The sequence below is a fragment of the Catellatospora bangladeshensis genome (assembly GCF_016862575.1).
Taxonomy (GTDB): domain Bacteria; phylum Actinomycetota; class Actinomycetes; order Mycobacteriales; family Micromonosporaceae; genus Catellatospora; species Catellatospora bangladeshensis.
The window spans coordinates 1-56009 of sequence record NZ_BONF01000056.1 but is presented as its reverse complement, the minus strand read 5'-3'; the positions used below and the strand labels follow the sequence as shown (position 1 = coordinate 56009).

Genomic DNA, 56009 nt, shown 5'->3' with positions numbered 1-56009 from the left:
GCCCTGCTGAACCGGATGATGGCTCCGGCCTTCTTCAGCAACCAAGCCGTGCTGGCCTGGCTCACCCTGCAGGCGCTGCGGATGTGGATCACTCATGGTCCGATCCCGACCCTGGTCGGGCCGGTCGCCCACATCACCTTCGTCACCGTCGGACGGCGGCAGGACTTCCGCACCGGCTACCGGGCCATGCTGCGCTTCCTGACGGTCGGCGAGGCGCGCGGCTACGAGCCCGACACCTCCCAGGCCCGCTTCCTGTACGCGCTCAGCACCGCCCACTGGTGGGAGCCGCTGGAGGACGACGTGCGCCAGGCGCAGCTCGCTCGCGAGGGCCTGCTGCACGGCGGCGACCTGCAGAAGGCCTGCCATACCTACTACGTCACCGTGTACGAGATGCTCGACTACGCCCCCACCCTGGACAGCTACCTGACCGAGGTCGACGCGGGGCTGGCCTTCGCCCTGCGCACCGGCAACGAGCAGTCGACCCACGTCTACCAGCCCTACCGGCGGCTGGCCGCGATGCTGCGCGGCGAGCCCGTGGACGACGCCGACGCGCTGCCCGACGGGCTGTCGGCCAACCCGGTCGCGGTGTTCAACGTGCACATCACCCGGGCCCTGACCGCCGCGCTGCTCGACGACATGCCCACCCTGCACCGCCATGTCACCACGGCGGCCGAGATGCTGCCGGTCAACCCGGCGACCTACCCGGTGGCGCTGACCCACCTGCTGCGCGGGCTCGACCTGGCCGAGCAGGCCCGCGCCCTGCCCGCGGCCGAGCGCGGCCCGCACCTGTCCGAGCTGGACGCCGAGGTCGGCTGGCTGGCGGCACGGGCCGCGGACGCGCCGTACAACTTCGCGCACCTGCTGCTGCTGGTGCAGGCCGAACGGGCCTGGGCCGGCGGTGACTTCCAGGCCGCCGCGCAGGCCTACGACGCCGCGCAGCGCGAGGCGGCCGTCCGGCACCGGCCTTGGCACCGCGCGCTGCTGCTGGAACGGGCCGCCCGGTTCTACCTCGCGCACGACATGCAGGCCGCCGGGCACAACGTGCTGGCCGCCGCGCGGCACGCCTACCACGCCTGGGGCGCCACCGCGAAGGTCGACCAGCTCGACCGCGTGCACCCGGCCCGCGCGGCGCTGACCGCCCTGCGCGCCGCCGGGCCGGAGGCGCCCGCCGACAGCGCCCCGGCCCCGATCCTCACCAGCACCATCGACCTGCTGGCCATCCTCGCCGCGTCGCAGGCGCTCAGCTCGCAGACCACGTTCGACGGCGTACGCGGCCGGGTCGTCGAGGTGCTCAGCGACATGACCGGCGCCACCGCCGTGCACCTGCTGCTCTGGGACGACGACCAGCAGCGCTGGTCGGTGCCGCACGAGCCGCAGCCGGACGGGCGGCCCGCGGTGCCCGCCGCGGCCATCCGCTACGTCGAGCGCACCCGCGAGCCGCTGGTGGTCGGCGACGCCACCCGCGACGACCGGTTCGCCCGCGACCCGTACTTCGCCGAGCTGGACTGCTGCTCGCTGCTGGTGGTGCCGATCCTGCACCGGGGCGAGTGGCAGGCGCTGCTGGTGCTGGAGAACCACCTGATCCGCGAGGCGTTCTCGACCGAGCGCCTCGACGCGGTGATGCTCATCGCCGGGCAGCTCGCGGTGTCGCTGGACAACGCCACCGTGTACGCCTCCCTGGAGCGCAAGGTGGCCCAGCGCACCGAGGAGCTGACCGCCGCCAACCGGCGGCTGGAGCTGCTCAGCACCACCGACGCGCTGACCGGCCTGGCCAACCGGCGCCGGCTGGAGGAGATGCTGCGGGAGGAGTGGACGCGGGCCCGGCGCACCGGCCGCCCGATCGCGCTGGCGATGGTCGACATCGACCACTTCAAGCTCTACAACGACCACTACGGCCACCCCACCGGCGACGACTGCCTGCAGCGGGTGGCCGCCGAGCTGACCCGCAACCTGCGCACGGGCGACCTGGTCGCCCGCTACGGCGGCGAGGAGTTCGCCGTGGTCATGCCGGGCCTGGACGTCGCCTCCGCCACCCGGACGGCCGAGCGGCTGCGCGAGGCCGTCGCCGCGCTCGCCGAGCCGCACGTGCTGGCCTGCGCGGGCATCGTGACGGTGAGCATCGGCGTCGCGTCGACCACGCCCAGCGGGCGGCGCGACCCGGAGGAGCTGCTGGAACGCGCCGACATGGAGCTGTACCGCGCCAAACGAGACGGCCGCAACCAGGTCCGGTCCGCCGCCGGCTGAGGCGCGCTCAGCCCGAGGCGTTCGTACACGGGCGACGAGTTCCGCGCCTCCCGCTCGGCGAAGTCGGCGTACCAGGCGGCGAGGTCCATGAAAGACACCATCCCATCCCGTACGGCGGCGCGCTGTCCCCGCCGTAGGGGCTCCGGACGGGTGGGAGAAAAGGGCCACCCGATGTGTTTTGGCGCTGTGCGGGCCGGAGGCGCGAAGGGCAGGATCGAGGGGTGGACGTCTCCCTGACCGCATACCAGGACCTGCACGACGGCGACCGGCCCGGGCGGTTCCCGCCCGCGTCGATGTCGGACCTGGTGGACCGGCCGGTCCGCTACGACCTGGCGGAGAGCACCTGCCCGCCGCTGCGCCTCGGTGAGCTGCTGGGCCCGGACGTGCTGACCCGCCTGCACACCCTGGAGGTCGGCTACGGCACCAGCCAGGGCGACCCGGAGCTGCGCGCGCTCATCGCCGCCGAGACCGGCGTCGCGCCCGGCGAGGTCCTGGTCACCGCGGGCGGCATCACCGCCATGTTCCTGCTCGCGCTGACCGTATGCCGGGCGGGGGACGAGGCGGTCGTCACGACGCCCTGCTTCCCGCCCGCGCGCTCCGTGCTCGACGCCTTGGACTGCCGGGTCACCGCCGTCCCGCTGCGCTTCGGCGCGGGATACCGGCTCGACGTCGACGCGGTGGCCGCCGCGCTCACCCCGGCCACCCGGCTGGTGTCGCTGGCCTCGCCGCAGAACCCGTCCGGGGTGGCCTTCGCCGAGCCGGACCTGCGCCGCCTGCTGGACCGGATGGCCGCGACGGCGCCCCGCGCGGTGCTGCTGCTTGACGAGACGTACCGGCAGACCGCCTACGGCGACATCGCGCCGCCGCCGTCCCTGGGCCGCCTGTCCCCGCGGGTGGTGACCTGCTCCTCGCTGTCGAAGTCGCACGGTGCGCCCGGCATCCGCGTGGGCTGGCTCACCGCCACCGATCCGCAGCTGTACGAGGCGCTGCGGCGGGCCAGGTTCAACACGCAGATCGCCGGGTCCGGGGTGGACGAGCTGCTCGCGATCGAGGTGCTGCGGCGGCAGGAGGAGATCCTGGAGCCCCGCCGGACCATGCTCGCGGCCGCGCTGGAGACGCTGACCGCGTGGGCGGATGCGCACCGCGACAGCGTCGGGTTCGTCCGCCCCGACGGCGGCGCGCTCTGCTGCCTGCGGCTGCGCGACGACCGCTACGACGACCGGGCGGTACGCCGCTTCTACGCCGCGCTCGCCGAGCGGGACACCCGGGTCGCGCCCGGTTCCTGGTTCGGCGAGGACGACCGGGTGTTCCGGCTCGGGTTCGGCCATCTGCCGCTGCCCGCGTTCGGGAACGCGCTGGACCGGCTCGCCGAAGCCCTGTCGGCGGTGTGACGTGCCCCGGATCGGCGTCACCGGCCATACCAACCTGACCGGCCCGACCACGGCGGCGGTGGCCCGCGCCCTGCGCGAGCTGCTCGCCGCGCACCCGGCGGGCTCCCTGGTGGGAGTGTCCTGCCTGGCCGCGGGTGCCGACACCCTCTTCGCCGAGGCCGTGCTCGACCACGGCGGGCGGCTGGAGGTGGTGCTGCCCGCGGCCGACTACCGCGCCCGCAAGGTGCGGCCCGAGCACGCCCCCGCCTTCGACCGGCTGCTCGGGCAGGCCGCCGACGTACGGGTGCTGCCGTTCGCATCGTCGGGGGCGGCGGCGTACGAGGCCGCGAACGAGACCATGCTCGGGTCGTGCGAGCTGCTCGTCGCCGTCTGGGACGGGCGGCCCGCCGCCGACCGGGGCGGCACCGGCGCGGTCGTCACGGCGGCCCGCGCCCGGGGCCTGCCCGTCACCGTCGTCTGGCCCGCCGGGTCCGCACGCGGCTGAAACGAGCCGCGATCGCCTGCGGCGTCCCGATTCCGGGCATCGTGCGCCGCCAGCGCCGCTGTCTATAGTGGACTGGCTCCCGTGCCCCTGCCGACGAAGGGCGAGACATGACCACGACGGATCCGGCGCCGCCCTACGCCGCCCCGCCCCGGCGGCGCACCGCGGGCCTGCTCGCCCATCTCGGCTGGGAGGCGCTGCTGCTCCTGCTCGCCGTCGTCGCGCTGGTCAGCATCCTCGTCCAGGCCGACACCGGCGCGCTGGGCCCCGGCCTGTGGACGAGCATGGCCGCTACGGGCCTGCTCGCCGCCGGGTTCGCGCTGTCCCTGCGCACCGGCACGCCGAACCTCGCCGTCGGCGCACAGGCGGCCCTGGCCGGCGTCGTCTACGCCAAGCTGGCCCAGTCGGACTGGCCCCCGGTGCTCGCCGGGACGACGGCGGTCCTGCTCATGCTCGTGCTCGGGCTGCTCCTCGGCACGCTGACCGGGCTCACCTCGGCGCCCGCGTGGGCCGTCTCGCTCGGCGGCCTCGCCCTGGCCCAGTCGATCGCCATCGGCCTGGCCGAATCCCGCGGCGTGATCCTGCCCGACGGCCCCGACGGCGCCGCGGCCGGCTGGCTGTGGCTGGCGGTGTTCGTGCTCGGCTCGCTCGCCGGCGGTGCCCTGTTCCTCGTGCCCGGCGTGCGGCGCGCGCTCGGCGTCGGCGACGCCGCGCCGGGGTTCCGGCCGTCCCGGCTGCTCGGCGCGCTGGCCGGGTTCGGCGGCTCCAGCGTGCTCGCCGCGCTCAGCGGCATCGTCCTGGTGGGACGCCTCGGCGGGGCCTTCCCCAACAGCGATCGGCTCGTCATCGCCGTGGCGGCCGCGGTGCTCGGCGGGATCAGCGTGTTCACCTTCCGCGGCGGTGTCGCCGGGACGCTGTTCGCGACCGCTTTCCTGGTCCTGGCCGAGAACGCGCTGCGCCTCGCGGAGCTGCCGCTCTGGCTGGTGTTCTCGCTGGTGCCGGCCTTGGCGATCCTCTTCGGGATCCTGATCGGCCTGGCCCTGGACAAGATCGCCGGTCCCGAGCCGCAGCGCTGACCGAGCGGCGGCGACACCCGCCACCGGTCGCCTGCTTACCGCGGGCGAGCAGACGCAGCAGCGTCGACTCGCCCGCGCAGGCCATCACCAGATCTTGTGCACTTCATGTCGCCGGAGCAGCACGAAGTGCACTAGATCTACGGCGGTCAGCCGACCGCTGCCGCCAGCGGCAGGGACAGCTGCAGCTCCGCCCGGACGGCGGGGGTGAGCACCTCGCCCGCCTGCTTGCACAGCTTGGCCATCTCGTAGCCCGCCACACCGACGTCCGAGCCGCTGGCCACCAGCGTCGCCATGCTGGAGCCGTCGCGGATCGGCATCACCAGCAGGAAGCCCCGGCCCAGCTCCACGACGGTCTGGCGCACCTCGTCGCCGTCGAACATGTGCGCCGCCGTCTTCGTCACGCTGACCAGGCTCGCCGTCAGCGCAGCGAACTGGTCGGCGCTGTCGCGGGGCAGCCGGTCCGACACGGCCACGAGCAGGCCGTCGGAGGAGACGACGACGGAGTGCACCACGCCCGCCACCCGCTCGGTGAAACCGCTGATGAGCCAGTTGAAGTCGCGCGCCGCGGCACTGATCGCCATGTCCTAACTCCCTACCTTGCTTACCTTGTCGTTCCCGCCGCCGGACCCGGGAAGGGCCTCGTCGCCCTCCCCAGCCGGATCCGGTGCCGCCCCTTCCGGGGCCTCCTCGGCCTCGGCCCGCCGCAGCCCCTGGTAAAGCTTGGTCAGGGTGCTGCTCACCGACTCCGGGTCGGCCTCGGCCGCCGGCCGGGTCGCGGCCGGGCCCGGCAGGTTCGCCGACCGCCTGCGGATCGGCAGCCCCGCCGCGGTGACCGTCGGCTCCGGCCGCTCCGTTGCGACCGTCCCCGCCTCGGACACATTCCGCCCCGCCCCGCCGGGCGCGTCCGTGTCCAGATCCGTGTCTATCTCATCCGCGACCAGCCGGGCCGCGGTCGTCTTGTTGTCCGCGGCCGTCTGGTCCACGGCCGTCTCGTCCGCGGCTGCCTTGCCCGCGGCCGCATTCTCCGTGGCGGCCTTGTCCGTGGCGGCCTTGTCCTTGGCAGCCATGTCCTTGGCAGCCATGTCCGTGGCGGCCTCGCCCGTCGCGGCCTCGCCCGTCGCGGCCTTTTCTGAGGTCGATCTGGCCGTTGTCGCCTTTTCCGCGGCCGAGCGGTCGGCAGTCTTGTCCGCGGCGGAGCCGACCGCAGCCGGCACCCCCGTGTCCGATGCCGCCTCCGTCTCCTCGGACTCCTCTGCCGCGGCGAGCCGGGCGGCGATCAGCCCGGCCACGGACAGCCCGGTCCGGGACGGCTCAGCCGGGGCCGGCGTTGCGGCAGCCGACGGCGCGGCAGCCGGAGTCACGGCGTCGGGCGACCACCAGATGCTCGGCGCGGGCCGGTCGGCGGTGAGGACGTCCTCAGCACGCGTCGGCACCATGCGGCGCATCGTCGGCGGGACCGTGCCGGCCTCGCCGCCGTCGCGCTGCGGGGTGGGCGCCTCGGCCGGCGCGGGCACGATCAGGTCGGCGGGGATGTTCACGCTGACGGTGACGCCCCGGGTGCCGGAGTCGAGGTGGACGCTGATCCGGTGCCGGTGCGCCAGGTGCCCGACCACGACCAGGCCCATCCGCTCGGCGGCCGAGATGTCGATGCTGACCGGCACGGACACCTGGTCGTTGGCCTCGGCCAGCGTCTGGGCGGACATGCCGATGCCCTCGTCGGTGATCGTCAGCTCGGCCGAGCCGTCGGCCATGGCGTGCCCGCGCAGGCGGACCAGCGTCTTCGGCGACGAGAAGGACAGGCCGTTCTCCAGCAGCTCGGCGAGCAGGTTCACCACGTCGGCGACCGCGTGGCCCACCACGTACACGTTGCCGTCGAGCTGGTGGCGGACCCGCTCGTAGTGCTCGACCTCGGCGGCGGCCGCGAGCACGATCGTGTTCAGGTCCTTGGGCTCGTTCCAGCGCCGGCTGGTGTCGCCGCCGGCGAGCACGAGCAGGTTCTCGTCGTTGCGGCGCAGGCGGGCGGCGAGGTGGTCGAGCCGGAACAGGCTGGCCAGCTTGTCCGGGTCCACCTCGGACGACTCCATCGAGTCGAGCAGGCTGAGCTGCCGCTCCACCAGGCTCTGGCTGCGCAGGGCGAGCTTGATGAAGATCTCGTTGACATTGCGCCGCATCACGGCCTGCTCGGCGGCCAGCCGTACGGCGCTGCGGTGCACGGCGGTGAACGCGTCGGCGACCTCGGCGACCTCGTCGCGGGAGTCGACCCGGATCGGCTCGACCCGCAGCGGCGGCGCGGTGGTGGGCGAGCGGCGCAGCTGCGCGATCACCCGGGGCAGCCGGATGTCGGCCACGATGAGCGCCTGCTCGCGCAGCGAGCGCAGCGTGCCGGCCATGTTGCGGCCGATGGCCACGGAGGTGAGCAGCGCGGCGAGCAGCAGCCCGGCGGTGGTGAGCGAGCGCAGCGCGGTGGTGCGCCACTGGGCGCCGCTGGCGTCGTCGACCGCCTCGACGGCGGTGCGCAGCAGCTGCTGCTCCAGGTGGCGCATCAGCTGCAGCTCGGTGGTGCTGGCCGCCCACCACTGCTGGGGCTCGACGCCGTGCTCCTCGGTGCTCTCGCCGACGATGGCGCGTTCGAGCCGGTCGGCGTTGCGTACGGCCTGGCCGGCGACGGTGTCGTCCAGCTCGGCGACCTGCTCCGGAGCGGCCTCGGTGCGGAAGCGCTGCACGGCGGTCTGCCGCTGCGCGCGCAGGTCGGCGACCTGCCCGAAGGTCCCGGGCTCGAACGGCGCCCCGTACGTCATCAGGTAGAGCTGGCCGCGCACCTGGGAGGCCAGCTCTTTGGCACGGGCCAGGTCGCTGACGCCGCGCAGGAACCGGCCGAGCTCGGTGTCGCCCTCGACGTCGACCGGGCGCGGCAGCAGTTCGTGCAGGTCGGCGACGGTGCCGGTGTACATGTCGAAGACGGCCTGGGTGCGCAGCCAGCCCTGCGCGACACCGGCCCGCACCTGCGCCAGCTGGGCCAGTCGCGTCTCCACCCGCTGGAACGCCGTGGCGAGCGCGGGATCGCCGAGCAGCGGCCGGGCCGCGGCGCGCAGCCGCTCGGCGGCCCGGTCGACGGCGGTGCGGTCGGGTGCCAGCGCGCCGACGTCGCGGCGGCCCGGGGACGCGCCGGGCGCGGCGAGCGAGGCCAGCATGCCGACCGTGTGGTCGCGTTCCCGCTGCAGCTCGTGGACCAGGTCGGTGACCTCGACGCCCATCGCCACCTGGTCGGAGAAGTCGCCCAGGGCCGACGCGGTGCGCACCGACTCGTTGATCTGGAGGCCGGTGACGGCCAGGAAGCCCAGCAGCGGGACGGCGAGCACCGCGACGAGCTTGGTCGGCACCCGCCAGTGCCGGGTGTGCAGCACCGACGGCCGCCGATGGGAACCGGGGGCACGCCGGGAACGAGGGTCTACGGCCGTCACCGGGTCACCCATGTCTTCCGTCCGGGAGCGACAGTCCATAATGGATCGTCGTCGTCGCTAACGAGGACATCTAACCGGTAGTACGAATGTTGCAGCAAGTGCCCTGGCGGTATCAAGTCGTCGAATCGAATACATACGACGCTAGGGCTTGAAAGTCTCAGTCCGGCACGAAAAGATACCCCGGGTCCGCGATCACGGACCACGAGACTTGCAACAGCATCGATTCGGAGCGCGTACTCATGACCCCGCTGCGCCTGGCGTGCTCCGTGGCCGCGGTGGCCCTGCTGGCCACCGGTTGCACGGCCCCCGAACCGCCACCCGGCCCGGTGGTGGTCGGCATGCTCGCGCCGCTCAGCGGGCCGTCGTCGGACACCGGCGCGGACGCGGTGCGCGGCGCCGAGCTGGCCGCGGCGGTGGTCAACGACACGTATCCGGAGCTGCCGGTGCCGCTGGGCCCGGGGACCGGCCTGCCCGGGCTGCGCGGCGCCACGCTGACGCTGGTCACCGCGGACACGGGCGGCCGGCCGGAGCCCGCGATCGGGGCGATCACCAGCATCGCCGACAGCCGCCACCCGGTGGGCCTGGTCTCGGCCGAGTCCGCGGCGGTCACCGGGGCGCTGAGCAGCCAGGCCCAGCGCCTGCGGGTGCCGCTCATCGACGCGGGCAGCACCGCCGACTACCTCACCGAACTCGGCGCCGACTGGTACTTCCGCACCGGCCCCAGCGACAGCCAGCTCGCCGAGAGCGCGTTCGCGCTGCTGGGCCGCGCGCCGGACACCCGCGAGGACGCCGTGACGCTGGTCACCGAGTCCGGCGAGGACGGCGCGGTGGCCACCAGGCAGCTGCGCGAGCTTGCCGAGCGCTCCGGGGCGACCGTGTCCGGTCAGCTGGAGGTGCCCTCCGACAAACCCGACGCGGAGGCGCTGGCCGCGAGCCTGGGCGGCGGCCCGGCACGGGTGGTGTTCGCCTGGGCGCGCACCGTCCCGGCCGCGACCGCCGTCGCCGCCGCGGTCGCGCGCGGCGAGGCCGGCGTGACGCTGTTCGGCCTGGGTGAGGGCTTCCGCGCGCTGAAGCAGCCGGGGGCGCAGGACCCGGGCCTGCTGCGGGCGGTGCCGTGGTCGGCGGAGTTCGCCGGGCGCAGCCCGGTCGCCCAGCAGATCGCCGAGCTGTACCGGCAGCGCTTCGGCCGGCCGATGACCGGGGCCGCGGTGGACGCGTTCACCGCCGTGCTCACGCTGGCCGCCGCGATCGACGTCGCGGCCAGCGACGACACCGCCGCGATCCGGACCGCGCTGCGGCAGACCACGCAGCCCGCGGCGGGGCTGATCGTGCCGTGGAACGGCGTCCGGTTCGGCCCGGACGGCCAGAACGTGCTGGCCGCCGCCGTGGTCGAGCAGTGGCAGGACCGGTCCTACCGCCTGGTCTACCCGGTGGAACTGGCCACCGGCCCGGCCCGGTGGCACCGCCGGGACCGCGCGCCATGACGGCGCAGCCCTCCGGCACGACGACCCTGCTGCGTGACGCCCTGCTGGCCGACGGCCGCCGGGTGGACGTGCTGCTGCGCGACGGCCTGGTCGACGCGGTGACCCCGGCCGCCGCGCGGCCGACGGGCACCGCCCGGACGGCGGACCGCTCGTTCGGCGGCGCAGGGTCTCCCGCCGCCGGGCACGTCGTGGACCTGGACGGGCGGTTGCTGCTGCCCGCCCCGGCCGAGGTGCACGCGCACCTGGACAAGGCGCTGACCGCCGCCGACGTGCCCAATCCGGACGGCGACCTGATGGGCGCGGTAACCGCCTGGCTGCGCCACCGGCCCACCCGGAGCCGGGACGACATCACCGCCGCGGCGCGAGCCGCGCTGCTAGCCTGTCTCGCGCACGGCGCCACCGCGCTGCGCACCCACGCCGACCTCGGCGACGACATCGGCCTGCGCGGCCTGGAAGCCCTGCTGGCGGTACGCGACGCCGAAGCCGCCCGGTGCGACGTGCAGCTCGTCGCGTTCGCCGCGACCCCGCTGACCGGCCCGGCCGGCGCCCGCAACCGGGACCTGCTGGAACAGGCGCTGGCCGCGGGCGCGGACGCGGTCGGCGCCTGCCCCGGGCTCGACCCCGACCCGGCCGCCTGCGTGCGGCTGTGCCTGGAGCTGGCCGAGGCCCACGGCGTCGGCGTGGACCTGCACGTCGACGAGTGGCTGCACCCCGCGCCCTGCTCGCTGGAGCTGCTGGCCGACGCGGTCCTGGCGACCGGCTTCGAGCACCCGGTGCTCGCCGGGCACTGCGTCAGCCTCGGCATGATGGCCCCGGACCGGGCGGCGCAGCTCGCCGAGCGGGTGGCGCGGGCCGGCATCACCGTGGCCTGCCTCCCTCAGACCAACCTCTACCTGCAGGGACGCGACCACGAGCACGCGGTGCCGCGGGGGCTGACCGCGCTGCGCATCCTGCGCGCCGCCGGGGTCACCGTGGCCGCGGGCGGCGACAACCTGCAGGATCCCTTCAACATCCTCGGCCGCGGCGACCCGCTCGAGACCGCCGCGCTGCTCGTGCTCGCCGGGCACGACGACCCCGCCACGGCGTACGGCGCGGTCAGCTCTCAGGCCCGGCAGGCGATGGGCCTGCCGGCGGTCGCGGTGGCCCCCGGCGCCCCGGCCGAGCTGCTGGCGATTCGCGCCGGATCGGTGCGCGAGGCCCTGGCGACCGCGACCGCCGACCGGGTGGTCGTCCATGCGGGCCGCGTCGTCGCCCGCACCGCCGTGCACCGGCACTTCCCCGACGAACCACAGATGGGACGGACCGCGTGAGCACTGACGAACCGGCGGTGACCCTGCACGAGGCCGGCGTGCGCTACGGCAACGGCACCCTGGCCCTGGACGGGGTGTCGCTCCAGGTCGCGGCGGGCGAGTTCGTCGCCGTGGTGGGCCCCTCCGGGGGCGGCAAGAGCACGCTGCTGCGCCTGGCCGCGGGGCTGCTCGCGCCGAGCGGCGGCACGGTCGAGCGCAGCTGCGACCGGCTGGGCTTCGTGTTCCAGGACCCGACGCTGCTGCCCTGGCGCAGCGTGCGGGGCAACGTCGAGCTGGCCGGGGAGCTGCGCGGGGTGCGCCGGGCGGAGCGGCGGCGGCTGGCCGCCGAGTCGCTGGCCCGGGTCGGGCTGGCCGAGGTGGCCGGGCAGCTGCCGCGCACCCTGTCCGGCGGTATGCGGATGCGCGTGTCGCTGGCCCGCACCCTCACCGGCCGCCCGGAGCTGATGCTGTTCGACGAGCCGTTCGGGTCGGTCGACGAGATCACCCGGGAGCGGCTGGGCGAGCAGCTCCAGGAGCTGTTCGTCGCCGACGGCTTCGCCGGGCTGCTGGTCACCCACTCCGTGGCCGAGGCGGTGTTCCTGTCGCAGCGGGTGGTGGTGCTGTCCGACCGGCCCGGCCGGGTGGTGGGCGAGGTGGCGGTGCCGCTGCCCTATCCACGCGAGCCACGGGTGCGCTTCTCCCCCGCGTTCACCGAGCTGACCGCGCGCGTGTCGGCGCTGCTGCGGGGCGAGCAGCCACCCGCCCCGGCCGCCCGGCCCGTCGCCGAACCAGCTGCGAAGCCTGCGGCCAAGGTGAAGCCCCCAGCCAAGGCGGAGCCCGCGACCAAAGCCGAGCCTGCGGCCAAGGCAGAGCCAGTGGCCAAGGCCGAGCCTGCGGCCAAACCGGAGCCCGGGGCTGAAGCGACCCCCAGACCTAAGGGCAAGCCCGCGGCCGAACCGGCGGCCGAGACCGCTGCCGGGACCGTCGCCGCCGGCAAGGAGGTGGCCTGATGGCCCGCAAGGTGTCCCTGCCGCACTGGCTGCGGGTCGCGCTGCCGCCCGCCGCCGTCGCGCTCGCCGTGCTGGCCGCCTGGTATCTGGGCAGCTACGTGCTCATCGATGCGGACCGGCGCTTCCTGCTCCCGCCGCCGCACGAGGTGGTCCGGATCGGCTTCCTCGATCCGGTGAACCTGGCCGAGCTGCTGGCCGGGCTGCGGCTGACGGCCGAGGTCGCGGTGACCGGGCTGGGCATCGCCGCGGTGACCGGCCTGGTGCTGGCGGTGCTGATGAGCCGGGCCCGGTGGCTGGAGCGGTCGATCTACCCGTACGCGGTGCTGCTGCAGACCGTGCCGATCCTGGCGCTGGTGCCGCTGTTCGGGTTCTGGTTCGGCTTCGGCTTCCCCAGCCGGGTGCTGACCTGCGTGCTCATCGCGCTGTTCCCGATCACGGCGAACGCGCTGTTCGGCCTGCGCTCGGTGGACCCGGCGCTGCACGACCTGTTCACGCTGCACCAGGCGGACCGCTGGACGCGGCTGTGGAAGCTGCAGTTGCCGTCGGCGCTGCCGGCGATCCTGACCGGTCTGCGCATCTCCGCCGGGGCCGCGGTGATCGGCGCGATCGTGGGCGACTTCTTCTTCCAGCAGGGCCCGGCCGGGCTGGGCCAGCTGATCTACGTCTACCCGCGCCGGCTGCAGTCCGAGATGCTGTTCGCCGCCGTCATCCTGGCCTCCGCCTTCGGCCTGCTCGTCTTCTGGTTCTTCGGCGTCGTGGCGCGTGCCGCCACCGCCTGGCACGACTCGCAACAGCATGAGCCCGCCCCGGCGGTGCGCCGATGACCGTCCCTTTCGCGAATCACCGCTGCAGATGAGTGGTCGTTTGTGAGCACTCGTTTTGCAGTCGGCCGTTGCCGGCCGACGGTCCCCGTCTTAACCACCGCGATGGTGGCGCAGGGTGGTCGCTTCACTGCCACCTGCCACCACGAGGGTGGTCTCACGGTCGGCTCCACGGCCGTTTTGCGTCTCCCGGCCGCTCCGGGCGACGTACTGCTGCAGGTTGATCGCCGCGTTCAAATCACGGTCCAAGCTGAGGCCGCATTGCTCGCAGGTGTAGATCCGTACCCGCAGGCGCAGTTTGGGTCTCACGACGCCGCAGGAAGAACAGGTTTTCGAGGAGGCAAACCACCGGTCGGCCACGACGAGGCGGCTGCCGTTCCAGGTGGTCTTGTATTCCAGTTGGCGGCGCAGGGTGGCCCACCCTACGTCGGCGATGTACCGGGCCAAGCGTCGGTTGCGGATCATCCCGGCGACATTGAGGTCCTCGACCACGATCGTGCCGTAGGTCACGGCGAGGGTGGTGCTGAGTTTGTGCAGGCCGTCGGCGCGCAGGTTCGCCACACGGGCGTGCGCGCGGGCCAGGCGGGTCTTGGCCTGCTGCCAGCGCCGGGAGGGCTGTTGGCCGGTGCGCCGGTCGGGGCCCTGGCGTCGGGACAGGGTCCGGGCAGCTGTGCGCAGCCGCCCCTGTGCCCGGGTCAGGTGGCTGGGGTTGGGCACGAGCTGCCCGGTCGACAGCACTGCCAGGTTCGCGATGCCCACATCCACACCGACGGTGGCGTGTGGGCGGGCGGGAGTGCGCACGGTACGAGTGACCTGCACGGTGAACGACACGTGCCATCGCCCAGCGGTGTGGCGGACGGTCGCCGACATGATCCGGGCGGTGCCCGCGTGCAGACGGCGGGCCAGTTTCCGGGTCGACTCGTGGGTGCGGATGCGGCCCAGCCTGGGCAGGGTCACATGGTGGCGGGTGTCCTCGACGCGGATGGTGCCGGTGGTAAACCGCACCGACGGCGTCACCCGCCGCCGGGACCGGAACCGCGGGAACCCCACTCTGGGACCAGCACGGCGGCCAGACCGGGACGCCGACCAGTTGCCCAGTGCCCGCGCCAAACCGTCGAGGCCGGTGTTGAAGGCTTCCTTCGAGCACTGCCCCCACCACGGTGCGACCTGCGGCTTGGCCGTGTTCCAGGCGCGGCGCAGCGAGGGCAGGGTCCAGCCCAGCGCGGGCGTCAGCTGCTCACCGTCCAGGCCGTAGGTGCGTTCGGCGGCACGCTGGTCGAGGTTGGCACGCACCGCGGCCAGAGCCCAGTTGAACGCGAACCGCCCGGCTCCGGCGTGACGATGCAGGTCACGGTTCTGGGCCGGGGTCGGGTCGAGGGCGAACCGATACGCCTGCACCACCACGCCACCAACCACATCAGACACATCAGCAGGCTACACACCAGGTACGACAACCCCTGCCATCACTCGCAGCCAGCAGCAGGCCGGCATCCCGATGCGTACTTAAGCGCACCAAAGCTCGCTCAATCACCAACCGTCGAATACCCATCCGAAGGAGAACGATGAGCACCATTTCCCCCGAGGCCCGGCCGCTGCGCCGGGTCGGGGCCGCCGCCGTGCTGGCAGCGGTCCTGCTGGCCGCGGGCTGCGGGTCCGAACCCGACCCCGTCGCCGAGCCCGCGCCCGGCGCGGGCGCGCTGGACCTGGCGGCGGTGTGCCCGACGACGATCGTCGTGCAGGCCGCGTGGACCCCGGAGGCCGAGCACGGCTCGCTCTACCAGCTGGTCGGCGCGGGCTACAAGATCGACGCGGCGGCGAAGAAGGTGTCCGGCCCGCTGCTGTCCGGCGGGCAGAGCACCGGGGTGAACATCGAGATCCGGGCCGGCGGCCCGGCCATCGGCTTCCAGAACGCGGGCGCGCAGATGTACGCCGACCCGACGATCATGCTGGGCCAGGTCGCCACGGACGACGCCATCGGGCTCTCTGCCAAGCAGCCCGTGGTCGGCGTGGTCGCGCCGTTCGACATCGCGCCCTACATGATCATGTGGGACCCGGCGTCGAACCCGACGTTCAACTCCATCGTGGACATCGGCAAGACCGACACCAAGGTGCTCTACTTCAACGGCGCGACCTACATGGAGTACCTGGTCGGCTCGGGCATCCTGCGGCGCAGCCAGGTCGACGGCGCGTACGACGGCAGCCCCACCCGCTTCCTCGCCGACAAGGGGAAGATCGCGCAGCAGGGCTTCGCGACCAACGAGCCGTTCATCTACCAGAGCGCCTTGCCGCAGTGGAAGAAGCCGGTGAAGTTCCAGCTCATCCACGACACCGGCTACCCGATCTACCCCGAGGCGATCGTGGTGCGCGCGGACAAGAAGGCCGAGCACTCGGCGTGCCTGAAGAAGCTCGTGCCGATCATCCAGCGCTCGCAGGTCGACTACGTGAAGAGCCCGGCCGCCACCAACGAGCTGATCATCAAGCTCAACGACGCGTACAAGGGCTTCCCGTACAGCGCGGAGCAGGCCAAGTTCAGCGTCGACCAGCAGCTCAAGCTGAACATCGTCGGCAACGGCAGCAACGGCACCCTGGGCGACTTCGACGTGGACCGGATCAAGCAGGTCATCACCATCGTGTCGCCGATCTACGACGGCCAGCGCAAGGAGATCAAGGCCGGGCTCACCCCGCAGGACCTGATCACCAACGAGTTCATCGACCCGTCGATCGGGCTGAGCTGACCCGTGCCCGCACCTGAGCTGGCCGCGATCGCCGCGACGGCGAGCCGCCGGGCACCCGGCCCGGCGGCGCTCGCCGCGTTCCTCGGCGACCTCACGGCCGCCCTGCACCCCGATCGCGTCAGCACCCTGGAGGCGGCCCGGCTGGCCGCCTCCAGGGACGGCGCGTACCTGTCCCCGCTGCTGTCGGCGGTGCTCCCGGAGCGTTTCGCCGACGTGGTGGTGCGCCCGGCGGACACCGCCGAGCTGCTGACCGCCGTACGGCTGGCGCACGCGCACCGGGTGCCCGTGGTCCCCCGGGGCCGGGGCACCGGCAACTACGCCCAGGCGGTGCCGCTGGCCGGCGGCCTGGTGATCGACCTCACCGGCGCCGACCGGGTGCTGGAGGTGGGCAACGGCTGGATCCACGCCGAGGCCGGGGCCACGTTCGTGGCACTGGAGGCGGCCGCCCGGCGGCACGGCCAGGAGATCGCGATGCTGCCGACCACCGTCGGCAGCACCATCGGCGGTTTCCTCGGCGGCGGCGCGGGCGGCCTCGGCTCGATCGAGCACGGCTGGCTGTGGGACGGCTTCGTGCTGGCCCTGGACGTGGTCACCTGCCCACCGGGCGACGCGCCGCTGCGGGTGCACGGGCGCGGCTGCCTGCCGTACCTGCACGCGTACGGCGTCACCGGGATCATCGCCACCGCGACGGTGCGGCTCGCGCCCGCCCGGCAGCGCACGGCGGTGCTAGCGTCGTTCCCCGCCGCGGAGTGGGCCGGGGCCACCAGCGCCGGGCAGGGGCTGCTGCGGCTGGACCCGCCGCCCCGGCTGGTGTCGGTGGACGACGCCACGCTGATCGAGACCTATCCGGCCGACCCGGCGCTGCCCTCGGGCCGGATCAGCCTGCGCGCCGTCGTGGACGCCGACGCCGTGCCCACCGTGACGAAGGCGATCACCGCGCACGGCGGGCAGGTCGAGTCCGTGTCCGCCGAAGCGGTCGGCTACGTGTCCACACTGGCTTTCAACCACGTCACGCTGCGCGCCCGCAAGGCCCGGCCCGACCTGTGCCACCTCCAGGTGGGCGGCGAGCCGCTGGTGAGCGATCCGGACGCGGTGCGCGCCTGCCTGCCCGGGGCGATGCTGCACCTGGACGGCCTGCGCACCCATCTGGACGCCGCGGACCCGCGGCGCGGGCGCGGCTTCGGGGGCCTGCTGCTGTCGGAGTTCCGCGACGCCGCGACCCTCTACGACGGCATCGACCGGCTACGCGACCTGGGCGTACACGTGATCGACCCGCACACCTGGGAGCTGGGCGGCCCGGCGCTGCCCGGCATCCGCGACGCCGCCGCCGCCAACGACCCGCTCGGCCTGCTCAACCCCGGCAAACTCCCCGCGGCGTAGGGCCGCCGCAGCCCGGTTGCCGGTGTCGCAGGGGCGGCCTATGGTGGGCCCATGGCGACGGCAGCGCTCCAGGCGACCGCCCGCCCGCGGACCGACCGCGGCCGGGCCGACGCCCGCTGCCCGCGCACCCGTGTCGCGCTGCGCCGGCCGGACCTCGGCCCGATCACGGCTCCGCACTAGTCACCGCCGGCAGCAGCACGGCGTTTCGGGCGGAGCACACCGGCTCCGGCCCGATTTCTTTTTACCCACCCGACAGTGGAGGTTTCCATGACCACGCTCGACACCACCGATCACGACGACTGGCTCGTCCGGGTCCACCACCGGCTGACCCGCACCTGCCAGGACCAGACCGCCCAGCTGGCCGAACTCACGGCCACCGCCCCCGACGCCGCCGAGGCCGCCGCGCACAACGCGCTGCTGAGCGCGGCCCGCCAGGGCCTCGCCGACACCGTCGCCGCGCTCCGCCGCATCGAACAGGGCCGCTACGGCGCCTGCGAGGTGTGCGCCGGTCCCATCCCCGCCGCGCGGCTGGACCTGCTCCCCCACGCCCGGACCTGCGTGTCCTGCCCCCGCTAGGCCCGCGGGGACGTCCGCCACGGCGAGCAGGTCACCGCGTCCGGCGGCCTGCTCGCATCCCGCTCATTCCGCCCGGCGCGCCGTGACCAGCAGGTACTCCCAGTCCATGGCGCCCCAGCCGAGGTCGTCCCGGCGGGCCAGCTCGGCCAGCGCCTCGTCCAGCTCCGCGGCGCGTTCGGGCTGGTCGGCGAGGTTGCGGTAGACGGCGATGGTCGGGCCGTAGTTGGCCTTGAAGTAGTCGCGGAACTCCTCGGCCGTGTTGAAGTGGTCCACCCGGACGGTGGCGCGGCGGACCTCGACGTCGGTGACCCGGTCGCCGAGCAGCCGCGCGACGTGCGCCGGGTCGCCCCACAGTGGCGGCGGGGAGGCCCCGGGCGGCGGCGGTGCGGCGTACGGCTTCATCACGGCGAACATGCGCCCGATGAAACCCTCCGGGGTCCAGCTGATCAGGCCGATCGTGCCGCCCGGCCGGCACACCCGGACCAGCTCGTCCGCGGCGGCCTGGTGGTGCGGGGCGAACATGACGCCGACGCAGGACATGACGACGTCGAAGGCGCCGTCGGCGTATGGCAGCGCCTCGGCGTCGGCCTGCTCCCAGCGCAGCTGCGCGCCCTGCTCCGCGGCGGTCCGGCGGCCCGCGTCGAACAGCTCGGGGGTCAGGTCGCCGGCGATGACGTCGGCGCCGGCCAGCGCGGCGGGGATCGCCGCGTTGCCGGAGCCGGCGGCGACGTCGAGGACCTGCGCGCCCGGCTTGACCCCGCAGGCGTCCACCAGGACGGGGCCCAGCGCGGGGATGACCTCGGCGGCGACCGCCGGGTAGTCCCCGAGGGCCCACATCGCCCGGTGGCGCGCCTTGAGCGTGCGGTCGGCGTCCGGGTCGTTCGGTGCGGTCATGGTGATTGCTCCCATCGTTTCGTGACGGGGTCACGCTACGAACCGCCGGGCGCCGCTATCCAGTACACGATCTGTACCTGTACCGGCCGCCCGGCCGGGCCTACCGTGCGCACCATGGGAGCCTCATATCGCCAGTTCTGCCCGGTCGCCAAGGCCATGGAGCTGCTCGACGAGCGCTGGACGATGCTGGTCGTCCGGGAACTCGTGGCGGGTAGCCGACACTTCAACGAGTTGCGGCGCGGGCTGCCTCGCATGTCGCCGACGCTGCTGTCCAAGCGGCTGCAGCAGCTGGTCGCGGCCGGGGTGGTCGAGCGCCGCCCGGCCGGTGCCGAGGTGCAGTACCTGCTGACCCCCGCCGGGCGGGAGCTGGAGCCGATCGTCGTGGCGCTGGGCGCCTGGGGCGTACGGTGGATCGGCGAGCTGGGCGACCAGGATCTGGACCCGAAGCTGCTGCTGTGGGACATGCACCGGCACGTCGACCCCGGCGCGGTGCCGGAGCGGCGCACCGTCGTGCGGTTCTCGTTCCACGACGTGGCCCGCCAGCTGCGCGACTGGTGGCTGGTGAGCACACCCGGCGAGGTCGACGTGTGCGACACGGACCCGGGTCACGACGTCGATGTGGAGGTCACGGCCAGCCTGCGGGTGCTCACCCGCTTCTGGATCGGCGACGTGTCCTGGAACGACGCCCTGCGCAGTCGCGACGTCCAGGTGCACGGCCCGGAGGAGCTGCGCCGCGCGATGCCCACCTGGTTCCGTGCGTCGGTCTTCGCCACGGTGCCCCGCGAGCGCCCGGCTCACGCGGCGGCGCTCGTGTCATGACCACCGCTGCGGCCCACAACTTCTGGGTTGTACCCACAACCCAGAAGTTGTGACGGCGGGAGAGGTCCACTCAGTCCGGCAGCATCGGCATCATCAGGCCGGTGTCGCGGCCGAGCAGCGTGCCGCGCTGCAGCGAGCCGGTGCCGAAGCGCTCGCGTACGGCGTCGACGACGGTGTCGAGCGCGTCGCGGTGCACCTCGCCGAACGGCAGCTCCGGCTGCACGTGCCCGTCGGAGTCCAGATGGCCCACGGACACGCCCAGCAGGGTCAGGCCGCGCTCGGCGACCAGCGGCAGCGCCGTGGCCAGCAGCCCGCGGGCGGCGTCTAGCACGGCCTCCGTCTGCGCCGTGGCCTTCGCCAGGGTGAGCGATCGGGTGGCCCGGGTGTAGTCGGCGAAGCGCAGCCGCAGCACGACGGTGCGCCCCGGCCGCTCGGCCTTGCGCATCCGGCGGGTGACCCGCTCCACCAGCCCGGCCAGGGTCGCGTCGAGGAACTCGGCGTGGTGCGGGCCGCGCCCGAGCGCCCGCTGCGCGCCCATCGACGCGCGGCGGCGGCCGACGACCACCGGGCGCGGGTCCCGGTTGTGCGCCAGCGCGTGCAGGTGCCGCCCGGCGCCCTGGCCGAGCAGCGAGACCAGCGCGGCCTCGCCGAGCCGGGCGACCTGGCCGACCTTGCGGATGCCGCGCTGGTGCAGCTTGGCCGCGGTCACCTGGCCGACGCCCCAGAGCACCTCCACCGGCAGCCCGTGCAGGAACGCCAGCTCCTCGTCCGGGGCGACGGCCAGCAGCCCGTCCGGCTTGGCGACCCGGCTGGCCACCTTCGCCAGGAACTTGGTGCGGGCCACGCCGACGGTGATCGGCAGGCCGACCCGGTCGAGCACGTCGCGGCGCAGCCTGCGGCCGATCTCCACCGGCGTGCCGGCGATCCGGTGCAGCCCGCCGACATCGAGGAAGGCCTCGTCGATGGAGAGCGGCTCGACCAGCGGCGTGGTGTCGCCGAACACCGCGAACACGGCCCGGCTGGCGGCGGTGTACGCGGCCATGCGCGGCTCGACCACCAGCGCGCGCGGGCACAGGGCACGCGCGGCGCGGACCCCCATCGCGGTGCGCACGCCGAAGGCCTTCGCCTCGTAGCTGGCCGCGAGCACGACGCCCGCGCCGACGATGACGGGACGCCCGCGCAGCCGGGGATCGTCACGCTGCTCGACCGATGCGTAGAACGAGTCGAGGTCCGCGTGCAGGATCGCCGCGTCACTCCGCACGACCAGCAGCTTAGTACATCTGTTCGAATCAGGGGAAGGCGCGGCGGAGGGCCAGCATCGCCACGGCGGTCAGCAGCTCGTCGGCCGCCTCCGCCACGGGCAGGCGGCCGTCGACCACGGTGTCGGCCCAGCCGGTGAGGGCACGCTGGTCGGCGTCGAGCCCGTCGAGGATGGCCGCCCGGCTGTCGCCCGTCCGCCCGAACGGGTTGCCGCGCTCGGGCGCGCCGAGCCGCCGCGCCGCGACCGCGCGGTCGATCGTCAGCACCACCACGGCGCCGAAGCGGTCCCGCAGCTCGTACGCGTTGTCCGCGCGCCCGCACAGGAACAGCGCGGCGGCCTCGCCCGCCTCGGCGACCGCCGCGGCGATCAGCCGGTCCAGCACATCCGCGTGCCACACCCAGCGGTGCCGGGCCAGCCAGGCCCGGTCCGGATCCGTCGGCCAGGGCACCGGCGCACCGTGTTCGCCGACCCAGTCGCACAGGCCGGGGTGCCCGTCCAGGCTCACCGCGGGCTGCCCGTGGGCGGCCAGGTGGCGCGCCAGGGTGCTCTTGCCCGCGGCGGACACCCCGGTCACCAGCACGATCATCATCTTGGTACGCCTTCTGCCCGGCCCCCGCCACGACGTGACACCACTGTCTACCACCCGGCCTGGCCGTGAGCGCTGCTCGACGCCCGGTGCGGCAGGGTCTGGGCGCGGCCGCGTGACCGGTTCGCGGCACGCTACTGGCAGACTCGGTGGCGTGACGGACATGGCCGAGGCCCCGGCGAACGGCGAGCTCGAAAGCTACAGCCTGGTCGAGCTGGCGGTGACCCGGCTGCGCCGGGAGATCCTCAGTGGACGCTCCGAGCCCGGCGAACGCCTGGTCGAGGAGCAGCTCACCCGGCGGCTGGGCATCAGCCGGGCCCCGCTGCGGGAGGCGCTGCGGCTGCTCGGGCAGCAGGGGCTGGTCGAGCACGTGCCCAGGCGCGGGGCGCGGGTCGCGACGCTGTCCGACCGCGACGTGACGGAGCTGTACGCGGTGCGCGACATGCTGGAACGCCACGCGGTCGAGCAGGCGCTGCCGCTGCGCTCGCCCGCGGGCCTGGACCGGCTGCGGGCGGCGCTGGCCCGGATGCGCGTGGCTGCCGCGGCGGACGACCGGCTGGAGGTCGCCAACGCGCACCGGTCGTTCCACGTGGGACTGGTCGGCCTCGCCGACAACGGGCAGCTCACCGCGATCTACGAGTCGATCCTGGTGAAGCTGCAGCTCTACATGGCGATCAATCTGCGCCGCGAGGCCGAGCACACCCACGCCGACGACGGGGTGCACCGCCACGAGCGGCTGCTGGAGGCCGTGACGAGCGGCGACCGGGACACCGTGCTGGCCGTGCTGGCCGGCCACGGAGCACGGTCCTATCTGTAGCGATCCGCCCCGGTAGGAGCACCGGGGGTCATGGCAACGTTACCGCCTGGACCAGACCGTGAAACAGTTCGGTCGACAATCGACAGTATGCAGAACCTGGTGCCCCATCCCACGACCGGTGACGGCCCCCGCATCGGGCCGGTGCGGGCCGAGCCGTACCGGTGGCCGTACGACGGCTCCGTGCCGGCGGCCCGGACGGCGCTGCTGTGCATCGACTGGCAGACGGACTTCTGCGGGCCGGGCGGCTACGTCGACGCGATGGGCTACGACATCGCGCTGACCCGGGCCGGGCTGCCCGCCACCGCCAAACTCCTCGACCACGTACGCGGGCTGGGCATGCTGGTCGTGCACACCCGTGAGGGCCACGACCCGGACCTGTCCGACCTGCCCCCCAACAAGCGCTGGCGCTCGGCGCAGATCGGCGCCGAGATCGGCTCGCCCGGACCGTGCGGCCGGATCCTGGTCAAGGGCGAGCCCGGCTGGGAGATCGTCCCGGAGGTGGCCCCCGCCCCCGGCGAGCCGATCGTCGACAAGCCCGGCAAGGGCGCGTTCTACGCCACCAACCTGGACCTGGTGCTGCGCAGCCGCGGCATCACGCATCTGATCCTCACCGGCATCACCACCGACGTGTGCGTGCACACCACGATGCGCGAGGCCAACGACCGCGGTTACGAGTGCCTGATCCTGGCCGACTGCACCGGCGCCACCGATCCCGCCAACCACGCCGCCGCCCTGCACATGGTCACCATGCAGGGCGGCGTCTTCGGCTGCGTCGCCACGTCCGACGACGTCATCGCCGCCACCGTCCACTAGCTTCCCGTCGCACCGCGGAAGGCGAGCACCCATGAGCGCAACCGCCACCGTCGACGCCCTGCCGGCGCCGTACACCTTCGACCCCTCGACGACCGCGCTGCTGGTCATCGACATGCAGCGCGACTTCCTGGAGCCGGGCGGCTTCGGCGAGACGCTGGGCAACGACGTGTCCCAGCTGCGCTCGGCCATCGCCCCGACCGCGGCGCTGCTGGCCGCGTGCCGCGCCGCCCGGCTGCCGGTCATCCACACCCGGGAGGGCCACCTGCCCGACCTGTCCGACTGCCCGCCCGCGAAGCTGACCCGCGGCGCGCCGTCGCGGCGCATCGGCGATCCCGGCCCCAACGGCCGCATCCTGGTGCGCGGCGAGTACGGCCACGACATCGTCGACGAACTCGCCCCGGCGCCCGGCGAACCGGTGATCGACAAGCCGGGCAAGGGCGCGTTCTACGCCACCGGGCTCGGCGACCTGCTCACCTCGCTGGGCGTACGCAGCCTGATCGTCACCGGGGTCACCACCGAGGTGTGCGTGCACACCACCGTCCGGGAGGCCAACGACCGCGGCTACGAGTGCCTCGTGCTGTCCGACTGCGTGGGGTCCTACTTCCCCGAGTTCCAGCGGGTCGGGCTCCAGATGATCGCCGCACAGGGCGGCATCTTCGGCTGGGTGGCCACGTCACCGGCCTTCATCGCCGTGCTGCAGCGCACCGCCGCGCTGCCGCAGGCCGCCTGACCTCCGCCTGAAAGCAGGAGCCCATGAGCACACCCACCCCCGTGAAGCTGCCGCACTGGGTCCGCGGCGACACCAACGCCTTCTTCGGTTTCGGCGTGAACGTGCTGGTCAACGTGCTGACCCTGACCACCCTGTGCCTGTTCGTCGTGAACCTGTCCGAGGGCGACGTCTTCGGCACCATCCTGCCGGCGCTGGGCATCGCGCTGGTGTTCGGCAACGTCTACTACACGTTCCTGGCCCGCCGCCTGGCCGCGCGGGAGAACCGCGCCGACGTCACCGCGCTGCCCTACGGCCCGAGCGTCCCGCACATGTTCATCGTCATCTTCGTGATCATGCTGCCGATCTACCTGCGCACCAAGGATCCGCTGGCCGCCTGGCAGGCGGGGGTGGCCTGGGCGTTCATCATCGGCGTCATCGTGCTCATCGGCGCGTTCGTCGGCCCCTACATCCGCCGGTTCACCCCGCGCGCGGCGCTGCTGGGCACGCTGGCCGGCATCTCCGTCACCTTCATCTCGATGAACCCGGCCGGGCGCATGTGGGATCTGGCCTGGGTCGCGCTGCCGGTGTTCGCGCTGCTGCTCATCGGCCTGATGACCGACGTGCGGCTGCCGTTCAACTTCCCGATCGGCCTGGCCGCGCTGCTGCTGGGCACCGCCATCGGCTGGATCGGCGGGGTCATGTCGGTGCCCGACGTCACCGCCGCCGCGCAGACCATCGCCTTCGCCGTGCCGGACCTGCGGATCGGCATGCTCGTCGACGGGCTCACCGAGATGGCGCCGCTGCTGGCCACGGCCATCCCGCTGGGCGTCTACAACTTCACCGAGGCGATGACCAACGTGGAGAGCGCAGCCACCGCCGGGGACAACTACAACCTGCGCAGCGTGCTGCTCGCCGACGGGACCGGCGCGGTCATCGGCGCGATGCTCGGCTCGCCGTTCCCGCCCGCGGTCTACGTCGGCCACCCCGGCTGGAAGGCCGCCGGTGGGCGCACCGGCTACTCGATGGCGACCGGCGTGGTCATCGCGGTGCTCTGCTTCCTCGGCATGTTCGGCCTGCTGGCCGCGATCTTCCCGACGGCGGCGATCGTGCCGATCCTGCTCTACATCGGCCTGCTGATCGGCGCGCAGGCGTTCCAGGCCACGCCGCGCGCCCACGCCGCGGCCGTGGTGGCGGCGCTCATCCCGAACCTGGCCTCCTGGGCCACCACCCAGATCGACAACTCGCTCGCCGCGGCCGGCACCTCCGCGGCCCAGGTCGGCGACCAGGCGCTGGCCGGGGCCGGGGTGGTCTACCACGGGCTGCTGGTGCTCGGGCAGGGCGCCATCCTCGCCGGCTTGGTGCTCGGCGCGATCGTGGTGTTCATCATCGACCGGCGCTTCCTGCACGCGGGCGTCTTCGCGCTGGCCGGCGCGGCGCTCGCGTTCATCGGCCTGATCCACGGGGAGAGGGTGGAGTGGAACGCCAACGGGCCGGTCGCGCTGGGCTACCTGTTCGTCGCGATCGTGTGCGGGGTCTTCCACTTCGGCAAGCATGCCCCGCGCGAGCCCGAACCCGACGAGCTCGCCCTGGACCGGCTGCACGGCGGCGCGGACGCCTCGGCGTCGGTTCCCGCGCCCGCCGCGGCCGCCCCGCCGGACCGGGCCGCCGCAGTGGCCTGACCGGCACCGCCGCCTCCCGGCGCGCTCGCGCCCGCGCCGGGAGGCGGCACCCACCTGAGACGAGGCCCCATGGACATCGACCGCCCCGAGATCGTCGCCGAGGTCGCCGCGGTGTTCGCCGCGTACGAGAAGGCCCTGGTCGTCAACGACCCCGACGAGATCATGTCGTTCTTCCGCCACGGCGCCGAGACGGTGCGCTTCGGCATCGCCGACCGCCAGCGCGGCTGGGCGCACCAGCTCGCCTGGCGCCGGGCGCAGCCGCCGCTGCCGCCCGGCCGCACCCTGAGCGAGACCCTGATCACCACGTTCGGCGCCGACTTCGCGGTGGTCACGACGTGCTTCCGCTACCCGGACGACCCGGCCGTGGGCAGGCAGTCGCAGACCTGGGTGCGCCTGCCCGAGGGCTGGCGCATCGTCAGCGCGCACGTGTCCCACCCCGCGGCCGGGGCGCCGCACTAACCCTGCTCGGGCTGCGGCAGGTCGAACTCCGCCCGCAGCTTCGCGGCCCGGTCGTGCCCGCCCTGCTCGTCCAGCGCGCGGGCCAGCCAGAACGCGGCGTCCCGGCGGGCGCCCTGCTCCTCGGGCAGCCCTTCGAGGACCTGCCACAGCAGCGGCTCGGCCGGCTCCGGCCGACCCGCCACCACCAGCACCTGGCCGTGGCGCAGCTTCGCGAACAGCGCCTCCTGGACCGCGCCGATCATCTGGTACCACACCGGCACGGGCGTGATCCGGTGCAGCGCCGCCTCGTAGTCGGGCTGGTCGGTGTTGGTCAGGATCAGCGCCGCCTCGTACCCGGCGGTGGCCTTCTCCCAGGTCAGACCGGGCTCCTGCGCGGCCGGGACCTCGGTGACGTCCATCAGCTCGACCAGCCGCGCCGCGGCCGCCCGGGCGTCGTCGTGACGCCCGCAATGGTAAAGGGCCATCACCTCGCGGCGGCGCGCGTGGACCGTCTCCAGCGGCAGGTCGGCCTGCCCGTACGCCTGCGCGGCGGCGTCGAAGCGCGCGGCCGCGTCGGCGTCCCGGTCGACCTGCCACAGCAGCTCCCCGGCGCGCTCCAGCAGCTCGGCCCGCTGCGGCAGCCGCTCCACCCCGGTCACGGTCTCCAGCAGCGCGTCGAGCTGCCCGAGCGCCACGTGGGGCTCGCCGAGCGTGGTGTAGATCCGCGACAGCAGCTCCCGCAGGTCGCCGATGATCTCGGCGTACTGCTCGTCGTCGCGCTGGGCCAGGAACCAGGCCAGCGCCTCCTCGGCGACCTCGGCCGCCTCCCGGTCCCGGTCCACCGTGTACAGGGCCAAGGCCAGCCGGTGCCGGGTGTAGCAGGCCGCCTGCGCCGAGCCCTCCGCCTCCATCAGGCACACGTGCTCGACGATGTCGTCGATGAACTCCCCCGCCCGGGGCGTGGTGACCAGCATGAACGCCGCGTTGGCGCGGGCGCTGCGGCGCAGCTCCGGGTTTTCGGCCACGGCCGCCGCCTCCTCGAACGCGGCGATGGCGGCCTGGTTGGACTCCGGGTCGCGCCGCTCGCCCACGAGCCGCGCCAGCGTCGTCAGCAGTGAGCCCAGCATGTCCCGGTGGATGGTGCCGCGCAGCTCGCCGATCGCCTCGTGCAGCGCCGCCTCGGCGTCGTCGAGCCGCCCGTGCGCGTGGTACGCCCCCGCGCGCAGGTGCAGCAGCCGGGCCCGCCGCGACGGCGGCACCGGCCCCGGCTCGGCCTCGGCGCGCACCGCCAGGCTCAGCGCCCGGTCCGGGTCGCCTGCCATGGCGGCCAGCCACGCGGCGCGCAGCAGCGTGTTGCGCCGCAGCACCGGGTCGGTGCTCACCTCCAGCGCCTGCTCGGTCAGCGCGAACACGTTCTCCAGGTGCGACTCGTCGCCGGTGGCCCGCAGCAGGCTGATCTCCCACTGCACGCGGGTCGCCAGCTCCAGCTCCCGGTGCCCGGCCCGCTCGAACGCGGCCACGGCCTCCCCGTGGGCCTGCGCGGTCTGCTCGGCCTCGTCGTCGCCGAAGCAGTTGGCCCGCAGCCGGGCCAGGCGGCCCTGCTGCAGGTCGGTCAGCGGCGTCTCGGCCGTCGCCGCCAGCAGCCTCCGGGCCAGCGCCTTGCCGCGTACGCCGTCGTCCTCGCCGAACCACTGCTCGGCCAGGTCGAGCTGGGCGTCCAGCGGCAGGTTCGGCGACACCGCCGAGATGTCGGCCTCCTGCGGCGCGGCCGCGACCGGCTCCGGCGCGGCGGCGTACGCCGAGGTCAGCGACAGCGGCAGGTACGCCGTCAGCGGCTGCGCGTCGGCCACCTCGGCGACCCGCTCGCTCTGGAACGTGTTGCCGTTGCGGGCGTCGAACCGGCGCGCGATCGCCTCGGCCCGCTCCCGCAGCACCGGCCCAAGCTCGGCGACCGTGACCGCTCCCCCGGCCCGGCGGACCTCCAGCTCGCCCCGGCCCGCCTCGGCCAGCCGCCGCAGCACCAGCGCCGCAGCCGCGGCGAACTCCATCTCCGTCTTCGGCGTCGGCGCCTCGTCCAGCCAGGACAGGTGCCGCTCGATCAGCTCCAGGCCGCGCGGCTCGTTGCCGGTCAGCCCGCAGAACTCCACGTGCCGGGCCACCCGGCCCAGCTCGGCCTTGTTGTCGCACAGCGCCCGGTAGGCGCGCCGGTGCGCGTCGCGGGCCTCGTCCAGCCGCCCGGTGCGCAGATACGGCAGCAGCAGCGCGGTGAGGATGCCGTGCGGCTGCTCCGAGCAGGTCAGCCGCCCGGACAGCGCCGGCTCGGCGACCGCGATCGCGTCTTCGTCCCGGCCGCGCCACGCCAGGTGGTACGCCTTCGACGACGGGTCGCAGCCCGCGCAGTCGGAGTGCCGGTCGCGCGGCGCCGCGTCCCACATCCGGTACCAGTGGTCGGCCAGCACCGTGTCCCCGACGTGGGCGGCGACGTCGTGCCGGTACGCGTACACCGCCTGCAGGCTGTGCCCCCCGGCCTGGTAGCGGCGCTGCATGTCGTCCAGCACCGCCATGGTCCGCTCCAGCGGCAGCTGCGGGAACCGCGACATCGCCGACACCACGTGCTTGAACTGCCACAGCAGCAGCCGCTCGTCGTCCTCGCTGCGCCGGCCCGGGTCGGCGTCGTAGGCCGACAGGCACCGGGCGAACGTCATCATCGCCTTCATCGGCTCGCCGCTCTGGTGGTACGCGCTGGTCGCGGCGCAGTTCGCCGAGTACAGCAGGTCCTCGTCGCCCAGCGCCTCGGCCTGCGCCAGCGCCTGCTCGGCGAGCACGATGCGGGCCGGGCCGTCCGGGGTGTTCCAGCAGCGGTGGATCAGCTCGTGGACGTCGTGGTGGTTGCTCATGCGTCCTCCCGGGGCACGGCCAGATCGATCAGGTCGAGGAACGAGCGGTTGAGCAGCGCCGTGTCGGCGGGGCGCAGCGGGTGGTGGCCGAGCAGCAGCGCCTGCCCGTACAGCGCCTGCACGGTCAGGCCGACGACCTCCGGCGAGGGCAGCGCGGCGATCCGCCGCACCAGCGGGTTGCGGTGGTTGAGCACCAGCTGCGGGCGGGCCTGCGCCTCGGCCTTCTCGAACGCCGACAGCACCCCCGCCCACAGCTCGTCCACGACCTGCGTGGTCTCCCGCAGCCGCCGCTGGAACGTGGCGTTGCGATCGGTCAGGTACAGCGCGGGCATGCTCGGCGGGTCGAACGCGCGCAGCACGACCTCGCAGCCCAGCGGGTCAAGGCAGCGCTGCGCCGCGGCGAGGAACGGCCGCAGGGCCAGCTCCGTGCCCGGCTCCAGGGTGTCGAACCGGGTCGACAGGTCGCTCGGGTCGAGCCGGTCCACCAGGATCGACCCGTCCAGCACCGGCAGCCGCTCGATCAGCTCCGTGTCGTAGGTGTAGCCGCCGTTGACCACGGCCAGCCCCTGCGCCGCGGCCACCGCCGCGAGCTGCCGGAACTCGTCCACATTGGCGCTGTAGCGGACCACGCCGTGGCGGCGGCGGAACTCCTCCAGCGGCATCCGGCCCATGTTGGTCTCCATCGGCCACCACCGGTCGACCAGCCGCAGCATCTCGTCGTCGTGCATGGCCAGCGCCTTCACGCCCAGGTGGTGCACGGCCAGGAAGCGGTTCATCCGGTCGGGGTCGTGCCGGGCCAGGTTCACCAGCCAGCCGCGCAGCTGCGCGCCGAGCTGCTCGCGCACCGACTCCAGCAGGCCGTCCTCGTACAGCGCCTCGCGGCTGGCGGTGGGGCGCAGCTCGCTCGCGTCGAGCACGCACCGGGCGAAGAACGCCCACTCGGGCAGCACGTCCTCGGCGCCCTCGGCGAGCAGCATGCGCTTGAGATACACCCGGTGCCCGGCCTTGGCCGCCGGGTTCGCGGGCGTCGGCAGCACCAGCGCCACCCCGGTCAGCCCCGCCTCGGGCACGTTCAGCTCGATCACGTCGAACGGCGTGAACCCGAACGTCTGCTGCGCCAGCTCCGTCAGCGCCGCCCGGCCGCCCCGCCACGGCAGCTCCCCGGCGGTGATCAGGTCACCGTCCACCCGCACCGGATACGGCAGCAGCTCGCCGAAGAGCACGGCGAGATCGCGTACCCGATCGGTGTCCAGCCAGGACGCGGCGTCGCGGCGCGGCACCAGGGTGACCGTGGTGCCGACCTCCTGCCGGTCCGGGCCCGCCTTGGTCTCGTAGCGGCCGTCGGAGTAGCCGGTCCAGTACACCGTCGGGTGGCCCTCGTGCCGGGTCTGCACCCGGATCTCGTCGGCGACCAGGAAGCACGACAGCAGCCCGATGCCGAACTGGCCCAGGAACTCGTGCCGGGAGAAGCCCAGCTCGTCGCGCTTGCCGCTGCGGCCGATGGTGGCCAGCAGCTCGTGCACCTGCTGCTCGGTCAGCCCCAGCCCGGTGTCGTGCACCCGCAGCGTGCCGTCGCCGGTCGTCTTCGGCGTCTCCAGCCACACCGACGCGGGCGCGGACGGCGCCACCGCGCGGCGGGCCGTGATCGCGTCCACCGCGTTCTGCATCAGCTCGCGCACGTACACCCGGGGGCTGCTGTACAGGTGGTGGCTCAGCAGGTCGACGATGCCGCGCAGATCCACCTGGAAGGACTGATTCACGCGGCAGAGGCTACAGGGACGCTGTGACGTGCGGGGACCGGGTTTTCGGCGGATCCGCCCCGTGGAAAGCACCCGGTACGGTCACCCTCACCCGCTGCCCAGCGTGCCCGCGACCAGGCCTTCGCCCACCATGCGGGCGACCTCCTCACCGGCCGTCGCGGCCAGCCACAGCGCGTCCTCGAACTCCCGCAGCCTGCGGAAATGCCCGGCGTACGCGAGCTGCGTGGTCAGCGGCAGCCGCGGCAGGTGGGCCTTGCGCACGTCCACCCGCGGCACCGACCCCGGCGACGTCATCCGCCGCAGGTTGGCCTGCGCCACCAGGAACCCGGCGAAGCACCACGGGTCGACATACCCCGCTCTGGTACGCAGCAGGAACATCTGCGCACCGAGCGGCCTGCCGTCGTCGGCCGGACCGGCCACCCGCACCTTCACGCGGGGCCCGATCGACGGGACCAGCACGTCACCCGGCCGCACCACCGTCGCCGGGTCGGTGTTCAGCGCCACCAGCCCCTTCTTGACCAGGTCGCCGACGGTGATCTGCGCGGCGGGCGGCTCGCCGCCGCCGGGCGTGACGGGCGGGACCGTGACGGGCAGCCGCCTCAGCAGGTCCACCAGCTCGTCCCGCCGCCGCACGATCAGGTCCGCGGTGACCAGCGCCTGCTCGGCCGGGATGTGCCGGGCCGGGGTCAGGTCGACGTCCTCGTCGCTCAGTTCGACCGCCTCGCGCACCACGGCCCGCCCGGCCAGCTCCTCCGGCAGCGCCTGCCCCGCCTCGTACGCCCGCACCGCCGCCAGCACCGCCGCCCGCGTCTCGTCCCACAGCCCCGCCGCCTCGACCAGCAGCACCTCCCGCGCCCGGTGCGCGGTGTCCGGGCGGCGCAGCAGCCACAGCTGCAGCCGCGTGTTGTGCGGCGGCGTCACACCCGCGGGCAGCGTGATCAGCGCCCGCAGCGCCCCCTGGCGCAGCAGCTCACGGCGGATGCGGCGGCCCGCCGGACGCTGCGCGACGCCGGGCGGCAGCAGCAGCACCGCCGTGCCGCCGGGCCGCAGCCGGGCCAGCGCGTGCTGGACCCAGGCCAGCTCGCCCTCCCCGCGCGGCGGCACCCCGTACGCCCAGCGCGGATCCTCGCCCAGCTCGTCGTGGCCCCACCTGCCGCCGCCGGGCGGGTCGCACAGCACCACGTCGGCCCGCAGCTCCGGATACGCGTCCGCGCCCAGCCCACCGGCCCGCACCTCGGCCGGCACCGCCGCGCCGTGCAGCCTGGCCTGCGCGATCGTGACGTGGTCGGCGTCGGGGTCCTGCCCGGCCACGACCGCCGCGCCGTGCGCCACGGCGGCGGCGAGCAGCACGCCGCTGCGGCAGGCCGGGTCGAGCACGGTCTGCCCGGCGACCTGAGCGAGTTCACACATCAGCGCGGCGACCTGGGCCGAGGTGGCCACCACGCCCCGCCGCGCCCGCACCTCGGCGTAGCGGTCGGCCACCGCCGCCAGGGCGGTGCCGACCCCCATCTCGTCGGCGACGGCGAGCACCGCCGCGTGCCGCCTGGCCTCGGCCGGGGTGCGCCACGACGACAGCAGTACGCGGGCCAGCACGGGCAGGTCGCCGTCGGGGTCGGCCGAGCCGTGGCGCAGCGCGCGCCAGAGCCGGTCGGCGCCGGTCGGCTCCGGCAGCCGGTCGTGGGCGATCAGCCACGCCTCGACGTCGGACAGCCGGAACGCCGGGCTGGCCGCCGTACCGCCCGTGGGCTGCGGGAAGTCGGCGAACCGCCTGCGCCAGTTGCTGACCGCCGCCCGGCCGACACCCGCCAGGCGGGCGATCTCGACGGCGGTGACCTCCGCCCCGCTCTCCATGACCGGAGAGGGTAACAGTCCGTGACCGCCGTTGACAGCAGTGTGCGAAGAATCCTCGTGTTGACGCGGTCAACACGGGCGCTCTAGCGTAGCCGTGCTCAGCAGTCCCACCGGCAGATCGAGGTCCCCGATGAACGTCCGCACGGCGGTCGCGATGCTCTGCGGCCCGGCTGCGATCGCCATCGGCGTCGTGCTCCACCCCGCCACGGGCGACCAGGGCGTTCCCGCACCGGCTGAGGCCGCCGGCCAGACCTGGACCGTCGGCGCCGACCTGCCCCCCGGCCGCTACGAGACCACCGCCGACGTCGGCGGCCACTGCCACTGGGAGATCACCCGGACCGGGCCGGCCGGGACCGAGGTCGTCGCCAGTGATCTGGTCCGCGGCGGCCGCGCCACGGTGACCCTCCGTATCGGCGACGTCTTCACGGCCCACCGCTGCGGCACCTGGCACCACACCGGGACCACCCCGCCTGCCGCGTGACCGCCACCGGCCACCGCGGCCCACTACGGGGGCCAGCCCCGGCGCGGAGGCCCGCCGCACCGCGGAGGCGCGCCGCACCGCGGGGGGCGCCGCACCGCGGAGGCGCGCCACGGCGCGGAAGCCCGCCACGGCGCGCGCCAAGATCGCGGTTTCGTGTCGAAAGATGGGGCTGGACCTGACTTTCTGACACGAGTCAGCGATCTTGCCACCGCACAGCACGCACCAGCCCTCCGACCAGCCGGCGCAGCACCGGCAGCCGCGACACCGGGGCCGTGCCCACGACCGGCAGGCGCATGGTCGCTTCGATCACTGCCATCCTGGCCCGGTAGTGCTCGCGCATGCTCACACAGGATGCCGCGACGGGGCACGGCCACGGCCTCTCGCATCGGCACAGGTCACCGGCGACGCGCCCGTGCCGGGTGAGGATCTCGTCGGCTGCCGCGATCTGGCGGCGCGCGTACTCGGCGAACTGGCCGGCGTTCAGGACACGCACGTTTCCTCCTTGGACGGGCGAGGTCCCACGGCGGGCGTACGCGGTGCGATGCGTACCCGCCGTGGGACCTCCGGCAGCGCGAGCCGGGAGAACAACCGCTGCCCAGGAAGAATCTTGTCTGTCCAATGAAGACGTCCGTACCTCCGGTGTGCGACGATCCAGGGACGTCTGGAAAGGTCCCACCGATGCCTCGTAACGACACGCTGCGCTCCGCGCTTGTCTCCGCCGGCCTGACCACGGTCGACCTGGCAACGGCGCTTACCGTTGATCCGAAGACCGTCGAGCGGTGGCTGAGCCGCGGACGCCTGCCCCACCCCCGCCACCGGGTGAAGGCTGCCGAGTTCTTGGGGCAGGATGTAGGTGTGTTATGGCCCGATGTGGTCCGCCGCGCGGTCAAGGTCGGCGCTGACCGTGAACTGGTCGCGGTGTACCCCCGCCGTCTGGACATGCCCCGGTCGCTGTTCGGCGACCTGATCGACGCCGCGCACAAGCGGCTCTGGTTCGGCGGCTACACGTCGTACTTCGTGTGGCTCGACGTCGAAGGTGCAGGTGGCACGCTCTCAGCGAAGGCGTCGTCGGGCGCCGATCTGCGATGGCTGCTCGGTGACCCCGACAGCGCGGTGACCCGCCAGCGCGAGGAGATCGAGGACACGCCGCTCACGGTGTCGACGCGCATCGCCATGACGCGCGCCGAGCTGGCAAAGGCGAAGGTCGACGCGTCCGTCCGGCTGTCCGACCGGCACATCGCCATGTCGGTGTGGGTGTTCGACGACGACATGCTCGTGTCGACCCACATCGGGTCGGGACTCGGGCAGGACTCCGTGACGCTGCACCTGCAACGCCGCCAGGACGGCGGCGCGTTCGACCGCTACGTCGACCACTTCGAGCAGCTCTGGACGACCGCCCGCACTTGCTAGAGGCCGAGTTGGACCGGCTGGTCCGGTGCCCCCGCCGTGAGCAGCGCGGTCAAGGGTGTGGTGAGGTCGCGGGGCGAGAACAGCTCAGGTCCCGCATGATCCGCGATCTCCGCGAGCCGCCACCACCGGAACGCGGCCAGGTGTTCTTCCGCGGCGAGCTGGTCGTCTGTCAGCTCTCCGCGGGGCTGGAAGTGGTTCGTGCGGACGAGGAAGTAGTCGTTGACGATGCCGTCGAAGCTCGGCGCATGGTCGGCGGCCAGGACTTCCTGGTGCCAGACGTGCGGTGGATCGGCGGTGAGCGCCAGCCCGGTCTCCTCACGCAGCTCACGGCGCAGAGCCGTCAGCCGGTCCTCACCGGGTTCGATGCCGCCGCCGGGCGCCGCCCATACGGCCCTCGCCTGCTCCGGCACCACCGGGTGGGGAAAGTCGAACCGGCACAGCAGGATGCGGTCGTCCTCATCGAGGATGATCGCGCGGACGGAGCGGCGCAGGTTCAGCGTCATGGCATGCCGGACGCGGCGGCGAGGCGGATGGTCGGCACCGCCGCAGACTACCGGCGTTTCTCCGCGACGGCGGCCCCGAATCGGAGCACGTCTAAGGCTCCGTGCCCTATTCAGGACGGCAGGATGCCCCGCACGTACGCCGCTTGCGCCGCGTGGGCCGTGTCGTCGTTGGCGATGCTGACCAGCCGTACGCCCAGCGTCACCGGGGGGTCCCACCGCTCGTCGACGACCCGGTCCAGCTCGGCCGGGGTCAGGCCGGTGATCAGGTTCCGAGTCCGGGCCGCGACCGCCTTGTAGTACTCGACCAGCACCTCCGGCCCCTCCGGCCGTACGGCGGCGACCTGCTTGGGCTTGTGCCCGTAGCCGGTGTTGTCCGGGTCCGGCTTCAGTCCGCACCGGGCCGCCCAGTCACCGGAGACCCACACCTGGTCCTCGCCGAGCAGCTCGGCGACGTGGTGGTCCTGGACGCGGGTGAGGTGCCAGACGAGCCAGCCGATGCTGTTCGCGCCCGGCGCGGGCGCCCAGTGCAGCTGCTCGGCGGTCAGCCCGTCGACGGCCTCGCCGATCATCTCGGGCAGCCGGTCGTACAGGTCGCCGAGCAGCTCGTCCACGTCCACGTGCGGCCTCCGATCGCGGGCCGCCGCGCTCCGCGACAGCCGTCCCGCTCGAACCTACCGTTCCCTCATGCCGAGAATGCCGGAAATGCGCGAGCGACGGACGCCTACCCGGCGTCGAGATCGATGCGGACCGTCAGCGGGCGGGTGGCCATCATCCGGCCGATGGCCGCATCCCATTGGTACGGCAGCGAGCGGGACCGCCGACCGGTGTCGTCCTCCGGCAGCGGCGTGGCCCGTCCGGTGCGCCAGCGCCCGGCGACCTTCACCCGGACCGCCGGCTCGGCGAGCAGGTTCCGCACGTGGTCGGCCTGCTCGCCGTGCGCCGCGACGAGCCAGAACGTGTCGCCGTCGAGCCCGTTGCCGACCGGCGTGTGCCGCGGCAGGCCGCTGCGCCTCCCGGTGGTCTCCAGCAGCGCGAACGCCCTGGGCGCCAGGCCGCGCCGCAGCGCCCACCGGGTGAGCCGGTTGTTGACCCGCTCCAGCGTCGTGATGATCCGGTACTTGCGCGTCCGCGCCATGCCGCAGTCTCCCACGCAAGCCCGGCCGGGGCTCAGCCCACGATCAGGCCGTGATCCCGGGCGAAGGCCGCGAAGTCCCGGGCGGGCCGCCCCATCACCGCAGCGAAGTCCGGCGTGACGAAGTCACCCCAGTTCGCCGCGTACGCCGCCAGGTACTCCCCCGTCACGTCGGCGACCCAGTCCGGCATCCCCGCCGACCGCATCCCGCTCACCACGTCGCCAGCCGGCACGTCCTGGTACGCGGCGCCGATGCGCGCCGCCGCGTCCCGCATGGACAGGCTCTCCGGCCCCGTGATGGTGTAGCTGCGCCCGGCGTGCGGCGACGGGTCGGCCAGCACCGCAGCGCCGAACGCGGCGATGTCGCGTACGTCGATCGGGCTCAGCCGCCCCTGCCCCGTGGCCCCGTACAGCACCCCGCCGTTGATCGAGCCGAGCAGGTTCTGCAGGAAGAACGCGGGGCGGATCACCGTCCAGGCCGGGCCGGACGCGCGCAGCTCGGCGTCGGACAGCGCGTGCAGGCGGCCGTTGCGGGTGGGCGCGTCGTGCGCGGCGCCGATCGCCGAGAGCCGCACGACGTGCCGGACGCCGGCCTGCCGGGCCGCCCAGAGGGCGTTGGAGCTGGCGTGGGGTGCGGTCGGGCCCATCGCGGTGAGCAGCCAGAGCGTCTCGACGCCGGCGAACGCGTCGGCGAGCGTGTGCGGCTGCTCCAGGTCGCCGACCGCGACCTCGACGCCTGCGGGGGCCTTGGCCGGATCCCGGACCAGGGCACGGACCTTCAGTGACGGGTGGGCGGCCAGCGCGCCGAGCAGGGCGCCGGAGACGGTGCCGGTGGCACCGGTGACCAGGATGGTCATGACTGTTTCCCTTCGTGGGATGCTGATGGGGAAGACAGTACTAGTGATAGTCAAAGTTAGTGACTATCAAGTTTGGTGACTAATGTCATGCGTCGCAGTGAGCAGAAACGGAACGACCCCGACCTCGGCGTGCTCACCGCACGCCTGCTCTTCGCCGTACAGCAGCAGCTCGCCGAGAGCCACGCCCGCACGAAACCGCGCCATGGCGCGGTGCTGGCCTATCTGGACGAGCAGGGCAACCGCGCCACCGAGCTGGCCGAACTGTCCGGCCAGCACAAACAGGTGATCGGCACCCTCGTCGACGAGCTGGAGGCCCTCGGCCTGGTCCGCCGCGAGCCCGACCCCGCCGACCGCCGCGCCAAACTCGTCGTCCCCACCGCCAAGGGCCTGGCCCAGATGCGCCACAGCGACGAGGCCATGGCCCGCATCGAACAACACCTAGCCGAAGCCATCGGCCAGGCCGACTACCAGTCCTTCAAACGCACCCTCCACCACCTCGCCGCCCTCGCCGCCCCCACCGCCTCGCCGGAGCCATGATCGCCAACTCGTGTCAGAAAGTGAGGCTGGACCACACCTTCTGACACGAACCAGCGATCTATAGCGGCAGGTCGGGCCGGGCAGCGCTCCGCGCGGGTGTCTGGCACGATCGCGCCGTGACCACAGTGGAGACCCGCATCCGCGCCACCTGCGGTGTCGTGGTCCGCGACGAGGCCGGCCGGGTGCTGCTGATGTGCCGCAGCGGCGAGTGCACCTGGGGCCTGCCCGGCGGCGGTGTCGAGCCGGGCGAGACCTGGAAGCAGGCCGCGCTGCGCGAATGCCGGCCGTACATCCACTGATCGAGTCCCGGGGCGTCGCCGCCACGGCGCGGGGAGACGATCGCCGCAGAGAGCCGCCGAAGAGCTGCCGAGCCCGGTAGCCACCGAGCACCAGGAAGCGTGCCGGCAGGCCGAGCCGCAGCCGCCTGCCGGGGACAGCGTCAGCCGGTCCGGTCTCCAACCGAGACCGAGAACTCCCCCACGTCACTATGAGTGACCGCGCCGTACGTCGCCTGCCCTGCGACGGTCGGCTCGTCGCTTACCTCAGCTGCGGCAACGGTCCCGCCCGTGACGGCCCTGGCCAGCATCGGCCGGACGACACGGCGAGACGGAAGCGCTCCCACAATCGAAACTTCCCTATTGACCGCCCTTCTGCGATGCCCTACGGTTCGGCTTGGTAAGCGCTTACCAGACTACACACCGTCCCTTCACCACTCCCATCCTCACCGCCGAACTGGATCATCGGCGGGCCCTACGGAGGAACCCATGCAACCGTCACCCACCGCCCGGAGGCGTCGGCCCCGCCTGCGCCTGGCATTGGCGATCACCACGGTCACGACCGTCGTCGGCGGCGTCGCCCTCGCCGCGATGATGCCGGCGTCGGCCGCCACCATCGACACCAGCGCCTACTACCAGCTGGTCAACGTGTTCAGCGGCAAGGCGATCGAAGGCAGCAGCGGCGCGGTCGTCCAGCGCACCCCGGACAGCTCCGCCTCCAACCAGCAGTTCCAGTTCCTCGACATGGGCAGCGGCTACTACCGCCTCAAGTCGAAGGCCAGCGGCAAGGTCATCGAGATCGCCGATGCCAGCACCGCCGACGGCGCCACCGTCCAGATGAACTCCGGCGCCGGCAGCAGCGCGTACCACCAGCAGTTCTCGCTGCTCGACAACGGCAACAACGTAATCCGGTTCAAGAACCGCACCAGCGGCAAGACCCTGGACGTGTGGGAGTGGTCGTCGGCCGACGGCGCCCGCATCTCGCAGTTCCAGGACCTCAACGGCACCAACCAGCAGTTCCGCCTCGTCAAGGCGGGCAGCGGCGGCACCAACCCGACGCCCACCCCGACCGGCGGCAGCGGCGGCCCCAGCACCACGTGGCCGACGTCGGCCGGCTCGGCCAGCGTCTCCGGCACGATCAGCGTCTCCGGCACCTTCGACGGCGGCATGAAGACCTACTGCTGCATCGGCGACGGCGGCCAGGGCGAGAGCCAGGACCCGATGTTCAAGCTCGCCAACGGCGCCACGCTGCAGAACGTCATCCTCGGCTCGCCCGCCGGTGACGGCGTGCACTGCGAGGGCACCTGCACCCTGCGCAACGTGTGGTGGAACGACATCGGCGAGGACGCCGCCACGTTCAAGGGCACCGGCAACGGCACGTCGTACGTCATCGGCGGCGGCGCCCGCTCCGGCAGCGACAAGGTGTTCCAGCACAACGGCAACGGCACCGTGAGCATCAGCGGCTTCTACCTGAAGTCCGCCGGCAAGCTCTACCGCGCCTGCGGCAACTGCTCCAGCTCGTACACGCGGCACGTGCGGATCGACAACGTCATCCTCGACAACATCGACATGGTCGCCGGCATCAACAGCAACTGGGGCGACACCGCCACGATCACCCGCGTCAGGCTCCTGAACAGCGGCGACGCCGTCGTCTGCGGCAAGTACAAGGGCGTGGCGAAGGGCAGCGAGCCGACGTACATCGGCGAAGGCTGGAACGACAGCAACTGCAAGGTCAAGGAAAGCGACATCACCTACCAGTAGGCAGGTGCGTCGGCCCTGGCACGGAGAGGCGTTCACCGGCTGGTGAGCGCCTCTCCGCTCGATCCCATGGCTCACTCGGGCGCTCGGCGCAGACGGACCGGCGCCCAGGCCCGTCGGCCTGAGCGCCGGTCCGCGGCGGGGCTGGGGGGATTAGCCGACCGCCAGGTTCAGTGGTCGTCATCGTCGCTTGTGGATCTGCGGGGGATCAACGACCTTGCCGGAGGGAGAAAACTCCCCGGCTGCGGGCGCGTTTCCGTCCGCGGCCGCGCGCCGCGTGGTCGAATCTGCGAAATGCCTGATCCGGCGGTGGGATCCGAGGCACTGTGGTGAGGGACGGGCAGTGCGCGGACACGATGATGGGACGGATGCCATGCCTCTTCAGGGCGAGTACGAGCCGAGCCCGGCACAGTGGGTGCGGGACCAGGTCGAGCTGTACGAGAGCTCCGGCGGCACCGAGGGCACGACGCTCCTGGACACCGGCCTGCCGGTGATCATCCTGACGACCGTGGGCGCCAAGAGCGGCAAGATCCGTAAGACGCCGCTGATGCGGGTCGAGCATGAGGGCCGGTACGCGGCGGTGGCCTCGCTGGGCGGGGCGCCCACGCACCCCGTCTGGTATCACAACGTCAAAGGACATCCGACCGTGGAACTCCAGGACGGGCCCCGCCGCCAGGAGATGACCGCCCGCGAGGTGACGGGCGAGGAGAAGGCGCTCTGGTGGGACCGGGCGGTCGCGGCGTACCCGCCGTACGCCGACTACCAGAAGAAGACCGATCGGCAGATCCCCGTCTTCGTACTGGAGCCGACCGGCAGCTGAGCTGTGCAGCCGCGTCAGCGGGAGGCGAGCAGCCGAGCCCACTCGTGGCCCGGATGCGCCACCGGCCGCGAGTCGCGCCATCACTGCCGCTGCTCGGTATCGAATCGGCCGCCGGATCGCTGCTGGCGACCTGGTGCACCAGCAGCAACTCGATGGCGGCGAACAGGTCGGCAGCACGCGACCGCGGTTCTGTGACGTGCCGCGCTGCAGCCTCGGAAGCTCCGTAAGAGGCGCCTTTCGGCCATGGATCATTCCGTGCATCGAGGCCTTCGTCGCGGTCATCAGGTCTAGCCAACGCCGTTGCCGCACTTCGCTGCTGTACAACCGAGCGGACCTTGCATGCCGATCGAGCAAGCGGCAGGATCGGCAGTGAACCGATGTTGGAAGTGGCTCATGCCCCGCCGTCCGCCCGCAAGAGTTCGGGCGACACTCCGCATGCACCACAGGCACCGTGCGCCAGCGCGAGCGATCAACGCCCGTGGCCTGTCGGGCAAAGCTATTGGTCAGCTCAGAGCGCTTGAACGGGAGCAACGGTGGCCCGACGGCTACCTGACCGAGTGCATAAATCGATGGATGACGTTGTCGCGGCGTCGTTACCGAGCGCACGCAGGGGCACCTTACTACGAAGACTCGTATGACTGGCTCACCGACTGGCAACACCCAAGATCCGCAATAGAGCGGGCACTTTCCGCCCTCCAGCCCCGTCAACGGGCCGAGCTGCGGAGATTGGTCACCATCGCGGATGATCACGTGAAGGTCAATCACGTGATACTGCCGTTTCAGGCTTGGCTGCCGTGGTGGCTGCGAGTGATCGACTTATAAGCGTGCGTGTGCTTGTGGCGTTTAGATCGTGAGCCTGATCCTTGGGACTGGCGGGCTCTGCCTACGGCAGGGTCGGGTCCGGAGTGCCTGCCGAGCCTCCAAGATTCTTTCTGACAGGCGTTCAGAAAGAATCTTGGAGTGGCAGGTGGTGAGTGCCCCGGCCCGTGCTTACCAGTGGCGTCATTTAGAAGCCTCGTTCAGGCGCTGACACAGGCGACTTCAGCAGCGCATGGGTCGTTCAGTTCTCGGGATACATCCCATTTACCTATTGCTGAGTGCCTAGGGCTGTAGATCATCGCTAAAGCTGCTGAGGTCCCCAGCCCCTAACCAGCAACCAGCAACCGGACGGCCCTGACCAGTAAGAACGGTGAGGGCCGCGTTTCCTCACTTGGCGTTAAAGTAGTTCGCTTCTGGGTGGTGGACCACGATGGCGTCGGTGGCCTGCTCCGGGTGCAGCTGGAACTCCTCGCTCAGCTCCACCCCGATCCGCCCCGCGTCCAGCAGCCGTACGATCTTCGCCCGGTCCTCCAGGTCCGGGCACGCCGGATACCCGAACGAGTACCGGCACCCCCGGTAGTCCGTCCGCAGGATCCCCGCCAGATCCTCCGGATCCTCCGCGCTCACCGGCCGCCCGTCCGGCAGCACCAGCTCACTGCGCACCCGCCGGTGCCAGTACTCCGCCAGCGCCTCCGTCAGCTGCACCGACAGCCCGTGCACCTCCAGATAGTCCCGGTAGTTGTTCGCCGCGAACAACTTCGCCGCATACTCGCTGATCGCGTGCCCGACCGTCACCAGCTGCAACGCCACCACGTCCAGCGGCTCCCCGGCAGCCGACGGCTTAGGACGGTAGAAGTCCGCCAGGCACAACCGCCGCTCGGCCCGCTGCCGCGGGAACGTGAACCGCGTCAGCTCCCCCGCCCCGTCCTCGTCGAGCACGACCAGGTCGTTGCCCTCCGCGTACGCCGGAAAGTACCCGTACACCACCGACGCCTCAAGCAGCTGCTCGGTGGCGAACCGCTCCAGCCAGTACCGCAGCCGCGGCCGCCCCTCACTCTCGACCAGCTCGTCATACGACGGCCCCGACCCGCCACGCGCCCCCCGCAGCCCCCACTGCCCGAGGAACAGCGCCCGCTCGTCGAGCATCCCCGCGTAATCCCCGAGCGGAATGCCCTTCACCACCCGCGTACCGAAGAACGGCGCCGCCGGCACCGGCGCGTCAGCGGCCACATCCGACCGCACCGACGCGTCGTCCAGCCCCGGCAGATCATCCGCGACCTGCGCCCGGTGCTTCTGCCGCCGCTCCCGCCGCGCGGCCAGCGCCGCCTCCCGCTCCGCGTCCACGACGGACGAGCCGGACCGCTTCGCGGTCATCACCCGGTCCATCAGCGACAGGCCCTCGAACGCGTCCCGCGCGTAGTGCACGTCCCCGCCGTCGAACAGGTCCCGCAGATCGTCCTCGACGTACGCCCGCGTCAGCGCCGCCCCACCCAGCAGCACCGGCCACCGGCTGTGCAGCCCGCGGGCCATCAGCTCGGCCAGGTTCTCCTTCATGATCACGGTGCTCTTCACCAGCAGCCCCGACATCCCGATCACGTCGGCCGAGTGCTGCTCCGCCGCGTCGATGATCGCGTTGATCGGCTGCTTGATGCCGATGTTCACGACCGTGTACCCGTTGTTGGACAGGATGATGTCCACCAGGTTCTTGCCGATGTCGTGCACGTCGCCGCGCACCGTCGCCAGCACGATGGTGCCCTTGCCGGCGGCGTCGGCCTTCTCCATGTGCGGTTCGAGGTACGCCACCGCGGTCTTCATGACCTCGGCCGACTGGAGCACGAACGGCAGCTGCATCTGCCCGGAGCCGAACAGGTCGCCGACCGTCTTCATGCCCTCCAGCAGCACGTCGTTGATGATGCTCAGCGCGGGCCGCGCCGCGAGCGCCGCGTCGAGGTCGGCCTCCAGGCCGGTGCGCTCGCCGTCGACGATGCGCCGCTGCAACCGCTCGTCCAGCGGCAGCGCGGCCAGCTCCTCGGCCCGGCTGGCCCGCGCCCCGGCCACGTCCACGCCCTCGAACAGGTTCAGGAACCGGGCGAGCGGGTCGTAGTCGACGCTCCCGTCCGCGTGGTACGTCCTCCGGTCGTACACCAGATCCAGCGCGACCTGCCGCTGCTCCTCCGGGATCCGCGCCATCGGGACGATCTTGCTGGCGTGCACGATCGCGCTGGTCAGACCCGCCTGCTGGCACTCGTGCAGGAACACCGAGTTGAGCACCTGCCGCGCCGCCGGGTTCACCCCGAACGAGATGTTCGAGATGCCCAGCGTGAAGTTGACGCCCGGGTACTTCGCGGCGATCTCGCGGATCGCGGCGATCGTCTCGATGCCGTCCCGCCGCGTCTCCTCCTGACCGGTCGTCACCGGGAACGTCAGCGCGTCGATCAGGATGTCCTCACGCCGCATCCCCCAGCGCCCGGTCAGGTCGTCGATCAGCCGGGAGGCGACCCGCACCTTCCATTCCGCGGTACGCGCCTGACCCTGCTCGTCGATCGTCAGCGCCACCACCGCCGCGCCGTGCTCGCGCACCAGCGGCATGATCCGCGCATACCGCGACTCCGGCCCGTCGCCGTCCTCGAAGTTCACCGAGTTGATGATCGAACGGCCGCCGAGCAGCTCCAGGCCCGCCCGCAGCACCTCCGGCTCGGTCGAGTCCAGCATGATCGGCAGCGTCGACGCGGTCGCGAACCGGCCCGCCAGGGCCTTCATGTCCGCGACCCCGTCCCGGCCGACGTAGTCCACGCACAGGTCCAGCAGGTGCGAGCCGTCGCGCGCCTGCTCCCGCGCGATCTCGATGCACTTGGTCCAGTCCCCGGCGAGCATCGCCTCGCGGAACGCCTTCGAGCCGTTGGCGTTGGTCCGCTCGCCGATCATCAGCACGCTCGCGTCCTGCGCGAACGGCACGTGGTGGTAGATGCTGGCCACACCCGGCTCCACCTGCGGCGTGCGGGCCACGGGGGCGGTGCCGCGCAGCTCGCGCACCACCCGGGCGATGTGCTCCGGCGTGGTGCCGCAGCACCCGCCGACCAGGCTCACGCCGTACTCCCGGACGAAGCGCGCCAGGTCGACGGCCAGCTCGTCCGGGGTCAGCGGGTAGACGGCGCCGTTGGCGGTCAGCTCGGGCAGGCCCGCGTTCGGCATCACCGACAGCGGCACCCGCGCGTGCTGCGACAGATATCGCAGGTGCTCGGCCATCTCCGCGGGGCCGGTCGCGCAGTTCAGGCCGACCAGGTCCACGCCCAGCGGCTCCAGCGCGGTCAGCGCCGCCCCGATCTCGCTGCCCAGCAGCAGCGTACCGGTCGTCTCGACGGTCACCTGGCAGATCAGCGGCACCTCCCTGCCCAGCCGGCGCATCGCGCGCTTCGCGCCGATGACCGCCGCCTTCGTCTGGAGCAGGTCCTGGCTGGTCTCGATGATGATCGCGTCGGACCCGCCGGAGATCAGCCCCGCGACATTGTCGGCGTACGCGTCGCGCAGGTCGGCGAAGCCCAGGTGGCCCAGCGTCGGCAGCTTCGTGCCCGGCCCGACGCTGCCCAGCACCCAGCGCCGCTGCTCCGGGGTGCCGAACCGGTCCGCCGCCTCCCGCGCCAGCCGCGCTCCGGCCTCCGAAAGCTCACCGATCCGATCGGCGATGTCGTACTCCCCCGCCGCCGACAGGTTCGCGCCGAACGTGTTCGTCTCCACGCAGTCGCTGCCCGCGGCCAGGTAGCGCTCGTGCACACCGCGCACGATGTCCGGCCTGGTCACGTTGAGGATCTCGGAGCAGCCCTCGAGCCCGGCGTAGTCGTCCAGCGACGGCTCCGCCGCCTGCAGCATCGTGCCCATCGCCCCGTCGGCGATGAGCACCCGGCCTGCCAGCGCGTCGAGGAAGCTCTCAGTCACCCCACCAGGCTAATGCGTGTCATGCACCACAACGCCCGATGATCATCTGCGTACCACCTGTTGCGACACGCCTTGCGCACCCGCTCCGCATGGACGATCCGGCGCCGCGCCGTAGGCTGGCAGACGTGACCGAGTTCGACGGCCTTCCTGTCCTGCGTTCCCCTGTCGCCATCGCCGCCTTCGAAGGGTGGAACGACGCCGCTGACGCGTCGACCGCCGTCGTGGAGCACCTGGAGCAGGTGTGGAACGCGCGCGAGGTCGCCTCGATCGACCCCGAGGACTACTACGACTTCCAGGTCAACCGCCCGCTGATCACGCTGGTGGACGACACCCGCCGCATCGAGTGGCCGAGCACCAAGTTCATGGTCGCCTCGCCACCCGGCGCCAAGCACGACGTCGTCCTGATCCGCGGCATCGAGCCCAGCCTGCGCTGGCGCACCTTCTGCGGCGAGATCCTGGAGATCTGCCACAGCCTCGCCATCGAGAACCTGGTGCTCCTGGGCGCCCTCCTGGCCGACGTCCCCTACAGCCGCCCCCTGCCCATCAGCGGCACCATCACCGGCAAGCAGACCGGCCAGGAGAAGGTCAAACTCACCCCCACCCGCTACGAGGGCCCCACCGGCATCGTCGGCGTCCTCCAGGACACCGCCTCCCGCGCCGAACTCGACGCCATGTCCTTCTGGGTCCACGTCCCCCACTACGCCAACAACCCGCCCTGCCCCAAGGCCACCCTGGCCCTACTCCACCGCATCGAGGAGGTCCTCGACCTCCCCGTCCCCATGCTCGACCTGGCCCAGGAATCCGCCGAGTGGGAGGACCGCGTCCGCGCCGCCGCCGCCCAGGACGCCGAACTAGCCGAATACCTCCGCGACCTGGAGGAACGAGCCGGCGACGCCGCCAAACCCCTCTCCGGCGACGAAATCGCCGTGGAGTTCGAAAAGTACCTCCGCCGCCGCGGCGGCTCCCCCGGCCCCACCCACGGCACCTGGTAACCCGCCCCGCCCAGCCCTGCCCCCGCCCTCTCTCCCGCGTCGATCTTGCGTGAACTGTGGGTACGACACGCGTAAACCGGTCAAATCCCTAACACTTCGCGCAAGATCGACGTGATCTTTGCGCGTTGCGCGGGGCGACACAGTGGCTAGGGCTTCCTAGGTCGCTAGGTATTCGGACATTTGTGCGGCATGATCTGGTTCATGACCGAGATGGGCATCGGCGGGGTGAATCCGGGCGCGGCCGAGCATCCGCACCGGCAGATCGCCGCGCAGCTGCGCGCGAAGATCCGGCGGGGGGACTGGGCTGCCGGTGAGCAGCTGCCGTCCATCCCCGCGCTGGCGCAGATGTACGGCGTCGCCAAGCAGACCGTGCAGCGCACCATCGACCAGCTCCGGGTCGAGGGACTGCTGATCACCAAACCGGGGTCGGGCACCTACGTGCGCGGCACCCGGCGGCGGCTCAACCGGCTGGCCCGGGGGCGTTACGGCACCCAGCGCGGCTACCACGCCGACCTGGCGGCGCGATACCGGCAGCAGCTCATCGAGGTTACCCGGGCCACGCCCCCGGCCGAGGTCGCCGACGCGTTCGGCGTGCCCGACTCGACCCTGCTGGTGGTGCGCCGCCATCTGGTACGCACCCAGGACGCGGCGGTCGAGGTGGGCGCCTCGTGGCTGCGGCCGCAGGACACCGCGGGCACCTCGCTGGAGCGCTACGAGTCGTTCGGCCGGCCGCTGTATCAGGAGGTCGAGGAGGTCACCGGGCGCCGCTACGTGACCGCCACCGACACCATCACCGCGCGGCTGCCCACCCGCGAGGAGGCCGAGGTGCTGCAGATCCGGCCGGACACCCCGGTGCTGCACCTGCTGCACGTCGCGTACGACGCCGACCACAAGGTGATCGAGGTGGCGCAAGCGACCTGGCCTGGACCGATGACGACGCTGACGGAGGAGTACCGGGTGCCCACGCCACGCCCGGACGCCGACCTGGACGGAGATCCCGATCCTGGGCTCGTCCTGGGCTAATGTGCGGTTTGTCGGGTGCCCGACACCTTTTCGCCTGCGCACCCGCGCCTTCGCCGCAAGGATGGTCGTATGACCCGTCGCCCGCACTCCCCACAGGCGCTCGTGGCCCTCCTCGGCGCACTCGTCGTGCTCGTGATCGGACTCGCGCTGCTCGGCGTGCTCGTCGTCGGCATCGCCGACGGCGTCCCGAGCACCGGTGTGCTGCTGCTCGGCGCGCTGACGCTGGGCGTGTTCGCCCTGGCGGGCCGGCTCGGGCACGTGGCGCTGACGCTGCGCCGCCAGTCGGAGGCACCAGCCCGGCCGGCGCGAGTGCGGCAGACCCCGCCGCAGCGGCCGTCCCGCGTCGCGGTGCGCCCGCGCCCCCAGCCCCGCCCGCGCGCCTGACGACGGCATACCACCTGCTGGCTGTCTCCTCGGCGGACACACCGCCGAGCGTCCGTACGCAACAATCGCGGCCATGGGTCTCGCGCTCTTCACTTCCAGGAACAGCCGCCGCCTCACCCCGCACCCGCCGGAGCGGGCTTGGACGCTGGCCGCCTTCTGGGGGGTCGCGGCCATGACGGTGTACGCCGTCCCGGCAGCCGCGAACGGGTCTTTCGCGATGGCCTGCGCGCTGCTCTCGCTGCCCGTACTGCTGGGCGGCTTCCGCCGCACGCTCTGGGTCGGCGTGTTCGTCACGGACACGGCCCTGCTGATGCACGACGGCCGCCGGCTCAGGACGATCGCGTTCGAGCAGGTCGCGGCCCTCACACTGCGGCCCGTCGGCGGGCCCCACCAGACGCTCTGGGTCGATCTGATCGACGGCAGCCGCTACCTTTCCCCTGCCCGACTGGGCGGTACCACCGGCGATCCCCTCGCGCTCCCCCTCTCCCGTGACCAGATGAGCACCCTCATCGCCATGCTCTCCCTCCGCCTGCCCCAGCACACCAGGGTCCCCTCGCTCCCGCTGCCCTGACCTCCCGCACCGCCCGACCGGCGCACCAGCCGACCGGCGGTGCACGCCGCAGCGGCCACCACGGTGTGCCCACCGCCTTGACCACGTCTGAACGCACGGCTTCAGCTCACGAACCCAGACAGCCGCGCTGCGGGACACACGGCCGAGCGGCCATGGTCCACAATCGCGGCCATGCGTTTCGCGCTCTTCACCCCCGAGGGCACCCGCCGCCTCACCCCCGACTCGCCGGGGCGGATGGCGCACCTGATGAGCTTCTGGCTGGCCGTCACCATTTTCGTGTTCGGCGGGCTGTCGTTCGCCGACGAACCAGGCGAACTCAGGGCGGGCCACGTCCTGATGCTGTTGCTCATGCTCTGGATGGCGGTCACCTCCCGCCGCCACCTCACCCTCGGCGTGTTCGCCAGCGAGACGGCGCTCCACCTCCGCCGCGCAGGTGCCTGCACCCGGGTCGAACTCGATCAGGTCCAGGCCTTCACGCTGCGGTCGGACGACAAGCATCCCCGCGTGCTGTGGGTCGACCTGGCCGACGGCCGCCGCTACCCCACCCCCGCCTACCTCGGCGACGCCACCGCGACCGGCCTCGCACTGACCCGCACCCAGATGGACACCCTCATCGCCGACCTGACACGCCACCTCCCCAACCCGGCCACCACCAACCCCGCCTGACCGACCCCGCCCAACACCCCTTGATCACGACGATCTTGCGTGAACTGTTGCCCTTTTGCCCGGTACGCGCGTGTCGTACCCACCGTTCCCGCAAGATCGACATGGGAGAGGGGTGGAGATTGCCGAGGCACATGGCCGTGGCTTCGTGCTCGACGCCCCGCGGCTGATCACCGCGTCCCGGCTCACGGCAGCCGCTCGCCGCTTCGGCGGCGCACGCGGCCGTGCGCCCGTGGTCCACAATCGCGGCCATGCATGTCGCGCTGTTCACCCCCAAAGGCACCGTCCGCCTCACCCCCGACGCGCCGGGGCGGATGGTGAACCTGATGGTCTTCTGGTCGGCTGTCACCCTGTTCGTGTTCGGCCTGTTCGCGCTCGACGACGAGCCGGGCGGCGCCAAGCCGGGCCATGTCACGGTCCTGTTGGTGATGCTGTTGTTTGCACGCGGCTTCCACCGCACCCTCACCCTCGGCGTCTTCGCCGACGAGACGGCGCTCTACCTGTGCCGTGCCGGTGTCAGCGTCCAGGTGCAACTGGACCAGGTCGAAGCGCTCACGCTGCGCTCGGACGAGCAGTTGCCGCGGGTGCTGTGGGTGGATCTGAAGGACGGTCGCCGCTACCCCACACCCGCCTACTTCGGCGACGTCGGCACCCGTGGCCTCTCCCTGACCCGCGCCCAGATGGACACCCTCATCGCGGACCTGACCCGCCGTCTACCCGCGCCCGCCACGGCTTGATCACGTCGATCTTGCGCGAACTGTTGCCCTTTTGCCCGGTACGCGCGTGTCGTACCCACAGTTCACGCAAGATCGGCGCGGGAGAGGGGTGGGGTTACAGCTTGAGGCCCAGCAATGCGTCGAGGGTGGTGGACATCAAGGCGGGGGCGTCGCGGTCGGTGCCGACGCCGGCGAGGGTGTCGTCGGCCCAGGTGTCGATGAGGGCCACGGCGCCGGGGGTGTCGAGGTCCTCGGCGAGCTTGGCCCGGACCCCGGCGAGCAGCTCGGCGCCCGACGGGCCGGTGGCGGCGCGGGCGGCCCGGCGCCAGCGGCCGAGGCGGTGCTCGGCGGCCTTGAACAGCTCCTCGGTCCACTGCCGGTCGGCGCGGTAGTGGTCGGCGAGCAGGGCCAGCCGTACCACCATCGGGTCGACCTTGTCGGAGCGCAGCCGGGACACGAAGACCAGGTTGCCGCGGGACTTGCTCATCTTCTCGCCATCCAGGCCGATCATGCCGGCGTGCACGTAGTGCGCGGCGAACGGCGCCTTGCCGCTGAGCACCTCGGCGTGTGCGGCGGAGCACTCGTGGTGCGGGAACAGCAGGTCGTTGCCGCCGCCCTGCACGTCGATGGTCTCGCCGAGCAGCTCCTGGGCGATGACGGTGCACTCGATGTGCCAGCCGGGCCGGCCCGCGCCCAGCTCGCCGCCGGGCCAGGACGGCTCGCCGTCGCGTTGGCCGCGCCACAGGAGCGGGTCGAGGGCGTCGCGCTTGCCGGCCCGGTCGGGGTCGCCGCCGCGCTCGGCGAAGAAGGCGAGCATCTGCTCGCGGGACAGGTTCGACTCGTACCCGAACCGGGGCGCGGCGGTGATGTCGAAGTAGACGTCGCCGGTGCCGTCCTCCAGCCGGTACGCCGCGCCCTTGTCGAGCAGCTCGGCGACCCGCTGGGCGATGACCGGGATCGACTCGACGGCGCCGACGTAGTGGCTCGGCGGGATGATCCGCAGCGCCTCCATGTCCTCGCGGAACAGTGCGGTCTCGCGCATGGCCAGGACCTTCCAGTCCTCGCCGTCGCGCTCGGCCCGCTCCAGCAGCGGGTCGTCGATGTCGGTGACGTTCTGGACGTAGGCGACCTCGTGCCCGGCGTCGCGCCAGAGCCGGTTGACCAGGTCGAACGTGATCATCGTGGCGGCGTGTCCGAGGTGCGTCGCGTCATAGGGGGTGATGCCGCAGACGTACATCGTCGCGCGCCCGCCCACCGGGCGGCTGGGGTGGGCGCCCTGGCGGGCCGAGTCGAACAGCGCCAGGGGCTGACCGGCGCCGGGCAGGCGCGGGACGTCAAGTCCGGACCACGTTTCCATGGCGCCAGCCTAACCAGCTTTATGCCGAGAGCGGATCTCACCTCGAGCGGTTACCCGATGGCGCGGGCGTGACGCTAGGGTCGAGGCATGACCCATCAGGTGTACGCATTCGAACCGCCCGAGCGGTTCGTCGCCGGCACGGTGGGTCCGCCCGGCGAGCGCACGTTCTATCTGCAGGCTCGCGGCGGCGGCCGCCTGGTCAGCGTGGCACTGGAGAAGATGCAGGTCGCGTTGCTGGCGGAGAAGCTCGAGGAGCTGCTCGCCGAGGCGCACCAGCGGTTCGGGGCGGAGCTGCCCGTCGCGGCCGAGGGCCCGGCGGACAACGAGCCGCTGGAGAACCCGGTCGAGGAGGAGTTCCGCGTCGGCACCCTGGGCCTGGCCTTCGACGTGGAGTCGAGCACGGTCATCATCGAGGCGATCGCGGCCGAGGAGGCCGAGTTCGACGCGGAGACCGACGTGCCCCCGGCCGAGCCGGAGGAGGAGGCCGACGAGACGCCGGAGATCTCCGACGACCTGGACCGGCTGCGGGTGCGGCTGACCCCGGCCGAGGTGCGGCAGTTCATCGACCGGGCGAAGCGGGTGGTGGCGGCGGGCCGTCCGCCGTGCCCGCTGTGCGGGCAGCCGCTGGATCCGGCGGGGCATCTCTGCCCCCGGCACAACGGCTATCACCGCAGGTAGCGATGTCGACCACCCCTCTGGACGGCGACGGCGGCAGGGCCGAACTCGGCCGGCTGCTCCGCGACGCCGAGATGGAGATCGAGGGCCGGCTGATCGAGGCCTCGAACACCACGCTGCGGGTGATCCTGTCCAGCGGGGGCCGGACCGTGCGCGCTGTTTACAAACCCGTGCGCGGGGAGCGCCCGCTGTGGGACTTCCCACACGGGACGCTGGCCGCCCGTGAGGTGGCCGCGTACGCCGTGAGCGACGCGCTGGGCTGGGACCTGGTGCCGTACACGGTGATGCGGGACGGGCCGCTCGGCCCCGGCTCCTGCCAGCTGTGGCTGGACGACGTCAGCGAGCCGCCGGTGGACTTCGTGCCCGCCGACGAGCTGCCGCAGGGCTGGCTGCCGATCGCGGCCGCCGAGGACGAGGACGGCCGCCCGTACCTGCTGGCGCACGCCGACGATCCTCGGCTGGCCCGGCTGGCCGCCTTCGACACCGTGATCAACAACGCGGACCGCAAGGGCGGGCACGTGCTGGCCACCCCCGACGAGCGGGTGTACGGCGTCGATCACGGGGTCTGCTTCCACACCGACGACAAGCTGCGTACGGTGCTGTGGGGTTTCGCGGGCCGCGCGGTCGCTCCGGAGATCGCCACCGCGCTGCGCAACTTCGACCCCGGCGTGCTCGACTCGCTGCTCGCTCCCGCCGAGGTCGACGCCCTGGGCACCCGCATCAAGCACCTGGTCACCGACGGCCGCCTGCCGAAGCCACCCGAAGACCGCCACGCCATCCCGTGGCCGCCCATCTGAGCGATCCTCGCGGCGACGCGCCCCAGCCGGGCGCCCGGCCTCACTGATGATCCGTTTTTGTGGACGCCTGCCGCTGCCATAGCGACGGTAAGTGTCCACAAAAACGGATCATGAACCGCACCCCCACCACAAGTTCGGCGATCTTGCGCGAACTGTTGCCCTTTTGCCCGATACGCGCGTGTCGCACCCACAAGCCGCGCAAGATCGGCGGGGTAGAGGGCGGTTCAGTAGAGCTGCATCGAGCCGGTGCGCTGGGCGCGGGCCTCGCCGAGGCGGAGCAGCGCGGCCGTGGCCGCGAACAGCAGCGCGCACAGGCCGGTGAGCAGGGCCAGCGGTTCGAGGAGGGCGGAAAGGGGCTGGGCGTCGAGCAGCGCGCCGCGCAGCACGATGAGGCTGCTGGTCAGCGGGAACGCCAGGCCGACGGCCTTGATGGCCAGCGGCATCGCGAACAGCGGCAGGCGCACCCCGGACACGAACCACAGCGGGTCGTCGAGCAGCGTGTACAGGAACGCGGAGTCCCGCGAGAAGACCAGCAGGCTGTTGAGGAACGCGCCCCAGACGATCGCGGGCACGACCAGCGCCAGCGCCGCGACGGCGTACATGCCGGGGTGTGCGACGTGCAGCGCCCCGCCCGCGCTCGCGGCGGCGACCGCGAAGCACCCGGCCAGCCAGGTGTTCTGCACCAGCGCTCCGGTGCCGTTGGCGAACACCAGCGCCAGCCGGCTCGCCGGGGACAGGAACAGCAGCTCGATCGTGCCGCTGATGCGCTCGAACGAGAAGTGCCAGGCTGACTGCACCAGCGAGAAGTAGAAGAGGTACGCGAACGCGCCCGCCGCGAGGAACGCCAGCAGCCGCGCCGGCTGGGCCGCGTCCGGCCACCGCGACGCGATGCCGGGGGTGTCCAGCACCGGCAGCATCGTGTAGTAGGTGGCGGCGAGCTGCAGCACCGGCCACAGCAGCATGGAGGCCACCACGAGCGGGCGGCCGAAGCTGCGCCGGTGCTGCTTGAGCGCCTCGGCGGCGATGACGCGCAGGGCGTGCCTCATGCGGCCACCGCCTCGGGCTGCCGGGCGCCGTCGGCGAGCGCCAGGATCGCGTCCTCCAGCGTGGGCGGGGTGACCTCCAGCCGCACGATCGCGCCGCCCGCCGCGACCACGGTGGTGGCGAGGTCCCCGGCGAGGTCGTGCCGGTGGCGCAGCACGTACCGGGGGCGCAGCTGCTCGTCGGTGTCGGCGGTGACCTGCGCGCCGGTGCGGGCCGCGAGCGCCTGCACGGCCTGGTCGGCGGAGGCCCCGGCGGCGGCGAGGGTGATCTCGACGGTGTGCTGGCGTTCGGTGAGCGCGGTCAGCTCGGCCGGGGTGCCCCGGGCGACCAGCCGCCCGGCCGCGATGACGTGCACCTCGGCGCACAGCTGCTCCACCTCGGCCAGGTAGTGCGAGGTCAGCAGCACGCCGACGCCGCCGCGGGCCAGCTCGGCGACGACCGCGCGCAGGTCCCGGGCGATCGGCGCGTCCAGGCCGAGGGTGGGCTCGTCGAGCAGCAGGTAGGAAGGCTCGTTGATGAGGCCGCGGGCGATGGACAGCCGCTGCCGCATGCCCTTGGAGAACTGCTCGACCCGCTGGTCGGCGGCGTGCGACAGGCCCACCAGGGCGAGCAGCTCGTCGATACGCGCCGTGAGCCGCGCCCGCGGCACGTCGTAGAGCTGCCCGAAGTACCAGAGGTTCTCGCGCGCGGTCAGGCGGGCATACACCATGCGCTCGCCGCCCGCGATCATGTTGATCCGGCGGCGGATCTCGCGGGCGTCGCGGACCAGGTCGAGGCCGTCCACGGTGGCGCTGCCGGTGGTGGGGCGCAGCAGCGTGGACAGCATGCGGATGGTGGTGGTCTTGCCCGCGCCGTTGAGCCCGAGCAGGCCGGTGACCTGCCCGGCGGGGATGGTCAGGCTGAGCCCGTCGACGGCGGGTGCGGCGGGCGGGCGCTTGCCGGCCGGGCGCCACCAGGGGCGGTCGCGCCGGGGGTACACCTTGACCAGGTCGTGGGTGACGATCGCGCGGGTCATGCGCTGGCTCCTCGGATGACGGCACGCCGCTCGGCGTGGGGCAGGAACAGCAGGCCGACGGCCGCGTACGCGACCCCCAGGCCCAGGCACAGCAGCAGGTCGGCGGCGACCTCGCCGAGGGGCGCGGCGTGCAGGCTGGCCGCCCGCAGCACGCGCAGCGCGGAGGTGGCGGGCAGCAGCTCGCCGAGCCAGGTCAGCGGGGCGGGCAGCAGCGCGGGCGGGAAGGTGAACCCGCAGACGAGCCCGATCAGGCAGAACAGCGTGTTCTGGGTGATGTGCGCCTCGCCCGCGGCGATCATGATCGCGCTGACCGGGATGGACAGGCCGACCACCGCCACGAGCGCCGCCAGCACCCCGGCGGCCAGGGTCACCGGGTCCGGGGCGGGCAGCCGTACGCCGAGCAGCAGCGCGGTGCCGAACAGGCAGGTCAGCTCCAGCAGCGAGGTGAGGAACGCCTGGAGCGAGACGCCGAGCAGGTACGGCAGCCGGCGGGCCGGGGTGAGCAGCTGGCTCTCCAGCGTGCCCTCGCGCTGCTCGGTGATCTGCGCCTTGGCGACCCAGAGCACCATGCGGGTGGTGAACATCAGCGCCGCCGCGCCGACGGTGACGTAGCCCAGGTAGTCCGGCGTGCCGGACGCGCCGCGGAACCAGTCCGAGACCCGCCCGCCCCCGATCGCCTCGTACGAGAGCAGCGCCAGCACGACCGTGAACACGCCGGGCGCGAGCGTGCCGATGAAGTACGTCCACGGATACGCCCGCTGCATGACCAGCCAGTTCCGTTTCAGCGTCGCCCATGCCACGGGCATCCGCCCACCCCCGACCTAGTGAGTTTCCTTTGGGAACTTACTGAGTTCCGTTCGGGAACGTACCATGGGCCGGTCGGGAGGGAAAGCAGATGATCAAGTCACGGGAGGCGGACGAGCACTGCGGCATCGCCCAGTCCGCCGCCGTCCTGGGCGACTGGTGGAGCCTGCTCGTGCTGCGCGAGGTCGCCCGCGGCCACCGCCGCTTCGACGAGCTGGCCGGAGAGCTGGACATCTCCCGCAAGGTGCTCACCGAACGCCTCGGCCACCTCGTCGAGCACGGCGTCCTGGCGAAGCGGCCCTACTCCGACCGGCCGCCGCGCCACGAGTACGTGCTGACCCCGGCCGGGCACGGCCTGCTGCCGGTGCTGGTCGCCATGCAGGACTGGGCCGACCGCTGGGTGCTCGGCGACGGCACCCTCACCGCCCTCAGCCCGGACGGCGCCGAGCCGGCCCGCACCCGTGACCTGCCCGGCAGCCGGGTGCCGGACGGCCTGTTCCTGCCCAGCACCCGCGGCGAGCCGCTGGACGTGGTCGGGCCCACCGCCTGGACGGTGCTGTTCACCTACCCGGCGACCGGTGGCGGCAAGGGTGAGCAGTGGCGCCGCATCCCCGGCACCGCGGGCTGCACCCTGGAGAACCGCTTGTTCCGGGACGCCTGGCCCGCCTTCGCCGAGGCCGGCGCGACCGTGTACGGCCTCAGCACCCAGCTGCCCGAGGAGCAGGCCGCCTTCGCGGCCGCCGAGGACCTCCCGTTCCCGCTGCTGTCCGACGTGGACCTGGAACTCACCGCGGCCCTGCGCCTGCCCACGTTCCGCGGCGCCCACCAGCTCCGCCACAAACGCGCCGTCCTGGTCGTCGACGCCGACCGCGTGGTGCGGCACAGCATCTACCCGGTCGCCGACATCGCCGCCGCCGTCGACCACGCCCTCGCCCTGGTACGGGAGTAAGGAAGGGCACCTTCTTAGCTTT

The 56009-nt window shown here is 72.8% G+C and carries 52 protein-coding genes (1 of these 52 running past the window's edge); 33 read left to right on the top strand and 19 right to left on the bottom strand.

Features of this window, described 5'->3' with window-relative positions; all coding sequences use genetic code 11:
- From Cba03nite_RS36625 to Cba03nite_RS36610, 4 genes are all read left to right on the top strand, one after another.
- Positions 1–2244, top strand: partial view of a diguanylate cyclase gene (locus Cba03nite_RS36625; RefSeq protein WP_203756683.1) — the final stretch only. The gene continues 2637 nt to the left of window position 1, outside the view; only the last 2244 of its 4881 coding nucleotides appear in the window; its start codon lies beyond the left edge, outside the window; it ends in the stop codon at positions 2242–2244.
- A 221-nt stretch (positions 2245–2465) separates the two neighbouring features.
- Positions 2466–3635, top strand: coding sequence for a pyridoxal phosphate-dependent aminotransferase (locus tag Cba03nite_RS36620; RefSeq protein ID WP_239126288.1), 1170 nt, complete (start codon positions 2466–2468; stop codon positions 3633–3635).
- Between the two features lies 1 nt (position 3636).
- Complete coding sequence (locus Cba03nite_RS36615; RefSeq protein ID WP_203756682.1) at positions 3637–4119, top strand: hypothetical protein; 483 nt, start codon at positions 3637–3639, stop codon at positions 4117–4119.
- A gap of 107 nt (positions 4120–4226) precedes the next feature.
- The gene (locus tag Cba03nite_RS36610; RefSeq protein ID WP_203756680.1) at positions 4227–5192 is read left to right on the top strand and encodes an ABC transporter permease; all 966 of its coding nucleotides are present in this window, start codon (positions 4227–4229) and stop codon (positions 5190–5192) included.
- Positions 5193–5338: 146 nt separating this feature from the next.
- On the opposite strand, the gene Cba03nite_RS36605 is transcribed toward Cba03nite_RS36610, so the two are convergent.
- Both Cba03nite_RS36605 and Cba03nite_RS36600 read right to left on the bottom strand, forming a co-directional pair.
- Positions 5339–5773: a roadblock/LC7 domain-containing protein gene (locus Cba03nite_RS36605; protein WP_244871201.1), complete on the bottom strand. Its 435-nt coding sequence runs from the start codon at positions 5771–5773 to the stop codon at positions 5339–5341.
- Between the two features lie 3 nt (positions 5774–5776).
- Complete coding sequence (locus Cba03nite_RS36600) at positions 5777–8653, bottom strand: sensor histidine kinase (protein ID WP_203756679.1); 2877 nt, start codon at positions 8651–8653, stop codon at positions 5777–5779.
- A gap of 239 nt (positions 8654–8892) precedes the next feature.
- On the opposite strand from Cba03nite_RS36600, the gene Cba03nite_RS36595 reads away from it, so the two are divergent.
- From Cba03nite_RS36595 to Cba03nite_RS36585, 4 genes are read left to right on the top strand one after another with little or no spacing between them, the layout of a single operon-like run.
- The gene (locus Cba03nite_RS36595; protein ID WP_203756678.1) at positions 8893–10137 is read left to right on the top strand and encodes an ABC transporter substrate-binding protein; all 1245 of its coding nucleotides are present in this window, start codon (positions 8893–8895) and stop codon (positions 10135–10137) included.
- Positions 10134–11447: an amidohydrolase family protein gene (locus Cba03nite_RS40165; RefSeq protein ID WP_239126287.1), complete on the top strand. Its 1314-nt coding sequence runs from the start codon at positions 10134–10136 to the stop codon at positions 11445–11447. Before Cba03nite_RS36595 ends, Cba03nite_RS40165 begins: the two co-directional genes overlap by 4 nt.
- Positions 11444–12436, top strand: coding sequence for an ABC transporter ATP-binding protein (locus tag Cba03nite_RS36590; protein WP_239126286.1), 993 nt, complete (start codon positions 11444–11446; stop codon positions 12434–12436). The genes Cba03nite_RS40165 and Cba03nite_RS36590 overlap by 4 nt, the downstream gene beginning before the upstream one ends.
- The gene (locus Cba03nite_RS36585; RefSeq protein ID WP_203756677.1) at positions 12436–13260 is read left to right on the top strand and encodes an ABC transporter permease; all 825 of its coding nucleotides are present in this window, start codon (positions 12436–12438) and stop codon (positions 13258–13260) included. The genes Cba03nite_RS36590 and Cba03nite_RS36585 overlap by 1 nt, the downstream gene beginning before the upstream one ends.
- Positions 13261–13350: 90 nt before the next feature.
- Here the strand turns inward: Cba03nite_RS36585 and tnpB are convergent, their stop codons facing one another.
- Positions 13351–14661 carry an IS607 family element RNA-guided endonuclease TnpB gene (gene tnpB / locus Cba03nite_RS36580; protein WP_203756675.1) on the bottom strand — a complete coding sequence of 437 codons (1311 nt, stop codon included), beginning with the start codon at positions 14659–14661 and terminating at the stop codon, positions 13351–13353.
- A 158-nt stretch (positions 14662–14819) separates the two neighbouring features.
- Here tnpB and Cba03nite_RS36575 point away from each other — a divergent pair, with 158 nt between their 5' ends.
- The 4 genes from Cba03nite_RS36575 (at position 14820) to Cba03nite_RS36565 (ending at position 17948) form a co-directional block, all read left to right on the top strand.
- A complete protein-coding gene (locus Cba03nite_RS36575) occupies positions 14820–15992 on the top strand; it encodes a substrate-binding domain-containing protein (protein WP_203756673.1) in 1173 nt (390 codons plus the stop codon).
- A gap of 3 nt (positions 15993–15995) precedes the next feature.
- Positions 15996–17372, top strand: a complete 1377-nt coding sequence (locus Cba03nite_RS36570; RefSeq protein ID WP_203756671.1) for an FAD-binding oxidoreductase — start codon at positions 15996–15998, stop codon at positions 17370–17372.
- 51 nt (positions 17373–17423) lie between these two features.
- Positions 17424–17552 carry a hypothetical protein gene (locus tag Cba03nite_RS40465; protein WP_256442860.1) on the top strand — a complete coding sequence of 43 codons (129 nt, stop codon included), beginning with the start codon at positions 17424–17426 and terminating at the stop codon, positions 17550–17552.
- Between the two features lie 87 nt (positions 17553–17639).
- On the top strand, positions 17640–17948 hold the full coding sequence (locus Cba03nite_RS36565) for a TraR/DksA family transcriptional regulator (RefSeq protein ID WP_203756669.1): 309 nt from the start codon (positions 17640–17642) through the stop codon (positions 17946–17948).
- 63 nt (positions 17949–18011) lie between these two features.
- Here the strand turns inward: Cba03nite_RS36565 and Cba03nite_RS36560 are convergent, their stop codons facing one another.
- Complete coding sequence (locus Cba03nite_RS36560) at positions 18012–18842, bottom strand: class I SAM-dependent methyltransferase (protein WP_203756666.1); 831 nt, start codon at positions 18840–18842, stop codon at positions 18012–18014.
- 114 nt (positions 18843–18956) lie between these two features.
- Between Cba03nite_RS36560 and Cba03nite_RS36555 the strand changes: the two genes are divergently transcribed.
- Positions 18957–19661 (top strand): winged helix-turn-helix transcriptional regulator, encoded by a 705-nt coding sequence (locus Cba03nite_RS36555; protein WP_203756665.1) that lies wholly within the window; start codon positions 18957–18959, stop codon positions 19659–19661.
- A 70-nt stretch (positions 19662–19731) separates the two neighbouring features.
- Here Cba03nite_RS36555 and dinB read toward each other — a convergent pair whose 3' ends face one another.
- Together dinB and Cba03nite_RS36545 are read right to left on the bottom strand one after the other, a co-directional pair.
- Complete coding sequence (gene dinB / locus Cba03nite_RS36550; RefSeq protein ID WP_203756664.1) at positions 19732–20922, bottom strand: DNA polymerase IV; 1191 nt, start codon at positions 20920–20922, stop codon at positions 19732–19734.
- Between the two features lie 28 nt (positions 20923–20950).
- Complete coding sequence (locus tag Cba03nite_RS36545) at positions 20951–21511, bottom strand: AAA family ATPase (RefSeq protein WP_203756660.1); 561 nt, start codon at positions 21509–21511, stop codon at positions 20951–20953.
- A gap of 160 nt (positions 21512–21671) precedes the next feature.
- On the opposite strand from Cba03nite_RS36545, the gene Cba03nite_RS36540 reads away from it, so the two are divergent.
- From Cba03nite_RS36540 to hpxZ, 5 genes are all read left to right on the top strand, one after another.
- Positions 21672–22325 (top strand): GntR family transcriptional regulator, encoded by a 654-nt coding sequence (locus Cba03nite_RS36540; protein WP_239126289.1) that lies wholly within the window; start codon positions 21672–21674, stop codon positions 22323–22325.
- 87 nt (positions 22326–22412) lie between these two features.
- Positions 22413–23138 (top strand): biuret amidohydrolase, encoded by a 726-nt coding sequence (gene biuH / locus Cba03nite_RS36535; RefSeq protein ID WP_203756658.1) that lies wholly within the window; start codon positions 22413–22415, stop codon positions 23136–23138.
- A 31-nt stretch (positions 23139–23169) separates the two neighbouring features.
- Positions 23170–23868: a cysteine hydrolase family protein gene (locus Cba03nite_RS36530; protein ID WP_203756657.1), complete on the top strand. Its 699-nt coding sequence runs from the start codon at positions 23170–23172 to the stop codon at positions 23866–23868.
- 23 nt (positions 23869–23891) lie between these two features.
- On the top strand, positions 23892–25526 hold the full coding sequence (locus Cba03nite_RS36525) for a permease family protein (RefSeq protein ID WP_239126285.1): 1635 nt from the start codon (positions 23892–23894) through the stop codon (positions 25524–25526).
- Between the two features lie 69 nt (positions 25527–25595).
- The gene (gene hpxZ / locus Cba03nite_RS36520) at positions 25596–25985 is read left to right on the top strand and encodes an oxalurate catabolism protein HpxZ (RefSeq protein ID WP_203756656.1); all 390 of its coding nucleotides are present in this window, start codon (positions 25596–25598) and stop codon (positions 25983–25985) included.
- On the opposite strand, the gene Cba03nite_RS36515 is transcribed toward hpxZ, so the two are convergent.
- The 3 genes from Cba03nite_RS36515 to Cba03nite_RS36505 all read right to left on the bottom strand — a co-directional run bounded on the left by Cba03nite_RS36515 (position 25982) and on the right by Cba03nite_RS36505 (position 32472).
- Positions 25982–28861 carry a hypothetical protein gene (locus Cba03nite_RS36515; protein ID WP_203756654.1) on the bottom strand — a complete coding sequence of 960 codons (2880 nt, stop codon included), beginning with the start codon at positions 28859–28861 and terminating at the stop codon, positions 25982–25984. The genes hpxZ and Cba03nite_RS36515 overlap by 4 nt on opposite strands.
- Complete coding sequence (locus tag Cba03nite_RS36510; protein ID WP_203756652.1) at positions 28858–30621, bottom strand: HSP90 family protein; 1764 nt, start codon at positions 30619–30621, stop codon at positions 28858–28860. Before Cba03nite_RS36510 ends, Cba03nite_RS36515 begins: the two co-directional genes overlap by 4 nt.
- Positions 30622–30708: 87 nt before the next feature.
- Positions 30709–32472 (bottom strand): N-6 DNA methylase, encoded by a 1764-nt coding sequence (locus Cba03nite_RS36505; protein ID WP_203756650.1) that lies wholly within the window; start codon positions 32470–32472, stop codon positions 30709–30711.
- 130 nt (positions 32473–32602) lie between these two features.
- Here Cba03nite_RS36505 and Cba03nite_RS36500 point away from each other — a divergent pair, with 130 nt between their 5' ends.
- Positions 32603–32953 carry an Rv1352/Rv1906c domain-containing protein gene (locus Cba03nite_RS36500; protein ID WP_203756647.1) on the top strand — a complete coding sequence of 117 codons (351 nt, stop codon included), beginning with the start codon at positions 32603–32605 and terminating at the stop codon, positions 32951–32953.
- Between the two features lie 193 nt (positions 32954–33146).
- Here Cba03nite_RS36500 and Cba03nite_RS36495 read toward each other — a convergent pair whose 3' ends face one another.
- A complete protein-coding gene (locus Cba03nite_RS36495; RefSeq protein WP_203756645.1) occupies positions 33147–33446 on the bottom strand; it encodes a hypothetical protein in 300 nt (99 codons plus the stop codon).
- A gap of 185 nt (positions 33447–33631) precedes the next feature.
- Between Cba03nite_RS36495 and Cba03nite_RS36490 the strand changes: the two genes are divergently transcribed.
- The gene (locus Cba03nite_RS36490) at positions 33632–34363 is read left to right on the top strand and encodes a helix-turn-helix domain-containing protein (protein ID WP_239126284.1); all 732 of its coding nucleotides are present in this window, start codon (positions 33632–33634) and stop codon (positions 34361–34363) included.
- Here the strand turns inward: Cba03nite_RS36490 and Cba03nite_RS36485 are convergent.
- The 4 genes from Cba03nite_RS36485 to Cba03nite_RS36470 form a co-directional block, all read right to left on the bottom strand.
- Positions 34360–34866: an NUDIX hydrolase gene (locus tag Cba03nite_RS36485; protein WP_203756643.1), complete on the bottom strand. Its 507-nt coding sequence runs from the start codon at positions 34864–34866 to the stop codon at positions 34360–34362. The two genes, Cba03nite_RS36490 and Cba03nite_RS36485, sit on opposite strands and share 4 nt — an antisense overlap.
- Positions 34867–34976: 110 nt before the next feature.
- Positions 34977–35483 carry a mycothiol transferase gene (locus tag Cba03nite_RS36480; RefSeq protein WP_203756641.1) on the bottom strand — a complete coding sequence of 169 codons (507 nt, stop codon included), beginning with the start codon at positions 35481–35483 and terminating at the stop codon, positions 34977–34979.
- A 104-nt stretch (positions 35484–35587) separates the two neighbouring features.
- The gene (locus Cba03nite_RS36475; RefSeq protein WP_203756639.1) at positions 35588–36001 is read right to left on the bottom strand and encodes a nitroreductase/quinone reductase family protein; all 414 of its coding nucleotides are present in this window, start codon (positions 35999–36001) and stop codon (positions 35588–35590) included.
- A 32-nt stretch (positions 36002–36033) separates the two neighbouring features.
- Positions 36034–36855: an SDR family oxidoreductase gene (locus Cba03nite_RS36470; RefSeq protein ID WP_203756632.1), complete on the bottom strand. Its 822-nt coding sequence runs from the start codon at positions 36853–36855 to the stop codon at positions 36034–36036.
- A gap of 87 nt (positions 36856–36942) precedes the next feature.
- Here Cba03nite_RS36470 and Cba03nite_RS36465 point away from each other — a divergent pair, with 87 nt between their 5' ends.
- The 4 genes from Cba03nite_RS36465 to Cba03nite_RS36450 all read left to right on the top strand — a co-directional run bounded on the left by Cba03nite_RS36465 (position 36943) and on the right by Cba03nite_RS36450 (position 40245).
- Positions 36943–37392 (top strand): MarR family winged helix-turn-helix transcriptional regulator, encoded by a 450-nt coding sequence (locus Cba03nite_RS36465; protein WP_203756630.1) that lies wholly within the window; start codon positions 36943–36945, stop codon positions 37390–37392.
- A 116-nt stretch (positions 37393–37508) separates the two neighbouring features.
- The gene (locus tag Cba03nite_RS36460; protein ID WP_239126283.1) at positions 37509–37691 is read left to right on the top strand and encodes an NUDIX domain-containing protein; all 183 of its coding nucleotides are present in this window, start codon (positions 37509–37511) and stop codon (positions 37689–37691) included.
- A gap of 465 nt (positions 37692–38156) precedes the next feature.
- A complete protein-coding gene (locus tag Cba03nite_RS36455; protein WP_239126282.1) occupies positions 38157–39428 on the top strand; it encodes a pectate lyase in 1272 nt (423 codons plus the stop codon).
- Positions 39429–39798: 370 nt separating this feature from the next.
- On the top strand, positions 39799–40245 hold the full coding sequence (locus Cba03nite_RS36450; RefSeq protein ID WP_203756628.1) for a nitroreductase family deazaflavin-dependent oxidoreductase: 447 nt from the start codon (positions 39799–39801) through the stop codon (positions 40243–40245).
- Between the two features lie 1206 nt (positions 40246–41451).
- Here the strand turns inward: Cba03nite_RS36450 and metH are convergent.
- Positions 41452–44997 carry a methionine synthase gene (metH, locus tag Cba03nite_RS36445; protein WP_203756626.1) on the bottom strand — a complete coding sequence of 1182 codons (3546 nt, stop codon included), beginning with the start codon at positions 44995–44997 and terminating at the stop codon, positions 41452–41454.
- A gap of 125 nt (positions 44998–45122) precedes the next feature.
- Here metH and Cba03nite_RS36440 point away from each other — a divergent pair, with 125 nt between their 5' ends.
- From Cba03nite_RS36440 to Cba03nite_RS36415, 6 genes are all read left to right on the top strand, one after another.
- Positions 45123–45989, top strand: coding sequence for a PAC2 family protein (locus Cba03nite_RS36440; RefSeq protein ID WP_203756624.1), 867 nt, complete (start codon positions 45123–45125; stop codon positions 45987–45989).
- Between the two features lie 210 nt (positions 45990–46199).
- Positions 46200–47012 carry a GntR family transcriptional regulator gene (locus tag Cba03nite_RS36435; RefSeq protein ID WP_371821601.1) on the top strand — a complete coding sequence of 271 codons (813 nt, stop codon included), beginning with the start codon at positions 46200–46202 and terminating at the stop codon, positions 47010–47012.
- A 69-nt stretch (positions 47013–47081) separates the two neighbouring features.
- Positions 47082–47396, top strand: a complete 315-nt coding sequence (locus Cba03nite_RS36430; protein WP_203756620.1) for a hypothetical protein — start codon at positions 47082–47084, stop codon at positions 47394–47396.
- Positions 47397–47469: 73 nt separating this feature from the next.
- On the top strand, positions 47470–47967 hold the full coding sequence (locus Cba03nite_RS36425; protein WP_203756617.1) for a hypothetical protein: 498 nt from the start codon (positions 47470–47472) through the stop codon (positions 47965–47967).
- 171 nt (positions 47968–48138) lie between these two features.
- Positions 48139–48633: a hypothetical protein gene (locus tag Cba03nite_RS36420; RefSeq protein ID WP_203756615.1), complete on the top strand. Its 495-nt coding sequence runs from the start codon at positions 48139–48141 to the stop codon at positions 48631–48633.
- Between the two features lie 248 nt (positions 48634–48881).
- Complete coding sequence (locus Cba03nite_RS36415; RefSeq protein ID WP_203756613.1) at positions 48882–49367, top strand: hypothetical protein; 486 nt, start codon at positions 48882–48884, stop codon at positions 49365–49367.
- A 94-nt stretch (positions 49368–49461) separates the two neighbouring features.
- On the opposite strand, the gene mshC is transcribed toward Cba03nite_RS36415, so the two are convergent.
- Positions 49462–50703 carry a cysteine--1-D-myo-inosityl 2-amino-2-deoxy-alpha-D-glucopyranoside ligase gene (gene mshC / locus Cba03nite_RS36410; protein WP_203756612.1) on the bottom strand — a complete coding sequence of 414 codons (1242 nt, stop codon included), beginning with the start codon at positions 50701–50703 and terminating at the stop codon, positions 49462–49464.
- Between the two features lie 87 nt (positions 50704–50790).
- On the opposite strand from mshC, the gene Cba03nite_RS36405 reads away from it, so the two are divergent.
- Positions 50791–51381: a DUF3090 family protein gene (locus Cba03nite_RS36405; protein WP_203756611.1), complete on the top strand. Its 591-nt coding sequence runs from the start codon at positions 50791–50793 to the stop codon at positions 51379–51381.
- A 2-nt stretch (positions 51382–51383) separates the two neighbouring features.
- Complete coding sequence (locus Cba03nite_RS36400; RefSeq protein ID WP_203756610.1) at positions 51384–52175, top strand: SCO1664 family protein; 792 nt, start codon at positions 51384–51386, stop codon at positions 52173–52175.
- A 224-nt stretch (positions 52176–52399) separates the two neighbouring features.
- On the opposite strand, the gene Cba03nite_RS36395 is transcribed toward Cba03nite_RS36400, so the two are convergent.
- Genes Cba03nite_RS36395 through Cba03nite_RS36385 form a run of 3 tightly spaced genes read right to left on the bottom strand, consistent with a single transcriptional unit; the run spans position 52400 to position 55040 of the window.
- Positions 52400–53221 carry an ABC transporter permease gene (locus Cba03nite_RS36395; protein ID WP_203756609.1) on the bottom strand — a complete coding sequence of 274 codons (822 nt, stop codon included), beginning with the start codon at positions 53219–53221 and terminating at the stop codon, positions 52400–52402.
- A complete protein-coding gene (locus tag Cba03nite_RS36390; RefSeq protein WP_203756607.1) occupies positions 53218–54234 on the bottom strand; it encodes an ABC transporter ATP-binding protein in 1017 nt (338 codons plus the stop codon). Before Cba03nite_RS36390 ends, Cba03nite_RS36395 begins: the two co-directional genes overlap by 4 nt.
- Positions 54231–55040 (bottom strand): ABC transporter permease, encoded by an 810-nt coding sequence (locus tag Cba03nite_RS36385; protein WP_203756606.1) that lies wholly within the window; start codon positions 55038–55040, stop codon positions 54231–54233. The genes Cba03nite_RS36390 and Cba03nite_RS36385 overlap by 4 nt, the downstream gene beginning before the upstream one ends.
- Positions 55041–55129: 89 nt before the next feature.
- On the opposite strand from Cba03nite_RS36385, the gene Cba03nite_RS36380 reads away from it, so the two are divergent.
- Positions 55130–55987 carry a winged helix-turn-helix transcriptional regulator gene (locus tag Cba03nite_RS36380; RefSeq protein WP_203756604.1) on the top strand — a complete coding sequence of 286 codons (858 nt, stop codon included), beginning with the start codon at positions 55130–55132 and terminating at the stop codon, positions 55985–55987.
- Positions 55988–56009 lie beyond the last annotated feature (22 nt).

Excerpts from the sequence above, each read along its gene's own strand:
- Cba03nite_RS36610 (WP_203756680.1), top strand. The coding sequence starts at position 4,227 with ATGACCACGACGGATCCGGCGCCGCCCTACGCCGCCCCGCCCCGGCGG.
- Cba03nite_RS36605 (WP_244871201.1), bottom strand. The coding sequence starts at position 5,773 with ATGGCGATCAGTGCCGCGGCGCGCGACTTCAACTGGCTCATCAGCGGT.
- Cba03nite_RS36595 (WP_203756678.1), top strand. The coding sequence starts at position 8,893 with ATGACCCCGCTGCGCCTGGCGTGCTCCGTGGCCGCGGTGGCCCTGCTG.
- Cba03nite_RS40165 (WP_239126287.1), top strand. The coding sequence starts at position 10,134 with ATGACGGCGCAGCCCTCCGGCACGACGACCCTGCTGCGTGACGCCCTG.
- Cba03nite_RS36585 (WP_203756677.1), top strand. The coding sequence starts at position 12,436 with ATGGCCCGCAAGGTGTCCCTGCCGCACTGGCTGCGGGTCGCGCTGCCG.
- Cba03nite_RS36575 (WP_203756673.1), top strand. The coding sequence starts at position 14,820 with ATGAGCACCATTTCCCCCGAGGCCCGGCCGCTGCGCCGGGTCGGGGCC.
- Cba03nite_RS40465 (WP_256442860.1), top strand. The coding sequence starts at position 17,424 with ATGGCGACGGCAGCGCTCCAGGCGACCGCCCGCCCGCGGACCGACCGC.
- Cba03nite_RS36565 (WP_203756669.1), top strand. The coding sequence starts at position 17,640 with ATGACCACGCTCGACACCACCGATCACGACGACTGGCTCGTCCGGGTC.
- Cba03nite_RS36560 (WP_203756666.1), bottom strand. The coding sequence starts at position 18,842 with ATGACCGCACCGAACGACCCGGACGCCGACCGCACGCTCAAGGCGCGC.
- Cba03nite_RS36555 (WP_203756665.1), top strand. The coding sequence starts at position 18,957 with ATGGGAGCCTCATATCGCCAGTTCTGCCCGGTCGCCAAGGCCATGGAG.
- Cba03nite_RS36545 (WP_203756660.1), bottom strand. The coding sequence starts at position 21,511 with ATGATGATCGTGCTGGTGACCGGGGTGTCCGCCGCGGGCAAGAGCACC.
- Cba03nite_RS36540 (WP_239126289.1), top strand. The coding sequence starts at position 21,672 with ATGGCCGAGGCCCCGGCGAACGGCGAGCTCGAAAGCTACAGCCTGGTC.
- biuH (WP_203756658.1), top strand. The coding sequence starts at position 22,413 with ATGCAGAACCTGGTGCCCCATCCCACGACCGGTGACGGCCCCCGCATC.
- Cba03nite_RS36530 (WP_203756657.1), top strand. The coding sequence starts at position 23,170 with ATGAGCGCAACCGCCACCGTCGACGCCCTGCCGGCGCCGTACACCTTC.
- Cba03nite_RS36525 (WP_239126285.1), top strand. The coding sequence starts at position 23,892 with ATGAGCACACCCACCCCCGTGAAGCTGCCGCACTGGGTCCGCGGCGAC.
- hpxZ (WP_203756656.1), top strand. The coding sequence starts at position 25,596 with ATGGACATCGACCGCCCCGAGATCGTCGCCGAGGTCGCCGCGGTGTTC.
- Cba03nite_RS36515 (WP_203756654.1), bottom strand. The coding sequence starts at position 28,861 with ATGAGCAACCACCACGACGTCCACGAGCTGATCCACCGCTGCTGGAAC.
- Cba03nite_RS36505 (WP_203756650.1), bottom strand. The coding sequence starts at position 32,472 with ATGGAGAGCGGGGCGGAGGTCACCGCCGTCGAGATCGCCCGCCTGGCG.
- Cba03nite_RS36500 (WP_203756647.1), top strand. The coding sequence starts at position 32,603 with ATGAACGTCCGCACGGCGGTCGCGATGCTCTGCGGCCCGGCTGCGATC.
- Cba03nite_RS36490 (WP_239126284.1), top strand. The coding sequence starts at position 33,632 with ATGCCTCGTAACGACACGCTGCGCTCCGCGCTTGTCTCCGCCGGCCTG.
- Cba03nite_RS36485 (WP_203756643.1), bottom strand. The coding sequence starts at position 34,866 with ATGACGCTGAACCTGCGCCGCTCCGTCCGCGCGATCATCCTCGATGAG.
- Cba03nite_RS36475 (WP_203756639.1), bottom strand. The coding sequence starts at position 36,001 with ATGGCGCGGACGCGCAAGTACCGGATCATCACGACGCTGGAGCGGGTC.
- Cba03nite_RS36470 (WP_203756632.1), bottom strand. The coding sequence starts at position 36,855 with ATGACCATCCTGGTCACCGGTGCCACCGGCACCGTCTCCGGCGCCCTG.
- Cba03nite_RS36465 (WP_203756630.1), top strand. The coding sequence starts at position 36,943 with ATGCGTCGCAGTGAGCAGAAACGGAACGACCCCGACCTCGGCGTGCTC.
- Cba03nite_RS36455 (WP_239126282.1), top strand. The coding sequence starts at position 38,157 with ATGCAACCGTCACCCACCGCCCGGAGGCGTCGGCCCCGCCTGCGCCTG.
- Cba03nite_RS36450 (WP_203756628.1), top strand. The coding sequence starts at position 39,799 with ATGCCTCTTCAGGGCGAGTACGAGCCGAGCCCGGCACAGTGGGTGCGG.
- Cba03nite_RS36435 (WP_371821601.1), top strand. The coding sequence starts at position 46,200 with ATGGGCATCGGCGGGGTGAATCCGGGCGCGGCCGAGCATCCGCACCGG.
- Cba03nite_RS36430 (WP_203756620.1), top strand. The coding sequence starts at position 47,082 with ATGACCCGTCGCCCGCACTCCCCACAGGCGCTCGTGGCCCTCCTCGGC.
- Cba03nite_RS36425 (WP_203756617.1), top strand. The coding sequence starts at position 47,470 with ATGGGTCTCGCGCTCTTCACTTCCAGGAACAGCCGCCGCCTCACCCCG.
- Cba03nite_RS36420 (WP_203756615.1), top strand. The coding sequence starts at position 48,139 with ATGCGTTTCGCGCTCTTCACCCCCGAGGGCACCCGCCGCCTCACCCCC.
- Cba03nite_RS36415 (WP_203756613.1), top strand. The coding sequence starts at position 48,882 with ATGCATGTCGCGCTGTTCACCCCCAAAGGCACCGTCCGCCTCACCCCC.
- mshC (WP_203756612.1), bottom strand. The coding sequence starts at position 50,703 with ATGGAAACGTGGTCCGGACTTGACGTCCCGCGCCTGCCCGGCGCCGGT.
- Cba03nite_RS36405 (WP_203756611.1), top strand. The coding sequence starts at position 50,791 with ATGACCCATCAGGTGTACGCATTCGAACCGCCCGAGCGGTTCGTCGCC.
- Cba03nite_RS36400 (WP_203756610.1), top strand. The coding sequence starts at position 51,384 with ATGTCGACCACCCCTCTGGACGGCGACGGCGGCAGGGCCGAACTCGGC.
- Cba03nite_RS36395 (WP_203756609.1), bottom strand. The coding sequence starts at position 53,221 with ATGAGGCACGCCCTGCGCGTCATCGCCGCCGAGGCGCTCAAGCAGCAC.
- Cba03nite_RS36390 (WP_203756607.1), bottom strand. The coding sequence starts at position 54,234 with ATGACCCGCGCGATCGTCACCCACGACCTGGTCAAGGTGTACCCCCGG.
- Cba03nite_RS36385 (WP_203756606.1), bottom strand. The coding sequence starts at position 55,040 with ATGCCCGTGGCATGGGCGACGCTGAAACGGAACTGGCTGGTCATGCAG.
- Cba03nite_RS36380 (WP_203756604.1), top strand. The coding sequence starts at position 55,130 with ATGATCAAGTCACGGGAGGCGGACGAGCACTGCGGCATCGCCCAGTCC.